This window comes from Hydrogenobacter hydrogenophilus, from assembly GCF_900215655.1.
Lineage (GTDB): Bacteria > Aquificota > Aquificia > Aquificales > Aquificaceae > Hydrogenobacter > Hydrogenobacter hydrogenophilus.
This window is the reverse complement of record NZ_OBEN01000010.1, coordinates 1-57273: the sequence shown is the minus strand read 5'-3', so window position 1 is coordinate 57273 and position 57273 is coordinate 1. Positions and strand designations below refer to the sequence as shown.

The window sequence follows — 57273 nt, the reverse complement described above, 5'->3', positions numbered from 1 at the left end:
ATAGTTTTGTGAGGGATCGAAAAGGTCCCTTGAAGGACTTGACAAAGCAAAAAATTGGGTATATAATTAAAATTCTGCAGTGATAATTGAGGGGTGTAAAAAGCCCCTTGTCATCTTGGCAACTGAATAAGGAGGAAGGACCCTTTTACTTGGGGTTTCCTTGAAGAGTTTGATCCTGGCTCAGCGCGAACGCTGGCGGCGTGCCTAACACATGCAAGTCGTGCGGGGTGGCTCTGCCACCCAGCGGCAAACGGGTGAGTAACACGTGAGTAACCTGCCCTCAGGAAGGGGATAACCCTCCGAAAGGGGGGCTAATACCCTATAATGTCCGGGACCACTAAGGTTTCCGGACCAAAGGTGGCCTCTGCTCTGCAAGCTACCGCCTGAGGAGGGGCTCGCGGCCCATCAGGTAGTTGGTGGGGTAATGGCCTACCAAGCCTATGACGGGTAGCCGGCTTGAGAGGGTGGCCGGCCACAGTGGGACTGAGACACGGCCCACACCCCTACGGGGGGCAGCAGTGGGGAATCGTGGGCAATGGGCGAAAGCCTGACCCCGCGACGCCGCGTGGAGGAAGAAGCCCTTCGGGGTGTAAACTCCTGTCAGGGGGGAAGATGCTCACAGGGGTGAATAATCTCTGTGGGTGACTGTACCCCCAGAGGAAGGGACGGCTAACTACGTGCCAGCAGCCGCGGTAATACGTAGGTCCCGAGCGTTGCGCGAATTCACTGGGCGTAAAGCGTCCGCAGCCGGATGGGTAAGCGGTTTGTCAAAGCCCACCGCTCAACGGTGGAAAGGCATACCGAACTGCCCATCTTGAGGCACGCTCAGGTAGGCGGAATTCCCGGTGTAGCGGTGAAATGCGTAGATATCGGGAGGAACACCGGTGGCGAAGGCGGCCTACTGGGGCTGTCCTGACGGTCAGGGACGAAAGCTGGGGGAGCAAACCGGATTAGATACCCGGGTAGTCCCAGCCGTAAACCATGGGCGCTAGGCGTTGTCCGCAAGGGCAGTGCCTCAGCTAACGCGGTAAGCGCCCCGCCTGGGGAGTACGGGCGCAAGCCTGAAACTCAAAGGAATTGGCGGGGGCCCGCACAACCGGTGGAGCGTCTGGTTCAATTCGATGCTAACCGAAAAACCTTACCCGGGCTTGACATGGTAGGAAACCCTTGCGAAAGCGAGGGGTGCCGTCCTCTGGACGGAATCCTACCACAGGTGGTGCATGGCCGTCGTCAGCTCGTGTCGTGAGATGTTGGGTTAAGTCCCGCAACGAGCGCAACCCCTGCCCTTAGTTGCCACTCTTCGGAGGGCACTCTAAGGGGACTGCCGGCGATAAGCCGGAGGAAGGTGGGGATGACGTCAGGTCAGTATGCCCTTTATGCCCGGGGCTACACAGGCGCTACAGTGGCCGGGACAATGGGAAGCGACCCAGCAATGGGGAGCAAATCCTCCAAACCCGGTCATGGTGCAGATTGAGGGCTGAAACTCGCCCTCATGAAGCCGGAATCGGTAGTAATGGCGGATCAGCTAAGCCGCCGTGAATACGTTCTCGGGCCTTGCACACACCGCCCGTCACGCCACGGAAGTCAGTCTTCCCGGAAGCCCTCGAGCTAACCCGCAAGGGAGGCAGAGGACGATGGGAAGGCTGGCAACTGGGGCGAAGTCGTAACAAGGTAGCCGTAGGGGAACCTGCGGCTGGATCACCTCCTTTATACGGAGTAAAAAGTTTTCAGGCTGTTTAGCCAATCAAACTCTTTAGGGTCCTTCCTCCTTATTGAGCTGCCTTTCCTTTGGGCCTCTAGCTCAGTTGGTCAGAGCGTGCCCCTGATAAGGGCAAGGTCGGTGGTTCAAGTCCACCGAGGCCCATTATCTGGGGCAGGTCCAAGGGGATGTAGCTCAGCGGGAGAGCGCCTGCTTTGCAAGCAGGAGGTCGTGGGTTCAAGTCCCACCATCTCCATGTAATCTTGGCAACTGAATAGGTTTTCCTTCCTTGTGGGTGTGCAAGTTAGTAAGGGTCCGGGGTGGATGCCTCGGCTGCCCGAGGGGACGAAGGGCGTGTTAAGCTGCGATAAGCCGGGTGGAGGCGCAAAAAGCCTGTGAGGCCCGGATGCCCGAATGGGGAAACCCGGCAGGGCGTTGAGCCCTGTCATCCGCGCAAGCGGAGCCAATACGGGACGAAGTAAAACCTTCTAGTAGTCCCAGGAAAGGAAATCAAACGAGACTCCCCGAGTAGCGGCGAGCGAAAGGGGATCAGCCCAAACCGTGCGGGTGCCATGGTGGCAGCCTTAGCTCGCACGGGGTAGCGGGACGCATCCGGAGAGGTCTGCCAGCCTCTCAGGGAGTTACAAAACTTCCACTTAGCCGAAGTGAGCTGGAACGCTCCGCCACAGAGGGTGAAAGCCCCGTAGGCTAAAAGTGAGAAGTCTCCTGGGGATGCGATCCCAAGTACCACGGCCCCCGTGGAAGGTCGTGGGAATCAGGGGGGACCTCCCTCCAAGGCTAAGTACTACGGGCAGACCGATAGCGCATAGTACCGTGAGGGAAAGGTGAAAAGAACCCCGGAAGGGGAGTGAAATAGAACCTGAAACCCCGGATCCACAAGCCAGTGGAAGGGTCCTTGTGGCCCGACTGCGTGCCTTTTGCAGAATGAGCCAGGGAGTTGTCCTCAGTGGCGAGGTTAAGCCGTAAGGCGAAGCCGTAGCGAAAGCGAGTCCGAATAGGGCGCTTTAGTCGCTGGGGGCAGACGCGAAGCGGAACGATCTACCCATGCCCAGGGTGAAGGACGGGTAATGCCGTCTGGAGGCCCGAACGGGTCGGTGCTGCAAAACCGTCCGATGAGGTGTGGGTAGCGGTGAAAAGCCAATCGCGTTCCGTGATAGCTCGTTCTCCCCGAAATAGGTCGACGCCTAGCGTCACCCGTTCCTTCTCGGAGGTAGAGCCACTGGTTGGGCTAGGGCCTCGAAAGGGGTACCGAACCCTGCCAAACTCCGAATGCCGAGATAGGTAGGGTGGCAGTCAGTCCCCGGGGGATAAGCTCCGGAGGACAAGAGGGAAACAGCCCAGACCGCCAGCTAAGGTCCCAAAATCCGGGCTAAGTGGGGAAGGATGTGCGGCTGCTAAGACAGCTGGGAGGTTGGCTTAGAGGCAGCCATCCTTTAAACAGTGCGTAACAGCTGACCGGCCGAGCGGCCGTGCGCCGAAAATTTAGCGGGGCTCAAGCCCGGTACCGAAGCTGCGGGCTCGCTTAAAGGCGAGCGGTAGGGGAGCGTTCCCTGTGGGTTGAAGTCTCACCGTGAGGTGGGATGGACTGCAGGGAAGTGAGAATCCTGGCATGAGTAGCAGCGAAGACAGGTGAGAAACCTGTCCGCCGGAAGCCCCAGGTTTTGGCGGCAATGTAAATCAGCCGCCAGTTAGCCGGGACCCTAAGGTGAGGCCGAAAGGCGTAGCCGATGGGAAGCGGGTCAACATTCCCGCGCCAGCGGTGTGGAGCCAGAGTCGTGACGCAGGAGGCTAGGGAGAGCCACCTATGGAATGGTGGTCTAAGGTAGTAGGAGGGGGTGGCAGGCAAATCCGTCACCCCATACTCCGAGAGCCGATGGGGTAACTCTCCTGACGCCACACTGCCAAGAAACAACGGCGCTGGCGTTGAAGCATCGCTGCCCGTACCGCAAACCGACACAGGTGGGCTGGGTTAGTAGCCTAAGGCGTCGGGGGAACTCTCCTCAAGGAACTCGGCAAATTGCCCCCGTACCTTCGGAAGAAGGGGGGCCCGTGGGAGTGAAACCTTTACGGTGTAAGCTCTTGCGGGTCGCAGAGACCGGGCGGTGCCGACTGTTTATCAAAAACACAGGACTACGCAAACCCGAAAGGGGATGTATGTGGTCTGAAGCCTGGCCAGTGCCCGTAGGTTAAGGGGAGGAGTGCAAGCTCCGAACCGAAGCCCGGGTAAACGCCGGCCGTAACTATGACGGTCCTAAGGTAGCGAAATTCCTTGTCGGGTAAGTACGGACTTGCCCGTGTCCGGCTCATATCGGGGGAGCCCTCCTACCCATAAAGGGTGTGGGGTAATCCCGAGGGAAGCCTGTTTCTCGTGAGGGAAACAGAGCCCCGTAACGACTGACCCGAAAGGGGAGGCAGGCTTTTTAGCCTGCAAGACGCCGGCCACCACCCGCTTCCGTAGGGAAGCGCAGAAAGGGCTATGGAGGTATAGCCATATGCTTGATCCTTGGTATGTTACGGGACTCGTTGAGGGTGAAGGGTGCTTTTCGGTAAGCTTCAGCCTAAGGGATAGGCTAAAAGTAGGTATAGAAACGAGACCTTCCTTTTCTGTGTCTTTAAATAGAAGGGACCTGGAGCTTATAAAGAAGCTTAGGGAATTCTTCCAGTGTGGAGGAATAAGATTTTCAAAAAGTGATAATACCTACAAGTTTGAAGTGAGGGATGTAAAGGACATAGTAAGGAAGGTAATACCTCACTTTGAAGCATATCCCTTACAAGGCTCAAAAAAAGAAGATTACGAAAAGTTTAAAAGGGTTTGTCAAATGGTAAGAGCAAACCTGCACCTTTCACCCAAATACCTGAGGGAAATAATAGAGATAGCGTACTCTATGAACCCTTCTGGTAAGCGTAAACATACCAAGGAGTACCTCCTACAGGTCCTTGGTGGTGAGAAGGTATAGTCTACCCCTTGCCGAAAGGCAAGAAAGGGTGAAGTTCCGACCTGCATGAATGGCCCAACGAGTGCCGCGCTGTCTCGAGGAGAGTCCCGGCGAAATTGTAATGCCGGTCAAGATGCCGGCTACCCGCGGCAGGACGGAAAGACCCCGTGAAGCTTCACTGTAGTCTGGTACTGAGTCTTAGCCTGTCCTGCGCAGGATAGGTGGGAGCCTGTGAAGTCCCTCCTCCGGGAGGGATGGAGGCGCCGGTGAGATACCACCCTGGACAGGCTGAGACCCTAACCCAGCGGAGTTAACCTCCGCGGGGACCGTGCCAGATGGGCAGTTTAGCTGGGGCGGCTGCCTCCTAAAAGGTAACGGAGGCGTCCAAAGGTACCCTCAGGCGGGTCGGAAATCCGCCGTAGAGTACAAGGGCAGAAGGGTGCCTGACTGTGAGGCCGACAGGCCGAGCAGAGGCGAAAGCCGGGCCTAGTGACCCACCGGTTCCTTGGGGAAGGGCCGGTGATCAGCGGATAAAAGCTACTCCGGGGATAACAGGCTAATCTCCCCCGAGAGCCCACATCGACGGGGAGGTTTGGTACCTCGATGTCGGCTCCCCCCATCCTGGGGCTGAAGCAGGTCCCAAGGGTTGGGCTGTTCGCCCATTAAAGGGGGACGCGAGCTGGGTTCAGAACGTCGCGAGACAGTTCGGTCCCTATCCGCCGCGGGCGCAGGAGTCTTGAGAGGGTCCGTCCTTAGTACGAGAGGACCGGGACGGGGCAGGCTCTGGTGTACCGGTTATCTCTCCAGAGGTAGCGCCGGGTAGCCATCCTGCTACGGGATAAGCGCTGAAAGCATCTAAGCGCGAAGCCCACCTCAAGATAAGGACTCCCTGAAGGGCCGTGGAAGACTACCACGTTGATAGGCAGCAGGTGGAAGCTCCGTAAGGGGTGAAGCCAAGCTGTACTAATAGCCCGTTCGGCTTGCACACCCACAGGAAGGAAAACCTATTGAGTTGTCAGAGTTTCCCTCGGGACCATAGCGGAGGGGAAACACCCGGTTTCCATTCCGAACCCGGCAGTTAAGCCCTCCAGCGCCGATGATACTGTGCCGGGCGAACGGCACGGGAAAGTAGGTCGTCCCGGGGGTTTTAATATTTATACTTAGCAAACTTCGTAATTTAGAATGATCCCTATGCTCATAGCTCAATGTGCGAGGAAAAAGTACAAAGGGAGAGAGGACAACGGAGCTGGAAAAACCACTCTTTAACTGTATTGTAGGATTCATATTAGTGGATGAATGAAGCATATCCCTTGATCTAAAAAATGCTTGCAAGAACAAAAGGCAGTTGTAAAATAAGGAGGAACTCAATAAGCTTAACGCAAACACAAAGTAAGAGATAATTTGATTAACAGCTAACCGCGTATGAGAAAATTATAATATGCCTAATTATGTGCTTTTGCTTTCTTATGTGGGTACTAACTTTCACGGATGGCAGATACAACCTAACCTAAGGACTGTTCAGGGCGTTCTCAAAGAAAACTTACAGAAGATGTTTAAGGAAGAGATAAAGCTCATAGGCTGTTGTAGGACGGATGCTGGCGTGCATGCCAAAGAGTTTGTAGCAAACTTTTCCGCACAAAAAGAGATAAAACCCGAGCAAGTCCTAAAAGCTCTGAATTCCATGCTTCCACAGGACATAGGGATAAAAAAAGTGTGGATACAAGAAGGATTTAACGCACGCTACTCGGTAAAGGGTAAGGTGTATCTCTATAGAATACTAAACTCCCACTCAAGGGACGCTTTCATAGAACCCTTTGTTTGGAGAATACCCACACCACTGGACTTTTCCCTTATGCAAAAAGCAAGCAGTCTATTTTTGGGAAGAAGGGATTTTTCAGCCTTTGCAAAGATAGATGATGAGGAAAAAAACACTCTAATAGAGCTTGAAGATGTTAAACTATCAAAGCTTGAAGAGCTTATTGAAATAAGAATAAGAGCAAAGAGCTTTCTTAGGTATATGGTGAGAAGGATAGTAGGAAGCCTCGTACAGCTCGGTCTTGGAAAAATAAAAGAGGAGGACATACAGTCCTACCTTCGCAACGAAAAACACTGTCCTTTTACAGCCAAAGCTAAGGGGCTTACTTTAGAAAGGGTAATTCTTTAAGGACATTTGCTTGCATCGTGCGGAGGATTGTCCACGATGTCTAAGAAAGCCTCAAAGGGTCCCATGTTTTTCATAGCTACAAACTTAGGACCTTCAAATTTGAGCCTTCCTAACATCATAGCCTTCATGGGTCCATACTCTTTTTTCCCCATCTCTAACCATCTTTTGGTTTCTGCATACATAAGAAAGTCATTAGGTCCGCGTTTGTCTTTGGCAGGACCACCATACACACACATGGCTTTACCTTGCTCGTTCTTTATGGTTAGTTGTATCTGCTTGGAATCTCCACAATCCTCTCTGTAGATAAATATTTTTCTCTCCGGAACAGCAACCCAGCTTTCACTTTTACCAAGATTGTCAACAAGCTGAGGAGTCTTGTTCCACTCATTACAAAGCGCCTTTGCGTACTCCCCATCCATAAACACAGGCACAGCAAAAGAACCTCCCACAATTCCTAAAAGAGCAAACAGAGTTTTCCTCATACTTTTACCTCCCACTTTTAATGATGGATTTAATTTATCCTCCCTTATTTTCCCTGCTATAAGATTTTCTTATTCTGGGATAACTGCTTCTTTCAAATTCTACACGATAGATAAGTCCCAATCCCACCCAGTGGGCTAAAAACCCGAGAATTGCTTAAGAAAATTAACATGGTGTTCCAGCTTTCAATTCCACACGGTACATTAGAAACTCCTATAGTGCTTACCCAGTAGGTTTGAGAGATGTCCTTTCAATTCCACACGGTACATTAGAAACTGAAAAGTTTGTTGAGAAAGGGTACCTTCTTGCAAAGGACTTTCAATTCCACACGGTACATTAGAAACGAACAAAAACAAAGAGAAAAAGAGCAAGCTTTAGAACTTTCAATTCCACACGGTACATTAGAAACCTACGAGTTCGTCCAAAGCCATGAAAAGATATTTCCTCTTTCAATTCCACACGGTACATTAGAAACATGATTATGGAACTGACTTCCTTAGCTTTGATCCCGCTTTCAATTCCACACGGTACATTAGAAACAGATTGCTTGAGGACTTGCAAGGGATTGCAGGTTCTGCTTTCAATTCCACACGGTACATTAGAAACAAAGACAACATTTATATCATAGAGATCAAAAGCATGACTTTCAATTCCACACGGTACATTAGAAACATACTTGTAAAGAATGAGGGCAACAACCCTCGCAAGACTTTCAATTCCACACGGTACATTAGAAACTCAGCCAGATACTCTTGGAATTTGCCCACACGACCTTCTTTCAATTCCACACGGTACATTAGAAACTATACATTCTCACAGTGTATAACAATGAGCTGGTGGGCTTTCAATTCCACACGGTACATTAGAAACCCCAAAAGGGATATTCAAGAAAAACATTGTACATCAACACTTTGCTAAAAGGGGTACCCTTTTCAAATGAAGTTAATTTTCGGAAATCTTCAGTTCCTAAAAATGGGCTGAAAAATTACCATTTCTAACTATTGAAACTCAACAGTTCCAAAAGTACCTCATCAAAACATCAAAATGCCAAAATGTTTTGATGAAGGTATTAAAGCTATATCACCCCCCTCTTATCTTACAAACACAAACCCTATTCAACTGCCAAGATAACAAGGGTCAGTTTTCTGACCCTCAGTTTCCCAAACGCTTATTATTATATCACACTTTCTCCTTCTGGCAAGAGTATAATTTTTATCTATGAAGAAAAGGAAGGAGAAGACTTCAAAAAAGTATGTAAGAACAACTGTATCCTTGCCTGAGGATGTATGGAGAGAGCTTAGGGTAGAAAGCATAGACAAAAAAATCACCATGGGAGACCTAATAGCTAAGAAGATAAGGGAACTTAAAGAACTTCGGAAGAGAGTAGGTTTTAGCTCTTTGTGAATTAGATGATATTATCCGTAGGGTCAGGTGTGTCTGTTAGGATCTGACGCTCATAAAAGGCTCCGTCTTCAAGGATATATATAATTACAGAATCCCTCCTTTTGTCAACAACCCTTAGCACCTCGTTTTTTAACCTTTCCAACTTTGAAGGGCTTAGTTCCCCCTCAAATACAGACTTCTGTACATGGTTTATGTACTTTCTAACCACCTGCCTAACCTTATTTAGTCTGTTCTGATCTCTGGGTTCCTCAATAGATATGTCATAAACCAAGATCACTTTCATAACAGGTTCCTGTAGATAAGAGGTGTGTACATCTCGTCTCCTACGAAGTGCTTTATGAGCTTATAAGCTTCTATCCTGATTAAGCTCCTAATGGATACATTACGCTTGAGCTTTTTATGCTTTAGTGTTTTTTCAATAAGTTTATTGAATTCTTCTAAGAATATTCTCTTTCCTTCTTCGTTTAGGTATACGAGTCCTGAGTTATTCACAAAGTGTTTTTCGGTTATGGTTTTACCTGCAAGCTCTATGATCAAGCTGTCAGAAAGTATAGGTTTAAAAACCTCCGAAAGGTCAAGGGAGAGGGAGAATCTTTTTGTTGAAGGCTCGTGCAGGTAGCTTATTGCAGGGTTCAGTTGGGTGTAGTATATTTCTCCCAACACTTTTGCATAAACGAGAGAATTCCCAAAAGATACGAGAGCGTTAAGATGGTTCTTTGGTGGTCTTTTTGTTCTTGTCCCAAACTCAAAGCCTGTTATTTCCTCAAGCTTCTCATAACACTTTTTTCTAAACTCTCCTTCAACGCTCATAACCTCCTCCACGCTCTTCTTTTCAGAAAGCCTCTTGAGATACTCATCACCGTCTAAGTTGTACACGAAAGACAGGTTCTCTATAGCTCCAGAAACAAAAGCCTTTGCTAAATATAGCCTTTTCTCTTGTTCCAAATAATGCTCCGCTTGTTTTATTAGCAGGTAGCCAGAAGGGTCAGTCTCTCTTGGATAGAAGCTACCCACATAGAAGCCAAACCTGTTAAAAAGATGCATAACCACTCCTTTTTCCGATAAGAGCTTTAGGAACTTAGATGTAAGTGAAACCTCCGACAGTACAAACAGCTCGTCTATGTCTTCTATTGGTATTGTCTTACTCAGACTTTCGCTCTCAAACAGTACGGTGTTTTCCTTTCTGGAAAGCCTACCGTCCCTTATTAAAAAGTAGGGCTTACCCATAGCAAAGATGGTAATAGGCACACTCTTTACAGTAAGGTTTTTCTATAACTGGTGGAGGCTTTGGGCTTTTGATTATTGAATCTATGTAGCAAAGGATTTGATCCATATTTTTCTCATCTTCACTGGTGAGCTGAACCTTTTTAATTTTTCTATGTCTTGGATAGTGTAGCAAGCCATAATTTGCGTTTGCACCGTGCGACCTAAGATAGTATATGTAATACTTTATCTGAAGTTCGTGAGCTTCTTCCAAAGAGTTAGACAGCTTCACCTCGTGTACAACAAGTCCATCTTCTACAGTAAGGAAGTCTATGCTTACCCTCTCATCGCTATAGCCTTTTGTACCCTTGAAAGATGTTTCGTCAAGGAACTTACCAAGGGCTACCCTGTCAGAGGTGCTCTCGAGAGAAATGCCCTTAGAGAACAGCCACAGCTTTCTTGGACATACTACTGCATAAGCTACCTGCGTACCTTTGAATTTCAGCTCCTTAATCTCCTCAAAGGATATTGGCATTACCATTCTCCTTAAATTCAAATCCCAACTCTGCGGAGTATTCGCCCTCTATCCAAAAAACATCTTTGAGCCCTTCTACCTTTTTGAGAGGTACCTTTACATAGGCGGGTACGCTAAACATGTACTCGGTTATGCTCGAAAAGATCTGTAGCCTTTTCAGATAATCCTTTTCTTGTTTGTACTCCTTTATCAACCTTTCTACTTGGTCCCTGAAGCGCTCAGGTATCACCGTGTAGGTAAGTATATCTCTGAACATGTGCTGTGCCTTTTCCTTGTTGAAGGTCTCTTTTACGGTCCAAAGGGAGTCTATGTATCTTTTGGCATCTTCGTAATTTTTCATGTATTCTTTATCCCTTTTGGCAACCTCTTCATAAACCTTTTTTATGAAAGTTTGTTTCTCTTCTTCGCTCAAAGGACCTTCTTTTAAAACTTCTTTGGTAAATTCGTGTATGCTTTTTCTATACACTCTGCTTATACCCGAACAATCTTCGGTAAATACAAAGACATTGGGCTGGCTTATCTCTTTTCTGCCAAGCCTGTTTACTCTACCCATCCTCTGGAAGAGAGAGTCAATGGTAGATAGCTCCGTTATAAGAAAGTCCGCATCAAGGTCTAAAGAGACCTCCGCTATCTGCGTAGTTATCCAAACTCCACAGTTGGAATCTCTGAAAAACTCCTCTACTTCTTTTTCCTTTTCCTTTCTGTCTTTGTAGATAAAGCGAGCGTGAAGAAGATGTCCCAAAGCAAGTGCCTTTTTAAGCTCAATGGCTCTACCTACTGTATTAACCACCACCAAAACTTTACCCCTTTGGGATAGCTTCCTTATTAGGTTAAAACCTTCTTGGCTCAGTATGGAGCTTTTAAGGACTTTTATGTTGTGCCTCTCTTGGGTGGTCAAAAAAGTTCCCATTTTAAAACCGAGCTTCTCAAGGTCTTTTTCCAAGTAAGAAGGTAGCGTAGCGGTCATTACCATAAGCCTTCCATCAAGCTCACTTAACTTTTCTATTGCTTTAACTATGAAGCCAAGCGTGTGGGGTTCAAACAGCTGAACTTCATCTAACGCTACTCGGGAGTAGGAAAACAGTGAGTAGTACTTTTCAAAGCCTTTAGGTCTGAGAATAAAGGGAAACAGTTGGTCAGGTGTTGAAACTATCAGGGGTTTTCCAAAGTTTTTTGTAAGGAACATGTCTTTTACTACAGCATCGTCTGAGAAGTTTCTGTCTTCCTCCGCATTTCCCAATAGGTAAAGATGAGCGGTAGAGTGCAAAAGTCCTACGCTTTCTTCGTCAAATACTTGCTTGGCTCTTTGGTATATTGCGTTGGCTGATGTTCTTATAGGTATAGTAAAAAACCCCTTGTGTTCTAAAAAGATAAAACCTGCCTCCGTTTTACCTGCACCTGTTGAAGCAACTATGAGTAAGTTATCCTTTCTATTTGAAAGTACAAAGTTTTGAAGTTCATTGAGGTTTGCGTTTTTGTTGTTTCTCAGATAGCTTTCAACTTTCTTCTCGTTTTCTTTGAGCCTGCCACTTTCTACATGCGGTGCAAACTTGGAGCTACTGGCATGGTCAATGCGCAAAAGAAAACCCTTTAGAAGCGTATAGAAGGTCTTTATATTTGTATACTCACCACTTTCAAGCTTTTCAATGATCTCTTCCTCTCTGTTCTTGAGAACCTTTCTGTGCATAAAAGACAGGCTTTTCTTAAACTCCTCTTTTAGAACTTTCTCAACCTTCTCAACATTTTCATCAGAAGGCTCATAATCGTGATGGTGCACTATAGCCAATGCTACTAAGGTTTTCCAAGGTTCGGAGAGTTCTTCTGGTAGAAAGGCAGGAGAAAGAAGATTGTGTCTTACCTCACCAAACCCTGCCCTGAAATTTTTAAAGTCTGGATTTCCCACTTTTTTCTGAAAGTAGCGGTGTATCTTCCCATAATCGTGATACTCACAGGCAAGCTCAAGGCATTTCCAAAAATGCCCTGCTTGTTCTTTTAATGTCCCTTCAATCAGGTCTCCAAAGGTCTCTTTGATCATTTTGAGGTTATCAATAAGCCTGTCCGTATGCTCCCTTATACTGGTTCCGTCCCCCTTTGCCCAAAGCTTACTTAAAAGCTCATCAAGGCTCATGTTTGTTCTTTAAATAGTTTCTTGTTCCTCCTGTTTTCCTTTACTGTTAAGGCCTATCAAGAAGGCGTAAGCTACTCTGTTAAAGCTCCTGTCCCTGAGAGCTTCTACAAATACATAGGGTATCTCCTTCTCCACCTCAAGGTAAGCTCTTATGATGTTCTGTTGAAAGGCATCTATGTCCTTTCTCCTGATGGCATCAAGTATCCTGTAAGAGAGAACTTCCACTTTCTTCTTGGCTCTTTCTTCTCCCATACCGAGTGTGTAAGCCTCCCAAAGGCTCTTACCTTCCGCATAAGCCCAGTTAACCTGTTTGTTTACCTTATCTTTGTCCTCCATGTTTAGCACCTCCTGAAATTTTACAAAGTAAAGAAGTCCGTAAGGAAGGTAGTCCTTAAAGCTCGTCCCTTTCTTTACCAAAAGACTTTTCCTTCCCTGCAGGTTTTTATAACGATTTTTAAAGAAAAATCCTGACATTACGCTCCACAGAAACTCGTAGAGACTCCTACCCGAATAGACATACTCTATAAACAGGTCAAAAAGACCTTCCATATACTTGGGATAATCTTTTATTAAATCCTTTAGAGCACTTGCAAGTCTGGGAGAAAGGCTAAGAGTGTGTATGTTAGCTTGCGCGTCTCCTACCTTTTCAATTTCCACTATGTATATGTTCCTAAGGACCCATTCGGACTTCCTCTGCTGGACTGTCTTTGCTACCTCCAAAATCGTTTTGCTTATTATGCCTACAGAGCCTTCCTTTGCTAAAATATCGTTTAAGGAAAAGGTCTCCCTAAGGTCTGGTGTGTAAACAAACATATAAGTTCCTCTGAGCGTTCTTTGAAAGGCAAAGGCGGAAAAGTACATGAATATCTCACACTCGGGACACATGTACATATTGCTTTTACCGTTCCAGAAGAAGTTTTCCACCGTGTTTGGACTTGCAGCAAGAGGGGTAAAGTTTGTTGCTTCAAAGACCTTTACCTTCTTGTCCTTTATATAAGCCTTTCTTTCTCTACAGAAGAAGCACACCTTTTGGCTCCTTTCATGTCCCAAAAGCTCGTCAAACTGTTCCTTAATAAAGTTTCTAACCACATCTACTGCCTTAGAGTATAAAAGCTCTATGTTCTTCTCCTTTTCGTAAAACTTTTTAAACTCTGCGTTGGCTCTTCCAGTCTTTGAGGGATTTACAATGGGGCTATTGGAATAAAAATCTCCTATTTTGGGATAAGCTATACTGTTGTAAAGATTGAACTCTTTCTTCCTTTCCTTTTCAAGAAGGTTCTTTAGTGTATCTTGGTTGAAATCAGACAAAAGGTAATCCGCATAGATTTTTCCTATCTCTTTAAACAGGTCTTCGGGTAGCTCTATAACATTTCCCTTCAAGAAGGGTTCCCACTCTATGCCTTTGTGTTCAAGAGCCTTTAAGAGCCCAACCCCAGCGGAAGCGGTGAGCCAGTTATCTGCGTAAAACCTCACAACCATAGTACATCCCCCTCTTCATCAACCCACAGTTTGCCCTCAAAGGTGGTTCCCTTTTGGAAGTAATAGACTTCCTCCCACTTCCACACTCTCTCACCGTCTATAACTTGGTAAAAGGAAGGTATGCGAAAGTATATTCCCTCACCGTATAGAGAGGATTTCCTGCTTTTGGGAACATAAGCATTATAGCGTAGCTCTCCTTCCCAATACTTTTCTTCTGCCCCAAGTAAGCGAGGGTTCTTTACCAACAGAGGATACTCACCCCCTCCAAAGGACAGGTAAAGGGAGGGACTTTCCAGTGCTTTTTTGAACTTCTCTAAGGACGATCCTACTGTGTGGATTACGCAGTACATTTTATAAAGCCTTGGCACTTCCAAAGGCAGAACTTCTAACTCTTCATCCTTCCTGTTGTACTTCCTCAGCCTTATGTAGTCTCTAAACACCGTTTCGTAAGTTCCCTGTACCGATATGAGAAATTCTTCTCCTTTCCACTTTTCGCCAAGAGCGGTATAAAGAAGACCTACGATAGTGGAGTAAGTAGGAAGAGGGTAGGTCTCTATACCTTTCAGAGAGAAGGGGGTCTTAAAGGTAGTGCAAGGTGAGAAAAGTTCAAACTTAAGACACTCCATAGTACTCTCTCACCTGTCTTTTTAGCTCATCAAAGGTTTCCCTCAGGGTTTTAACGGTGAATGCGCTTTTTAGCTCTTCCTCATTGAGGAAAGTTCCCGAAAGCACTCCTAACACAACCTTTTCTTGCTCAGGCACAAGCTCCACGCACTCCTTTAGTCTTTGAACATTTATCCATAGCCTGCCTTCTACCTCCTTAGCATCCACACAGTCCATAAAGAAGGGATGCTTGGCAGTAAACACTCCTCCCACCACAAAAACAGGCGAAAGATTTTCCCACCTGCCCCTTATCTGTCTGTCTAAGGTCATGATGATGTCTAAAAGGTCTTGGACTCTCTTTGCCTTCTCTTCCTTAGTAAGAACCTCTTCTTTTGAGCCGTCTTCCTTTTCCCATACACCTACTCTGTCTAAGTCAACGGTGAGAGTGTAAAGGTAGTGAGAAGTGTGTTCCTCGCTGTTAGCTATCGCTTGGTCCTGCTTGTCCTCTATGTGCTTGATGTACCTATTGTATGCATCTATGTTGTTTATGAAATTCATGTCTCCTGAAAACTTGGATATGGAAAAGGCGTAAGTGACCTTCGCAGGACATACTCTCTTTACGCTGTCTCCGTAGCTTAGTTTTACCTTCCTCTCTGTTTTTAAGTTTGTAAAGAGCCCTCCAAAAAGGTCAAACTCCTGGTAGTCTTTAATAAGTGCTTTCCCAAATTGGTCAACATCAAGTTTATCGTCCTTTATGTTTCCCTCTATGTACTCCTTTAGTTTTTCATCAAGCAACTTCCAACCTTTCTCATCCCTTCCTTTTCTTTTCATGTCGTACTTTAGAGCCTTGTCTGATACAAAGGTTATCTGAGAGCTGTCTCCAAGAGATAGCTTTTTGAGTATGGAAACATTCCCTACGGTCTCTCCGTAGTTAAGACTTGTTGCCTTTGAGGTTATAATGGTCAAAGTGAGCCCAGCCATCTTTTAACCCTCCTTCTGTTTATTAATAACGCTCAGAAACCTACCTTTCTGACACATTAAACCACCCATAACCTTTTCTTTTCTTTGCACCCATGCCATACATCTCAAGCCCTTTCCTTAGGTAAGATACAGCCTTTTCAATCAGCTTATCACCTTCCTCCTTTCCCAACCTAAGAGGGTCGTAGCCTATTGTGAACACAAATTCTATATCTTCAAGGGCAAGGAAGAATATGGGTGTAGGGTTGTACCAATCTGCGGGTGGTTCCTTCCCCTTTTCTGCGTAATATTTCACATAGTGAGGGTTCATAATGTCTATTACGAAGTTATCTTTTCTGATTTCTTGTGGGTACGCATCAAAGAAAACTATCGCTCCCTCCCTTTTTTTAGTTCCAAACAGAAGAGTGTATTCTTTGAGGACCTTCTCATCTTCGTATGTCTCCTCTTCAAGCTTTTGGATAAGGTTTTTTAGCGCCTTTAAAAACTCGTCATAGTTTTCTTCTTCCTTGTAGGCTATCTTCTCACAAAACACATGCCTCACAAGACCCTTTACAGATTCGCCGTGAATGTAAGGGATACCGTAAATGTGATGCAAAAGCATGCCGTTTTCCACAGGTGAGGGATAACCCATTCCCGTTATAAAGCGGTAGCCCGTTTTTGCTCTGAGCGTCTTTGTTTCAAAACCACTTTTCGCTTGCTCCATAGTGGTTTCAAACATGTTGCAGGCTTCTTTTACTGAATACCAGTCAACATTGTCCTTTAATGTTTCCAAAATAGACTTCTTCTTATCTAATTCATAAACCGCTATAAGCTTATAAAAACCCAAAGAAAAGTTAGACCACTTCTCTTTTTCCAGCAAGTTTTTAAACCTGTTCATCATCTTTGAGCTCCCCTTCTGCTATTCTTTTGAGCCATACCGCAAAATTGAGTACTTCTCTTGTGATGTGTAAGTACCTCTCTGTTGTGAAACTTTCGGTATTTACAAGCTGTATAAAGCTATCGTATTTACTATCTTTTAGGTGATTAGCCTTTTTTAAGTATTCAAGTATATGTTTAAGAAGGAGTGAGTGCTCGTTTTCTTTCCCGTTGTTTGACTTAGCCTTTAGGAAAGCGAGCGTAGCCAATAGCCCATTATGGACTATCATAGCAGGCAGTTTTTTCACGAGGCTTGCGTACTTTTCTTCTATTTCCTTGTTTTTAACGGATTCTACAAATTCGTAAGCTATGCTCACCCTTTCCTGCTCTTTACTTCTCATAGCTCCACCACCTCCACAATGCCTTTTCCTGATGTAGTGTTCCCACCTATCTGAAGTGTTTTTTCAGGAATGGTATAATCTCCGTCAATCATGAAGTAGAACACCGCCTCAGAAGGTACGTACTCTTCGGTCCAAAGAGCTCCCCTTTCAACGGTTCCTGTCTCTACGCTTACCTTTATGTGGGTCTGTATCTCCGTGTAAGTTTTCACCATGTGAGTAAAAAGCTCGTCGCTAACTAAAACAATCCTTCTTTTTCTTTCCTCATCCAACTTGGGAACTTCCAGACCAACTTCCCTTATGACCCTTAGAGTAAACTCTTCAAGCACTACGAGTTTTTCTTCCTTATCCTCCATCACAGCCCTTGAGTTTTTAACAACAGTGCATTCCTCCGCATTAGAGATCTCTAAGCTCCCTTGAAACAGCTCCTTCCCAGTATCTTCCTTAAACCTCTTTATCACATAAGGGCAGGTTATCAAGGCAAACACACCTTTAAGGGACTTAACTGGGAAGAAAAGAATCCTCGCATCTCTTATCACCAGTGAGCCTTCCCAATTTTGGTTTCCGAAAAGTTTTGCCAATCTAAGAACACTCTCATCTCGTTCCTTCTCCTCACAAGTCTCTACTCTTTTTTCTACATCTTTTGCAGGCAGTTTTAAATCCCTTGCGAGCTTTCTAATCTCATAGGTTCTGAGGACGCCTTTTATAGCAGAGGCAGGAATGCTCGGAAAGTCCGTGTGCGCTTCTCTGTAGATGGGTAGGTCCACATACCCTAAGCCTGTCCCTGTACCCACATGTAGCGGTGTAAGGGTTCTGATAAGGTAAGTCTTACTCATCTTCCATACCTGGTTAGCGAAAGTGTGTAAAACTCACACTTTCGGCTGGGCTACTTGTATCCCGCCTTTTCAATCTGCTCCCAAACCCAGCAGGCGGTATTGGAGCAGACATAGTCCCTACACCAAGCATAGGAACTAACCTTCAGTTCTTTCTTAAGCTCTTTTCTATCTTTTCCTTCCAATAGCCTCTTGTAAGCATACCTCATGCAAGAGGAGAATTTACGCATAAGAGATAAGAGCATTTCTTTATCTTGTTTAGAAAGCTCTAACTGGCATTGAAGGGTAATCATGTTGCCTGTTCTCATCAACTGTTTTTAACCTCCCTCAGTTAAAATTCCCGTATTCCAACCAGACTCGTTGAAGCGTTTTAAATTGTCAATGTTAAAAAGTTTTTCACTGACCAAAACTTGACACAGACTACTAAAATCACCTTCAGTAGTAGCTTTTAACACAAGCACACAACCGGGCTTTAACATCTCCAAGGCAGGTTTGTTATATCCAGATACGAACTCACTTCCTCTTGAAAAGATCCACGCAAGCTCAAATTTTAGCTCCATCTTGCCCTCTATACCTCTGAGCTTGATCTCTTTTCCTTCCTTTGCTTCTTCTATGTAAGTGTGTGTAAGTAAGTAGAGCTTGTAATACCTGCCTTTTTTGACTTGCACTCTTTGTGAAAATAGTTCTGGAAGGTCTTTTACCTCCTCAACTACCGCAGGGTTTCTCTCCCCTCCCAAGAAAGACCAGCTTCCCTTTCTGTTTGCCAAAAACACAAAGCTTATGCCATCTTTCAACCTTACCCTCTCTTGAAAGTACAGCAGGCTCTCCTGTGCAGTCTTTGTGTCCTTATCTATCTTAAGACCCACCTTCATTTCGGTTTTTACAAGGTCTTTGAGCTTTACAAGCTCAATGTCAGGAGAGGCTTCCATCCACGCTTCTAAACCTTTGGAAGTTATAGCGTATCCTTCCACTGTTTCAAAGGCAGTTAGGCTTCCCCTTATTAGGGGTAGTAATTTTTCCTCTTTGCAGGTGGGTAAGGTTAATCTTCTCAGAGTTAAAACCTTCCAATCCCCTCCCGTTTTTCTCTTTCCTACTATGTCCGCAGGGGCAGGAAATAGGAAAGTGTTTTTTCTCTCGTCGTATAGAAAGACACCGTAGCAGGCTCCTTTACGATCGGAATCTTTGACGAATTTGAAAAATCTCATAATGTTTGGGAAAACATCACTTTTCATATAGTGCTCCTCTTCCATGGTCATGTGCCTCAGACCACCAAACCATACAGGGTTATAAGCTTTTACCTTATACGCTTTCATCTCTATCCTCCAGCGTTCCCACAAACCTTGCCACATAAAAAAGATGGAGCAGGTTTCTTATTGCAAACTCCTTTGGCTTATCTTCCGTATAGGTCTTTGACCTTTCGTAGAAACACCTTATGAGCGAGTAAAGATTATCTCTGTATTCTTTCTCCACCTTTCTTTTGAGTACCCTTTTAATCAACGCAAAGAAAATATCCTCTCTGCTTTCTTCGCCAAACTTTTCTGCCAGAGGTCTCAGCTCGTAAACAATAGTGGAGCCTATCCTTTTGGACATAAAGGCTCTTAAGACCTCCTCGTAAAGTTCTAGGTCTTCCCACTTGGAAACAAAGGAAGTCAAACTACCTGACCTTGTTAGCACGCCAATGCAAACCGCACCTTTACCTTTTACGCCTTTAGCTTGCTTTTCCAAAGACCTTGCATCATCTAACGCTTTTTGTAAGTTCATTTTGGCATGGGTTATGAGAATACCTGCGCTGATGGATGGTTTTCTGCCTTCTTTTGCAAACCTACTTAGCTTATCTCTAAACTTTTCGTTGCATACCTTTGCATACTCCACCGCATCAAAGGGATGAAGAAAAGCTACCGTATCGTCCCCACCTGCGTATATGGTTAACTTTGGAGGGTTTTTTACTTGCGTTATTTCCTCTGCGTATTCGGAAAGGCTCTTTGAAAAGTCTCTGTGAAACTCCTCCCTTAGAGGTCCTCGCCTTATATCACTTTTTATTCCCAACCACTCACCTATGCCGTCTCCATCGGAGATCATAATGGCGTAATACGAGTTAGTGTGTTCCACACCTTTTCTTTCGAGTTTTTTCACCAATTCGTAAAGTAAGCCCTTTATTTCCTCCGCTTTTTGCTCGTCAAACATGTCTTTTAGACTTTTGAACAGTCCTTCCCAGCCATCTTTTCTAAAAAGCTCCGCATCAAGCTCTTCTAAGTCTTCAAAAGTTTTGATTGTTGGGTTCTTTATGATGTAAGGCGTTTCTTGAAGTTTTCCAACTAACTTTTTATAGTCTTCTTTTATTTCATCCCTAAACTTCCTTAACTTTTTCTTAAAGTTTATACCTGCCACTTCCTCGGTAGAAGGATAGTGCCACAGGTCTTTTCCAAAGTGATTTTTAAAGTAATACTTAACAGCAAACCTCTTTACCAAACACACACCACAGAGCTTTTCGCCCTCTCTTATGTGCCTTGCATCTTTTTCTTTAAAGAACTTCTTTTTATTATTCCTATCCCAATCAATGGCAAGATGCAAGCGCTCGCCACACATAGTGCAACCGTTTGGATATTTCCCTTCAAAATTGTGAGCATCAACAATTCCTCTATAAGGTCTCCAAGACTTTTTGGCTCCCAAAAGCCTTTCCAAAAGGTCATAGGTAAATGCGTAAGGCTCTCCTTCTAAATTTTCAGAAACTCCCAAAATGTCCTCCCAGCTATCTTTATCTAAAAACTCTAAGCAAGAGCATACAGGATTAAAGTAGTTATCCACATGCTTCCAAAACTGGTCTTCTGCGTGTTTTAGCTCCAGTCCCTTCCAAACTTCTTCACATATACCTTTCCAAATGTCACGGAATTTGCCTTCTACCTCATCGCACATGTTTTCTTCAACGACCGCTATGAACTTGTTGGGATAGTTAGCAAGGTGTGAACCTTCCTCTTTTATCACTGGATAAATCACCTTGTCTTTGAGACCCAAATCTTTTATTACTCTCTCGGTTAAGTAAGAGATGATGTAGCTTCCCGTAAAGAGGTCTCTAGGTCTTCTGGATGCAGATATGAATCCCTGAACGGGAGAGAAAGAAAAGATGAGAAGTTTTTTAGGCATCAAGGAACCTCCCTTTGCAATTTATGTGTGTTTACAAAGTCTTTAAATATCTTGCTTGATGGTTTAGCTATACTGATTTGTTTTCTATTTTGCTTATCCAAAATCTTAAAGTCTTCTGGCATTTCATCTTCTTTTGTTTCAAAATGGACCACTAAGCAAGTGAATTTACCATCGGGTAGTCTTACGACCCTAAACCTCACTGGGCTTGAGAGTCTATCAGCTTTGCAAATGAGCTGAGCCTCCTTTTGGTTTAAGCTTCTAAATTTGAAGCTCAAAGGAAGACCAAAGTATGCTCTTTCAACGGTATGACCTTTAAATGTTCCAGTTTGCAGAAAATCTTTCACATTTCTATAATCGGGCGATCTTCTGCTTCTAAATGTCCTATATTTCCTTCCAATTTCTTCTAAAGCTTCTAACGGATTTGCATAACTTTCATTAAGCTTATAGATTTCCATGTTTGGCGGAACACCACCTAAAATTTGTAAAACCCTCTTGAATTCTTCTTTATTCCAATTATTCCAATTTTTATACTCGCTCTCGTATAGAGGCTTAAGATAAAGACTGCCCCAACCCCTGCGATTTCTACTTCCTATACTCCCTATTTGGGAAAAGAGAAAAAGCAAGGCTTCCACTTTTTCTTTAAGGTGCTTTGGCACAAGGATTTGAAGGTTTGCATTTTGCTTTTTCTCAAGCCAAGCTCTGACTGTAAAATTTCCTCTTTTATTACCACATAACTTATAAAGCTGAGAATAGCTTTCGCGATTCTCTTCTCTCTCAAAATTGATGTACAAAATATTACCGTAGCCCAAGTAAACTTTTCCCCAGTCTGTGTCTCTTTCATTGTTAGCTCTCCAAGTTTGACAGTTTTTAAGCTCGCCCTTGACGTTCCCTTTTATCCTTATCCACACCCTTCCTGCCTTTTCTTGACTTCCGAAGAGTTCGCTTTCTTTTTCATATAGCTCTTTAAAACTTTTTACCTGGTGTCTTAGAATAGCTCTGTACCACCACCTTAATAATCCCACAAAGCTTGTGGGTCTTAGCTCTGCACTCTCACGAGGGTTCGCTCCCCCTATAAAGGCTGGCGTTATAAACTCAATCTGAAACTCTAACTTCTCCATTCTCCACCTCCAGATAGCCAAAACCTTGACCTGTTCTCACCCCAATACCATACTGATATATAAAACGGAGGATTTCATCAGAATCTGACACTAAACGAAACTTACCAAGAAAACCTCTAAGTAATCCTCCGTAGTGTCTTATAACCTCTTCCTTAACCTCTAAGGGTTCAAATCTAAAAGTGTTGATTTTTGGCTCCTTACCTATAATGGTCGTGTATCTTCTTATTAGGTTTTCAAGAAGAGATTCCTCAAAACCTTTTTCAGAAGGTAGTACGTATCTATCTTCAGGGTCTTTTGGATTTTTATAACCCATGCGTTCTACCACAACAGGTGAGAGCACTTTAAATACTTCACCTATAGGTCTTTCTTTTTCTTCTTTTATCCACTCTATAGAGAATTTACCACTTCCTATGCTGTGTTTGTAGTTTTTCTTTTTTAACTTGAGTATACCGTTGTAGAACTTCACCGCAGTTATGCTGTTTCCTGTGGAGAACCTGAAGTTTATAGTCTTTACACCTTCAAAGGCATCTCCTTCCAGTTTTACTTCTTTTCCCAGATAAACCGCAAAGGTGTACGGTCTTGGGTGATCTTTTGAAAATTCCTCAGTCCCAAACACTCTTTTGAGTAGGGATATAAACCTGCTTCTGTAGTCAAGGCTAATCTTTGCAGGTTCGTTATCTACTGTTTTGAGTTTAACAAGAAACCTCATATCCTCCCTCAGTTAAAAATAATTATAATATAATCAATAAAGCTCGGATAGAAGATCAGACACTTCTATTTTTTTATTTTCTTTGTCCACCTTTTTTACCATGGCTTGAGTAAAGGGTATGTATCCCCTGCCCTCATCAAGCTCAAGAAGGTTGTAAGGCTGTGTTTCCAAAATCCCCGTGATCTTACCTAAAAACTTTCCGCTCTGCGTGTAGACCTCCATACCCTCCAGCTCAAAGTAATAGTACTCTTCCTTTCCCGTCTTTGGAAGTTGATGGGTAGGTAGAAAGACCTTAGCGGATACATACCTGCGAGCAGATTCCACATCTTCACAGTTAGAGAACTTAACCAGTACATACCTTCCGTGCCTTTTAACATCTTCTAATGTAAAAGGTAAGTAATCACCGCCTTTCTTTTTGAGAAACACAACCTTTAATTTTTTCCAATGCTTTGGCTCAAGGTAAGGTTCCACCTTTATGTATCCCTTAAGTCCGTAAGTATCCACAATTTTACCTATCACAACAAACTGACTTTTCTCATCCATCTTTAGCGTCTTTTGGAGTATTTTATTCTAATAAACTTTAAGGAGGTTAAAAATGGCTATGCCTACAAGAGAGGAAGTAGAAGCGGTTCTTGATGAGATAAGACCTGCTCTTAGGTTTGACGGTGGAGATGTGGAGCTTGTAGATGTGTTGGAAGATGGCACTGTTTTAGTGCGTATGATGGGTGCGTGTTCTGGTTGTGGTATGTCCGTACTTACACTAAAGGCTGGTATAGAAAGAGCCTTAAAGAACAAGTTCCCAGAGATAAAGGAAGTCAAGGATGTGAATATGGACATACCCACCACCTTTGGCTTCTAAGATGCTACAGACTCAAGAAAGTGTTAAAGACCTTCTCAAGGAGAAGGCAGGTTATATACTGTCTTATCTTATGTCGGGTGGTGGACAGTACGGTGAGATCTTTTACGAGAGGTCTAGGATTTGCAGGATACACTTTGAGAACAACAAAGTAGAGAAGGTCCAGTGGGGCATTGACGAAGGAGTAGGCATAAGGCTTATAAAAGATGGTAAAACCTATTATGGTTATACTACTGACATAACCTTTGAAAACTTGGTACAGATAGCAAAGGCTTTGTCTATGGGTAATGCCTGTGGTCCAGTTGCGGTAGGCAAAAGGTACATAAGAGGAAAAACCCATGTGGAAATAGACATAGATGCTCAGGATATAGCCTACAGGACTGAGCTTCTCAAAAGAGCCAACGAAAGGGCAAGAAGTTACGGAGACAAAGTAAAGCAGGTGCTGGTGGTGCTTATGGACAAGACAAGGGAGGTTTTGATAATTAACAATCTGGGAGAGACCGCAGAGGACGAACAGAAAAGAGTGGTGTTCTTTACAGATGTGGTGGTAAGCGACGGACACACATTGCAGAGGGGTTATGAGTCATTAGGTGGTCTCAGAGGTTTTGAGATCTTTAAAGAAAAACCTCCAGAGTTGATAGCGGACATAGCAGTAAAAAGAGCTCTGCTTATGCTTTCTGCAAAGCCTGCACCAGCGGGAAGCTTTACTGTGGTGATGTCCTCTCAGGCTGGTGGCACTATGATACACGAGGCGGTGGGGCATGGGCTTGAGGCGGACCTGGTTCAGAAGGGTCTTTCTGTGTACAAAGGTAGGCTTGGTGAAAAAGTTGCCAGCGAGCTTGTAAGTGTAGTAGATGATGCAAGCCTTGAAGGATATAACGGTTCTTTTACTGTAGATGACGAGGGAGTACCTGCTCAAAGAACCCTTCTTATAGACAAGGGCTACCTTGTGGGTTATATGTATGACAGACTGAGTGCCATGAAAGACAAAGTTGGCTCCACAGGAAACGGTAGAAGGCAGAGCTATGCTTATGTACCTATGGTGAGAATGACAAACACCTTTATACTGCCGGGCAAGGATAATCCTGATGACATCCTAAAAGACACAAAGAGGGGTGTTTATGTTGTGAAGATGGGAGGAGGTGAGGTAAACACTCTCACAGGTGATTTTGTTTTTGAGATTATGGAAGGTTATCTCATAGAGAATGGCGAGATCACTTATCCCATAAGGTCTGCCATGCTTATGGGAAACGGACCAAGAGCTTTGCAAGATGTGGATGCGGTAGGAAACGACTTGGGATGGAGCATAGGCACTTGCGGTAAGGATGGTCAGGGAGTGCCCGTCACAGATGCACAACCTACTTTGCGCATAAGGTCCTTAGTGCTGGGCGGATATGATGTTGGTTAATCTACCTACTCCTGTAAAACCTTATAAGCTTTCCGTCTTTGGCATCTATCAGAGCGGTTCCTTCTGTGCCTCTAACTCTGTAGTAGCATTCTCCCGTTTTCTTGCTCTGTCCTTTGCTTGAATGGATCACCTCTCCCACATAAGGTTTTGCTATCCGTATAGCATCCTCTATGCTTATGCTTGCTGGACAAGAAAAGGAAAAACCTACCAAGAGAACTAAGTTTAACCAAAAGGATTTTTGAAACAGCATCTTTATTCCCTCCGGGCGTAAATTATAACACATGAAGGTGAGAAAAGCTATTTTGAAAGATGCTCCCAAACTTTACACACTTATAAATGAATACGCCAAGGAGGGCATTCTTTTACCCAGAAGCCTAAACTCCATCTACGAAGATATAAGGGACTTTTGGGTATGTGAAGATGAAGAGGAGGTGATAGGTTGCTCCGCTCTTCACATAGTGTGGGAAGACTTAGCAGAGATAAAGAGTCTTGCGGTAAGAAGAGATCACAGAAACAACGGTGTTGGCTCCCTTTTGGTAGAAAAGTGCCTTGAAGAGGCTAAACAGCTTGGCATAAAGAGAGTTTTTGTGCTCACTTACGCAACAGATTTTTTTAGCAGGTTTAACTTCCGTGAGGTGAAAAAGGAAACCCTTCCCCACAAAGTTTGGGGAGAATGTATAAATTGTGTTAAATTTCCACAGTGCGATGAGATAGCTATGATATTGGAGCTATGAAGTACAGTTATATAACATCAAGAGAGGGTTTGCGCCATTTGGAAAATAAGTTAAAGTCCGAAAGTTATGTTTTCCTTGACACAGAAACCACTGAAGAAAAGATAAGGTTAGTGCAGTTAGGAGATAAAGAAAGCATATATATTGTGGATCTTTTTGAAACAGGAGAATACGGAGTGGAGTTTTTAAAAAACCTGCTTGCGGACAAGGGTATAGTGGGGCACAATCTCAAATACGACCTTAAGTTCCTTTACAGATACGAGATAGAACCTTACGCAGTCTTTGATACCATGATAGCAAGTCAGCTTATTGGTGAGATAGAAAGACACTCTTTGCAAAAGGTTGCTATGCACTACTTGGGTAAGGTGATAGATAAAAGCCTACAGATGTCTAATTGGGCAAAGGCGGTTCTCTCAAAAGAGCAGTTAGAGTATGCAGCCCTTGATGTTAAGATGGTAAAAGACCTGTTTTTTATAATGCTTGAGAAACTTAACTCAGACAAACACCAAGAAGAGATACTTCTCAAAACAAGAACATCTAAGGTGTTTGGACTTAAAAATCCCATAGCCATAATAGAGATGGCTTTTGTGCAAGAGGTTGCCAAGTTAGAATTAAACGGCATTGGTGTAGATGAAAGCAAGGTGGATGAACTAATAAAAGAATACAAAAGGTCTCTACAAAAGAAAGTGATGGACTTTATGGTAGCATACAGAGTGGATCCCATGTCTCCCAAACAGCTGGGAGAGTTCCTAACTAAGAATTTGGGCCTTGACCTTCCCAAAACAGAAAAGGGCAATATATCCACTGACGATAAGGTGTTGTCCTCTTTTACATATCACCACGTTGTCCAAAAGCTTCTTGAGATAAGAAGCATTAAAAAGCTTCTTGACAAGCTTGAGGAGATAAAAAGCTACATAAAAAACGGAAGCGTTTATCCAGAATTTAAACAGATAGGTGCTATAACAGGAAGGATGTCAAGCCTAAATCCCAACGTTCAAAACATACCAAGGGAGCTAAGAAGCGTATTTAAGGCACGAGAAGGGAAAATTCTCGTTATCTCGGACTTTTCTCAAATTGAGCTGAGGATCGCAAGTGAGTATGTGGGAGATGAGAAGATGATAAGAGCCTTCAAAGAAGGAAGAGACCTTCACAGATACACAGCCAGCATCCTTTTAGGAAAGAGGGAGGAAGAGGTTAGTAAGGAAGAAAGACAGCTTGCCAAGGCGGTGAACTTTGGTCTCATATACGGTATATCTGCAAAAGGTCTTTCTGAGTATGCAAAAAGCTACGGTATAGACTTATCCGTTGATGAAGCCCAGAAGATAAGGGATAAGTTTTTTGAATACTTTGTGAGCTTTAAAAACTGGCACGAAAAGGTAAAGAGAGAGCTAAAAGAGTTTAAAGAATCAAGGGGTTATACTCTTTTGGGTAGGAAGTATGTGGCTCATACTTTTCCTGATGCGGTAAATTATCCAGTGCAGGGCTCAGGAGCAGACCTTCTCAAACTATCTGTACTCATGTTTGATGCGGAAATAAAGAAGGAAGGTTTAAAAGCTCAGGTGGTTAATCTTGTGCACGACGAGATAGTGGTTGAGTGCGAAGAAAAGGACGCAATCACAGTAAAGGAGCTTTTGGAGAAAGCTATGAAGCATGCAGGAAAGGTTATACTCAAACGAGTACCTGTGGAAGTTGAGAGTATAATAAAAGACAGGTGGGTAAAGGAATGATGCTAAGGTCATTAGTTTTATTAGTGATGCTTTTTGGGTTTTCTTGTGCTGAAAAAACAGTAGTTGTAAGGGAGGAGCCTGTCCATAGACCACCTGGGCTTGCTGTAGCTTCAGAAAAGGCATTAGAAAACGGTAAAAAACAGCTTGCCAAAGGACACTGCAAACAGGCGATTCATGAATTTAACAAGGCTCTTGAAAAAGATCCGAGGAACTTTTACGCTCTTTACTGGCTTGGTGTAGCGGAAGGTATGTGTGGATACTACCCGCAGGCATATGAGAGGCTAAACTTGGTAATAAGGTACGCACCAGACCCTGTGTGGACAGCGAGGGTTTATGCCACCTTAGGGCTTACTCTTTTATACATGGGAAGAGATGATGATGCGGTCCTTTACTTTGAAAGGGCAAAAAGTATAGACCCGAGAAACGAACTTGTAGCAGTTTATTACGAAGGTGAAGATAAAAAGCATAAGAAGGGCAAAGGAAAGTTAAAGAAAAAACCCAAAGATGAAGAGGGCTATAGAATAACTCTCAAATGGATGGATTAGAAAATTCTGGATTGAAAGCTTTTATTTTAAGGTAAAGCTCTCTCAGTTCCTTGTGTGGTTCTGAGTCCCAAACTATACCGCAACCTGCGTAATAGGAAACTTTATTTTCCTTTCCTATGGCAGTCCTTATGAGCACCGAAAGGGTAAAGTCATTACCTCTTACGAAGCCAGCGCATCCACAGTAAAATGCTCTGCTGTGAGGTTCAATTCTATCTATTATTTCAACAGCCTTTATTTTGGGTGCTCCTGTTATAGATGCAGGAGGAAAGGTCGCAAGAAGTATTTCTTTTAAAGACGCTGAAGTTTTACATTCAACAGTGGAATACATCTGATACAGTGTTTTGTATCTTTTTATTTTGAAAAGCTCTTTGACCTCAACATGGCTACCTATCCTACTAAGGTCGTTTCTCATCATGTCTGTTATCATAAGGTTCTCCGCTCTGTCCTTTTGGCTATTCCTTAGTGCTCTGTAAGAGGAGGATGTACCTTTTATGGGCTGGCTTTTTAGTGTGTTTCCCCTTTTTTCCAAAAACAGCTCCATAGAGCCAGAAAGCACATAAAATTCCTCACAATCCAGCAGAAAAGCATACTCTACTGGCTGTCTTTGGTAAAAGCCATAGAAAAGATCATCTGGAGTTCCTCTTAGCTCAAAATCAAACCTCCTGCTGATGTTTATCTGGTAGACAACCCCGTCCTTTATATATTCCTTTACGAGTTTTACAGCTTTTATGAAATCTTCATCTGACATACTGCTTCCTATGAATTTCAAATATGTATTGCCTTCTTTTAAATCTACTGGTTGAAAACCATCTATGTGTGCCACAACTATGGGAGGAAAGTCCGAAGTTTTTACACGGATGTTAGTGGTCTGCCTTGTCATTTCATAAGATACTACTAAAAAGTAAGGAAAGCCATCTGTAGGTAGTTTTTCAAGGTCGTCAAGAAACATCACTTTACGCACGCGAGCTTCGTATAAGCCTCTTCTATTTAGCCAAGAACCTGCCAATAAAAGCCTCATTCTGAGTTTTCTTCTTGAACTATAACTTGCAGGTATTTAGCCAGGTCTTGGTCTATTCTAAGGGTCTTGTCCTCCACTGTGATAACGGGCAGAACCCCTATAAGGCTATTGGTTAAAAAGATGTGATCCGCATCAAATAAGTCTTTTAAGGTTAGCTCTGCTTCTTCTACTTTTACCTTTTCCATAAGGCTCTGAAGAGTAGTACCAAAGAGAAGCCCAGAATTTCTATGCGGTGTGTATATGTTTCCCTTTTTAACTATCAGAAGGTTTGCAGAAGAACACTCGGTAATGTGTCCTCTTTCGTTTAGTATAAGACCATCAAAATAGCCCATCTGCATGGCGTGTCTTTTTACCGTTATGTTAAAAAGATAATTTAGGGTCTTGTGCCTTATGATGGGATCAGAGGAATGTCTAAGAAAATGAGAGATGCACACACTTGCAGGCTGAAGCTTTGGCTTATATCTATAGACAAAAACTTTAAGCTTGTATTCGTGAGGTATTTCATAGTATCTTGGCTTTCCATAAGATAAAAGGCAGACCTTTACGTAAAGATCCTTTCTGCCCTTTGTCTTTTCCTCTATCTTAATGCAAAAGGTCTCATAGTCTGGACAAGGTATGTGAAAGTATTTGGCGCTTTCTGACAGTCTTCTATAGTGGCGCAATAGTTTTGGTGTCCTTCCTCTGTAGAGTATGGTTTCAAAAAGTCCCTCACCGTAAAAAAGGCTTCTATTTACCATGTGAATAAGATTATACTCGGTTGTTTTTAAGTTAAAAATAAAATAAAATTATGTTATTGTTAACAGCACTTAAGGAGGTAGTAATATGAAGAGGTTTTTTATGATAACCGCACTGCTATCTGTAAGCTACGCTCAGGAGCTCTTACTAAAAGAGGTGGAAGTAAAAGCCAAGAAAGAAACTTTCAAGGATAGTTTGGAGGTGAGGGAGGTAAGAGAGAATTCTGCTAAAGATGTGGGCGAGGCTCTCACCAAGCTAGGAGGTATATGGAAGATAAGAAAAGGTGGTATAGCTAACGATGTGGTCCTGAGGGGTTTTTACAGGGATAACATTAATGTACTCATAGATGATCAGAGGGTGTACGGTGCGTGTCCCAACAGGATGGATCCACCTGCCTTCCATGTGGACTTTTCTGAAGTGGAAAAGATAGAGCTGATCAAAGGTCCCTTTGACATAAGACATCAGGGTTCTATGGCAGGGCTTGTCCATATAATTACCAAAAAACCAGAGAGAGGCTTTCACCTCAAGCTCAATGCGAATGCTGGGTCTTTTAGCTTTATAAACCTCTCACCTGTTGTTTCTTACGCAGATGACAAATTTTACGGACTAGCAGGACACTCCTACAAGTACTCTAAACCTTACAAAGACGGAGATGGAAATAGATTTACCCAATACGCCAACTATAAGCCCCAGTTCATAAACTCCAAAGCCTTTGAGATAAACACATACTGGACAAAGTTTGGTTTTATACCCTTTGAAAACCACGAGCTTGAGATTGCTTATACTAAACAGGATGCAAGGCATGTGCTTTACCCTTACCTTTTGATGGACGCCATCTACGATAAGACGGACAGGTTTAACTTAAGCTACCGTCTAAATAAAGCTCGCTTTGAGCTTTACTACACCAAAGTGGATCACTGGATGGACGACCGCTACAGGTTAAGTTCTCGTATGATGCCTTGGTCCATGGCAACGGATGCAAAAAGCAAAACCTACGGTGGAAGGATAGAGGGTGAGTTGGGAAGTTTCCTTGTAGGTTTTGAGGCTTACAAAAGAAACTGGGATGCAGTCAATTATATGATGGGTAATACTCAATACATCATACCCGATGTGGACACAGATAGTTTGGGGGTATACGGCGAATATAAGAAAAAACTGTCAGAAAAGCTCAGGCTTGTGGCAGGTATGAGGTTAGACAGTACAAAAACTCAGGCAGATAGTAGCAAAGCAAATACTGACCTTTACTACGCTTACAAAAACACAAGAAGCACCTCAAAGACAGATACTTATCCTTCCGGAAACATACAGATCTTTTATGAGCTTTCAAAGACTACAGAACTCTTTGCAGGACTTGGTCATTCAGTCAGAGTACCAGACCCACAGGAAAGATACTTTGCTCTCAAACGCATGACCTTTGATTGGGTAGGAAATCCCAACCTCAAGCCTTCCAGAAACACAGAGTTAGATCTTGGCATCAAATACTCTACGGGCAGGCTTTTCGTAAAGGCTACTGCTTTTTATAGCTATGTAAAGGACTACATCACAGTTCACAACCAACAAAAAATTAACAGTGTTATGAGTGTTATGAGCAACATGGCTCGCTCCTACGAAAATATAAATGCTCAGTTCTTTGGTGGTGAGCTGGACTCAAGACTTGCCATCACAGACAGCCTGTTCTTCTTTGGAGGTCTCTCTTATGTTCAGGCAAAAAAGGACACCAAGCCTGAGAAAAATATAACCAGCTCTAATGTTGCAGAGATACCACCTTTGAAAGCCAGGTTAGCTATAAGGTACGACAGGGGCAATTACTTTGGAGAAGTAGAAACAGTCCTTTCTGCAACCCAATACAGGGTGGACAAAGACCTTAATGAGCAAAAAACCTCTGGCTATGGCATCTTAAACTTCAAGGTGGGTGGAAACTACAAGGGTATAACCATCACAGCAGGTATTGATAACCTTTTGGATAAAAAGTACTACGACTACCTGTCTTACCAAAGGGATCCCTTCAGGAGCGGTGTTAAAGTGCCAGAACCCGGAAGGACCTTTTATGTGAATGCCTCTTATGTCTTTTAATCTTGGCTTAAGGAAGGGAAGGAGGAGGACCCCCAGAGGCTTCAGTCTTCTAGCGTGGATATGTCTCCTACGGGAAGCCCAAGTTCCTGAGCTTTTAGCACCCTTCTCATGATCTTTCCACTTCTTGTCTTGGGAAGCTTTTCCACAAACTCTATCTCATCAGGCACAGCTATAGGACCCAGCACCTGTCTTACATGGTGCTTTATTTCCTCAACGAGCTTTTCTGAAGGTTCGTAGCCTTTTTTGAGGATTACAAAGGCTTTTATGGATTCACCCTTAATTTCATGAGGCTTTCCGATAACTGCAGCCTCTGCCACTGCAGGATAATCTACCAAAGCGCTTTCCACTTCCATAGTTCCGATCCTGTGCCCTGCCACATTCAAAACATCGTCTGCCCTTCCCAAGATCATTATGTAACCTTCTTCGTCGTAAGATGCCAGATCGCCCGTTAGGTAATATCCGGGTATAGTGTTCCAATACTTTTCGTATCTTTCCGGTTCGCCCCAGCAAGTTCTTAGCATAGAAGGCCAAGGAGTTTTTATGACCAAATTGCCTATAGTGTTAGGAGGAAGCACATTTCCGTTTTTATCTACTACCAAGGCTTCTATGGTGAAGAAAGGTTTGCCAGACTTTCCCGGTTTTGTAGGGTATGAGGGAATGGTAGTTATCATGTGCATGCCTGTTTCCGTTTGCCACCAAGTGTCCACTATAACACACTTTTCTCTTCCTATATTTTTAAAATACCAGTGCCATGCCTCTGGGTTTATGGGTTCTCCTACAGAACCCAGTATTCTCAAGGAAGAAAGATCATATTTGGCAGGCCATTCCTCGCCATACTTCATAAACATTCTAATCGCTGTAGGTGCAGTGTAAAATATGTTCACTCTGTACTTTTCCACATAGCTCCACCACCTTCCGGGGTCTGGATAGTCTGGTGCGCCTTCTACTATAAGTGATGTTGTGCCTACAGCAAGAGGTCCGTATACTATGTAGCTGTGCCCTGTTACCCAACCTATGTCTGCAGTACACCAGTATATATCATCCTCTTTTATGTCAAAAACCACCTTGGTGGTGTAGTAAGTGCCCACCATATAGCCACCTGTGGTATGAAGCACACCTTTTGGTTTTCCTGTAGTTCCAGAAGTATAAAGGATGTAAAGAGGGTCTTCTGCATCCATAGCTTCAGGTTCACAATGAGGAGAGCTCTTTTTTATCAATTCATCAAGACTTACAAAAAGCTTGCTCTCACCGTTTAAGACATCCTTATCTCTGTCCCACACCACGACCTTTTCCACAAATTCAAGCCCATCTATAGCTCTCTGTACTGTAGCAAGAAGGTCTATCTTTTTGCCTCTTCTTTTGGTATAGCTCGCTGTTATGACTACCTTGGCTTTTGCATCGTCTATCCTGAGCCTTAAAGCACCTTCACTAAAGCCTGCAAAAACCACACTGTGAATAGCACCTATCCTTGCACAAGCAAGCATACAGGCAACCGCCTCTATGGTGTTGGGCATGTATATGGAAACTCTGTCTCCCTTTTTAACACCTAAGGATTTAAGTCCGTTGGCTATTCTATTGACAAGTTCTAAAAGCTCTCCGTATGTAATTTTCCTTTCGTTATTATCTTCATCAATGGATATGTAAGCTACTTTATTCCTCTTACCGTTCTTTACATGTCTATCTAAGCAGTTATAAGTGATGTTAGTTTTCGCACCTACGAACCACTTGGCGTATGGATAATTCCATTCAAGCACCTTTTCCCACTTTTTAAACCAGTGTAGCTCTTCCGCAACCTTAGCCCAGAAACCTTCCCTGTCTTTAATGGATTCCTTGTAGAGACTCTCGTAATCTTTAATCCAAGCGGATTCTACTATAGATTGGGGAGGAAAATACTTTTCCTCAACTTTTAAAAGAGTCTGAGACTTATCTTCCACCATTTTTTGACCTCCTCTAAGTGCTTTTTGAAAAATATAATTTAATTTGGTGATTTTTGCAACAAGTTTTCAAATCTTTATAACTTAAATCATCAAAATTTGCATATAAAAAACTTATAAACCCCATCTAACAAGGATAAAGTTTGAAGTTTAAATTTTTATATCATGTGCAAAACTTCTTCATCTTTGTGGAAAATATATGATTTTAATCATATTCATAAAAGGGAAGGGAAGGGAAAATATATTAAATGCATTTACTCATCATTGACAACTATGATTCTTTTACCTACAACTTGGTGCAGTATTTTCAAATGCTTGGATGCCAAGTAGCAGTTAGGAGGAATGACCAAATAACCCTTGAAGAGGTTCAAAGGTCTAAACCTGATGCTATTGTTATATCACCAGGACCGTGCACACCTAAAGAGGCAGGTATTTCTGTAGATGTAATAAAGCGTTTCTACAAAGAAATTCCCATACTCGGCGTGTGTTTAGGGCATCAGGCTATAGGCTACGCTTTTGGTGCAAACATAGTAAGAGCCAAAAAGCTCATGCACGGTAAAACTTCTTTGATATACCACACAGGTGAGGGTATATTCAAAGGTATAAAGAACCCCTTTACCGCAGTAAGATACCATTCTTTAGTTATTGAAAGGGAGAGTCTTCCTGAAGTGCTTAAGATAACTGCGGAGTCAGAAGATGGCGAAATAATGGGTATTCAACACATAGAGTATCCTGTCTTTGGAGTACAATTTCACCCAGAGTCTGTTCTCTCTGAAGCCGGCATGGACCTTCTTAGGAATTTCCTTGAGATATCTCAAGGGACTCGTCTATCCACCTGAGATAATCTTCGTTGCCAACCTCTATAGGGATCGCTATTATCTCAGGTACCGTGTAAGGATGTACAGATTTTACTTTATCTATAAGATCACGCACCTTATTACCAGAGGTCTTTACCACCAGAAGAGATTCCCTGTCTCTTTCTATGTTTCCCTTCCACCAGTATATGGAGCTCACCTCACCAACTATGTTCACACAAGCACCAAGTTTTTCTTTTATTATGTATTCTGCTATATCTTTTGCCTTCTGAATAGGCACAGTTATAAAGACAACGTAATACTTATGCATGATAAGGAATTATAATACACTTCCGTGAGCAAAAAGCTGGAAAAGTTTATATTCTTTGTATTTCTTATACTTGGAGACCTTTTAGCTTTCTATCTATCTCTCTTTATGGCTTACCTTACGCGCCTATTTATAAATCCGTTAGTTATAAATTACGCAGACTTTAAATTACCTCTTTCTCACTTTCTTAAAATGTGGTGGATACCCGTTATTTTCGTGTTCTTTTACTTTTATGAAGGACTTTATCACAAAAGGTATCCCTTTCCTGAGGAGCTAAGAAGGATCGTAAAAGCTGTATTTATAAGCACTGTAGCACTCTTTTTCTTAGTTGGACTCACCAAGTCTTCAGAAGATGTATCAAGACTTATGTTTCTCATTTTGGGTCTTTGCATACCTCTGCCAACGGCATTCTTTAGGTCTATGGTAAAAAACTCGCTTTTTAAAAGAGGTATAGGTTTAAAGAGATTTGCTGTTGTAGGAACTGATGGAATAGCTGTTAAGTCCGCCTCTTTTTTGAGTGCGGAAAAGCATTTGGGATATGTGGTTGTAGGATTCTTCGGTGATAAGGGAGTTTTTAAAAGTATAAGCTTAAATGGGAAAACTTTTAAGGTAAGAAAGCTTAAGTTTCTCAAAAAGCTAATTGACAGAGGTTTTGTAGACTGTATTGTAGTCTCCACTGGCTACTTTGAGGATGAGGAAGATATAGCACGCTTTGTATACAGCAATTACGGGAAGGTAAGGGAACTCATACTCGTACCGCCTTTAAAAGGAGTTAGCTTAGTAAACTCTGAGCCTATGCACATTTATATGCTTGATGTGTTTATGCTAAAGTTTAAAGATAATCTGAGTACCTTCCCCAACATTTACATAAAGAGGATTTTTGACCTAACTCTCTCCCTTTTAGCTCTTCCGTTGGTTCTTTTACTAACAGCTGTTATATCCGTACTCATAAAGTTAGAGACTAAGGGATCCGTCTTTTTTTCTCACACGCGCGTAGGCAAGGATGGAAAAACTATAAAGGTTTATAAATTTAGAACCATGTATATGAACGCTCAGGACATGTTAGAAAAACTCTTAATGGAGAGAGAGGATCTTAGGCACGAATGGAATATGTACGGGAAGTTAAAAGATGATCCCCGCATAACAAGGGTGGGCAGATTTCTCAGAAGGACATCTCTGGACGAACTTCCTCAGATATTCAATGTTATAAAAGGGGATATGAGTTTGGTAGGTCCGCGCCCAGTTACGCAGGAGGAACTCAACAAGTATTACGGCGAGTTTGCCCAAGTGTATAAGATGGTAAAACCCGGTATAACAGGCTACTGGCAGGTAAGTGGTAGGAATGATGTGGACTACTCAACGCGCGTTGCTATGGACACTTTTTATGTGATCAACTGGTCTCTTTGGTTGGATCTTTACATACTTGCAAAAACCTTCTGGGTGGTTCTCAAGAAACAGGGTGCTTATTGACACTTTAGGATTAAGTTTATAATTATTCCTTTTTGGAGGAGTGCATGCAGAGGTTTATGCTAAAGTCCAAAATACACAGAGCCAGGATAACGGGTAAGGAGCTTCATTACGAAGGAAGCCTGTCTTTAGATGCTTCCATTATGGCATCAGCTAATCTCCTGCCTTTTGAAAAGATAGAGGTCTATAATGTGAATAACGGTCAGAGGTTTTCCACTTATGTAATTCCAGCACCGGCGGGCTCAGGTGAAGTTCAACTCAACGGTGCTGCCTCAAGGCTCGGAGAGGTAGGTGACATCATTATTATAGCTTCTTATGCACTTTTTGACGAGAAAGAGCTTGTTAATTTTAAGCCTCTCCTCGTGTATGTAAATGAAGAAAACAGGATTTTGGAAGTCAAGAGAGGTATGGGATTAGAGGCTCTTTATGATAGGTAAGGTTTTTAAGCTCTTTAGGGAAAAGGGAGGACTGTTAAAAGCCCTTGATCTGTGGGATTGGTACGAAAGTTTAGATCCACAAAAACAAAAGATGGTCAAGTATTACTTTTCTCTTAAAACCATAAAGAACCTCCGTTTTCCTTACAAAGCCAAGCACTTTGATTCAGGAGACATAAAAGATACACCTTACACAAAGAGGACCTTTTTGGGAAGTATCGCCCAGATGGCACTGCTTGAAGGAGATACAAAGAATGCGGAATGGCTATACTTGGAAGCTCTCAAGATGGAAGGCACACCTATTGAAGCTCACATGATACTCAACGATTTGGTAATTCTGGCTCAGAAGGAGAAAAACTACGAAAAAATGGAAACTTATGCGAAAGCAGACATAGAGCTATTTGAAAAGTACAAAGAAAGTTTGAAAGAAAAAGAGGGGGGAAGCTTACCTCACCTGAACTCTTTTGACCTTATGCTTTACCTTTTGGAAAGAAAGGGAGAGTATGTCAAAGCTTTGAAGCTTTTGTCTTACATGGAAAGCCAGTCCATACCTGTTTATCCAGAGACAAAGGAAAGACTTAAGGCTAAATGCCAAAACTCATAGCAAGCGCACCTCTTGCCATGCAAAACTCTTCACAGCTTGACCAAAAAACGGAAAGACAGCTTGCAGGGAGCCTTTCCACAGAGGAGATTAAACTGTCCTCTAAGCCTTCTAAAAGTGTTCTCATACTATCCAGAAGTCCACCACCTAACACCAAAGTGTCCGGGTTGAGTATGTGTACAGCATTCATAAGCCCCGTAATTAGATAATTTTTGAACTCCTCTACAGCCATAAGAGCATTCCTGTCTCCTTCCTTTGCTTTTTGGACTATCTGATAGTCCCTTAACTCCTCTCCTGAGAGATTTTTGTAAATTCTTTCAAAGCCGTAAGAAGAGCAGTAAGCCTCCCAGCAACCCCTTCTTCCACAACTGCATAACTTACCATCTTTTTGAATTATGTGATGACCAAGTTCCAAAGCGCTTCCACAAGCGCCTAAGTAAGGCTCGCCCTTTATGACAAGCCCAGCTCCCAAACCTGTGCCGATAGCCACAAAAAGCAGACATTTACTATTTCTGTGCTCATAGTACCACTCGCCGTAAGCTCCAAAACTAACATCGTTTCCTACCACGCACTTTACACCTTCCGAAAGTAGAATTTCTCTAAGAGGCACACCATCCAAGGCAGGTATGTTGGGAGATTTGTAAATGACACCGTCAAGAGATGTAAAGCCCGCCACTGCAACACCTACTGCCTCAGGACTGCCTTCCTTTGAAATCTCTACTATGGTCCTTAGAAAGCTCTCTCTATTCCTTGATAAGTCTTTTACATACACCTTTTGCCTGCGACCATCTTCCCACAGCACCTTTATGAAAGTACCCCCTATGTCAATACCCTTTCTCATAACTTATCTCTAATATCTTTAAGCCTTCGTCCTTTTTTTGGTAGCTTATGTTCATACTGAGAAGTTTTTTTCCATCTTTTAGGAGTTCCACAACCATTAGACTGTCAGATAATTTCTCCTTTACAATCACACCTTTATACACCTTTTTATTGTAAAGACAAGTTTTTAAAAGTCCGTCTTCTCCACCAAGTTCTTCTTGTAGGTTTTCACTTAAAAGCCTAAGCACATGATAAGCCTTTCTTTTGCTACAGTTCTCAAAACCAAGTAGGAAAGTATAAAAGTTCCTGAGTTCCTGTAATGTTTGCTTTTTTTCTTCCATATCCTGTATAAATATGACTAATCCTATGATAAAAGGATAAGATAAGCCAAACAACACAAAAATGCCCAGTAGAAGGTCTTCTGTTTTAAGGTTTAACTTCATAGCCAGCCTTTTTTCCTAACCCAGTATATGAGCACCAAAGTTGTGGAAACCATCAAAAACAGAGAGTAAGGGTATCCATACTTCCAATGAAGTTCTGGCATATACTTAAAGTTCATACCAAATATGCTTGCAATAAGGGTAGCAGGTAGAAATATGGTAGCAAGTACCGTGAAGACCTTCACCGCTTCGTTCTGTCTTATGGATATGAGACCAAGCAAGGAACTCTGTATGCTGTCTATCCTATCCATGTAGAGGGTAGTGTAGTCCAAAAGGGTGTGAAGGTCATCAAGGGCTACTTTCATGTCTCTCTTTGTCTGAGCGTTTACCCGAGGACTCTTTATGAAGTGGCTAAGAATTCTGAGCTTTTCGTTTATGGACTCTCTTAGCGTTATGTTTAGTTCATCATAGTAAGATAGGTCTTTTATAATCTCCTCTGATTGTTCTGAAAAGACTTCTTTTCTCAGGTTTCTTATCCTCCTTCCAAGAATCTCAAGTCTGTCTCCTATGCGATCTATCTCTATCTTCACTATCTCTGCAAATATAGCTTCAGGAAATTGGAAGTGCATATTCTGAGCAATTGCTCTTTTTTGGAATATGAGCAAAGTGGGAATGTCTCTGTATCTTAAGCTGACAAGGTATCTTCCTTTTATGAAAAATACCACTGGTTCTACTAATATGTCCTCTTTTTGCTGTATAACAAAGGACAGGTTCATGTATATAAAGTCACCTTCCTCTTTGTATTTGCTGCTTATTTCTATATCTCCAAATACCTCCCTTGGGGGCATTTCAAAGCTTACTGCACTTTTTAGCCAGTTTATTTCTTCTTCGGAGGGTTTTTCCACATCTAACCATATGATGGTGTCTTTGGGTATCTCACCTATTTGATCAAGGGCAAATTGTTCAAGCCCTCTGTTTGTGCTAGCATGAATGAAAATCATATAACTATTTTACAGCTAAGGACAGCTCAAAAGCACATACCTACCATCAAACTCGGTACCTTTTAGGATTAACTTGCACGTAGGGAGTTCCTTTATGTGTTCGTATTTGGTGATCACAAGTCCTGAAAATGGCTTGTTGGGATCTTCCAGAGTGCTTATGCATCTTTGAGAGTAAAACACCAAAGAGGAGTCCTCGCTTTTGTAGAAGTAAACTGTGCCAGGGTATTCCTTAACGATGACATACGCCTTTGGAGTAAACCTGATGCTTTCATAGTAGTGCAAGACAAAAAACAGCGCAAAAAGGAGAAAAGCACTAAATACTAAAACCCTCTTTATATATTTTGTATCTGTTGTGTTTGCTATTAGTGCGGACAGAGGAGGGTAAGCAAAGAGTATGTAATGGTGGAGCTTGTTTTTGGCAAAGCTGAAAAAAAGAAGGACTGAGAGACACCAGAAAAGGTAAGGCATTAACTCCTTCCTGAAGCTTTTTACTATCTTTAAGTATACAGGTGCGTAGAAGATGGTTGTAGCAAGTACCACAATGAGGTAATAGTAAAAGGGTAAAGGGTGCGTAAGTCTCTGCCCCGTATAGCGCATGAGGTTTTCATATAAGAAAAACCTGAAAAAGTAATATTCTCCAAACTTGTAAAGCATGTAAAGATACCAGCTTCCTCCCAAAATTAGAAAAAGAGCTATCCCTTTCAAAGAGAACACCTTTAGATCCCTTTTCCAAAGGAGATAAACCAAAAGAGTTAGAACCACACCTACAGGACCTTTAGTAAGGAAGGCAAAGGCTAAAAAGAACCATCCCAAAAGGAACTTTTCCAAAAGGAAAAAGTAAAGGCTCACCATCATGAAGAAGGTGTTTAACATCTCTGGCACGAAGGCTCGGGACTCTATCCACATGTGAGGCAAAGTAAGGAGCACAAGAGCACTTTTGTATGCTGTTTGTTCATCTGAGTGTTTCTTGACAAGCAAGTAGGTAAAAACTGCAACGCCCATAGCGGAAAGCCCAGATACTAATCTTGCAGAAAACTCGCTTTTTCCCAAAAGCTCAAAAAAGGCAAGTGCTATCCAGTAAAGCATGGGTGGTTTTTCAAATCTCGGTTGGCAGTTATAGTAAGGTACAAGAAGGTCTTTACTTTTGATCATGTTTATGACTGCGCTTGCGTTTCTGCCTTCATCAAGAGAAGTAAAGCTAATTAATGAGTTTCCTAAGATGAAAAAGTAAAAGGATAGTAAAACTATAAGCCAGAGGCTTTTCATGACTCGCCTTTAAATTTTACACTACGGAAAACTACATATCCCATAGTGGGGAATACAAGCATGAAAAGCGCAGAAAGTCTATAATCATCTCCAGTTATGTATAGAAAGAGGGACCAGGTAAAAAGCCCCGTTGTGGATGCTATCCTTTCGGTAAGCGAAAGGAATGAGAGGCGCACGGATACCTGCGTTTGAGGGAATTTTTCCATTATAAAGAGCCTTGAGGTGGTCCAAAGATGCGCAAGGGAAAGTCCCGCAAGAAAGCCCACTGGCAATATAGCACCTTTTGGAGCAAAGTAAAGTATTATCAGGAAGAAAGACCACAAGAAAAATCCCATAGGAAAGAGCTTATGAGCTTGAATCTTGTCTGAGAGTTTCCCAAAAAGAACGCCTCCCATTACACCACCTAAAGCGGATAAGCCTATAACTTTATAGATGTTTTCGTCTTCAAGCCCGTAAACCTTCTTAAGGTATATACCCATCATAGCAATAAGGGTGTTTGCCACCTCAGTAAGTGAAAGTATGGATATTATGGCGAGCATAAACTTCTTGTCTTTAAAGACTTCTCTGAGGCTTACCTTTTCACGATAAGGTGGATTCTTCAGAAAAAATAATGCTGGCGTGCTCAAAAGGACAAAAAGCAAAGAAGCATAGAGAAACACTTTTGGTATGTGCATCTCCTTTGCTAAAAAGAGAAGAGTAAAAGCGGAGCTTATGTACCCTACGGAAACTCCTAAGCCGGAAGCTATACCTCTCTTTTCAAAAGACAAAAGCATGGAGTTGTAGAACACAAGAGCCTGTTGGTGGGATATTGCCATAAGAGAATAAACAAATAGTGCTATCCAAGGCATGTTTGTCAGAAGTGTCAAAAGAGCACAAAACAGAGCTGTGAGCAAGCTAAAAAGTGCAAAGAAGTGTTTTCTGATGCCTCTGCTGTCTGCTAACTTTCCCAAATGGAGCGCTACAATAAAAGACATAAGGAAGGCACTTCCGTAAAACACGGAATACATCTTGGTATCTATGTACTTGGTTATGAAAAGCGGAAAGAAGGTAGAATAGACAAGAGCGCTTAAGATGGTTTCTCCTGCATCGTACAGAGCAAAAGACAGAATGTCAAGCTTTCTTCTCAGGAGCTATTCCTACCTCGCACTCGTCCGTTTCTCCATACATATCCCTTTTACACTGTTCAAAGGGGATAACTTTGTAGAACTTCTCTGCATACTCCTCCCAGTTTTCAAGAATGTGTTTTGCCCATTGGCTACCTGTATATGTGTAGTGTTTGGTTATCAGCGCTTTTAGCTCTTGCATTTCCTTTTCGTTTTTGAGCCTCCTTACCATCACATAAGAGGTGTTTATCTTTTTCTCAAGTTGCTCATCAAGTACATAGGCGTGTCCTCCTGTCATACCTGCTCCAAAGTTAAAACCCACACTACCGAGGACTACAACAATTCCGCCAGTCATGTATTCACAGCAGTGAAGCCCTGCACCTTCAACTACCGCAATAGCACCACTGTTTCTAACCGCAAACCTCTCTCCTGCCCTTCCTGCTGCGTAGAGCTCACCACCAGTAGCACCATAAAGACATGTATTACCCATAATTACATGGTTCTGGCTATCTTCTATATCTTGGGGTTTTAAAACTATCCTTCCGCCGTACATACCCTTACCTACATAATCGTTGGCATCACCAATAAGTGTGAGGGATACACCTCTGTGATTGAAAGCTCCAAAGCTCTGACCTGCAGTGCCTACAAAGGTAAGATTTATGGTGTCTTCAGGGAGTCCTTCATCTCTGTACTTTGTGGCTATGTAGTAGTTTATCCTTACAGGCACGCTCCTGTCTGTATTCCTTATTGGGTATTCCTTGTGTACTTTCTGAGCTTTTTCTATGTAGGGAAGCAGTTCTTCTACGAGCCTTTCGTTAAAGGAAGGTCTTGGGTTGTCGTTTCTATCTACAAGACACCTAAGGGGTTTATCCTTAGGATAGTCCTCTTTGAGAAACTTCTCTAACTTTATTCTCTTGGAGCCGGGTATGTGATCAAAGCTCAGCACGTCAAGGAGGTCTCTTCTGCCTATTATCTCATCAAGACTTCTAAAGCCCATTTGAGCTAAGATTTCTCTTACTTCTTGCGCCACCGCTTTGAAGTAAGCCATCACATCCTCAACCTTACCTTTGAACTTTTCCCTATACTTGGGGTCTTGGGTGGCAACACCTGTGGGGCACTGGTTTGTGTGACACATCCTTGCCATCACGCAACCTTCCGCTATCATGGCGGCAGTTCCAAAACCAAACTCCTCTGCACCCAAAAGCGCTGCGATGATCACATCTTTGCCTGTTCTCATGCCTCCATCTACGCGTATACGCACCTTGTCTCTAAGGCTGTTTTCCATCAGAACCTTCTGGGTTTCCGCAATGCCTATCTCCCAGTAGTTTCCTGCGTTCTTTATGGAGGAGTAGGGGCTTGCACCTGTGCCTCCTTCCGCACCGCTTATTTGAATTACGTCCGCGTAAGCCTTTGCAACACCCGCCGCTATTGTGCCTACACCTGTTTCTGCAACGAGCTTTACGCAGACTTTAGCCTTTGGATTGGCTTCTTTCAGGTCATTTATGAGTTGTGCCAGGTCCTCTATGGAGTATATGTCGTGGTGAGGTGGAGGTGATATAAGGGTGATACCGGGCTGAGCGTGTCTTAACTTCGCTATGTACTCGCTTACCTTGTGTCCTGGAAGTTGCCCCCCCTCTCCGGGTTTTGCTCCTTGAGCTATCTTTATCTCAATGTCCTGAGCGGATGCCAAGTATGTGGGAGTGACGCCAAACCTACCACTTGCCACTTGCTTGATGGCAGAGTTTCTTATAGTCCAGTACCTCTGAGGGTCCTCTCCTCCTTCTCCAGAATTGCTCTTCATACCAAGTCTGTTGCAAGCTTCTGCTATGGTTTCGTGAGCTTCCGGTGATAGAGCACCAAGAGACATACCACCTGTGACGAACCTTTTTAGTATGCTCTCTACGGGTTCCACTTCTTCTAGGGGTATAGGTTTTTCTGCCTTTTTGTAGGTAAGAAGGTGTCTGATAAAGGTAGGGTGTTCCTCGTTGGCTATTTTGGAAAAAGACTTGTAATCTTCGTAGTCTTTTGTCTCTAAGAACTTGTGAAGAGCCCTGACCACAAAAGGAGACCAAGCGTGCCACTCTCCGCCCTTTCTGAACTTCATATAACCACCGTAATCAAGCTGTGGGGTTTCCACCTCATAAGCCATACTGTGTCTTTTGAGCAGACTCTCCTCTATCTCAAATATACCGTCGGATTCTACAGTGATGGGTGTGTTGGGGAAAAACTCTTCCACAAAGTCCTTATTGAGGCATACAGTATCAAAGATCTTGGCTCCCTGATAGGAGTTTAGTGTGGATATGCCCATCTTGGACATGATCTTTAAAAGTCCATCTTCCAAAGCTTTCTTGTAGTTGAGTACAGCCTGCTCATAGGGTATCTTTATATCACCCTTCTGACAAAGCTCGTATATGGTTTCGTAAGCCAAGTATGGGTAAACCGCAGATGCACCGTAGCCTATCAAACAAGCCATGTGGTGAGGGTCCCTTGCTTCTCCCGTTTCTACTATTATGGACGCTTTTGTGGAAAGTCCCCTATCCGAAAGCCACTTAAAGACGCTAGAAACTGCAAGTAAACTGGGGACTGCAAGTCTGTAGCGAGAAATGTTTCTGTCTGTGAGTATGATGATCTGCGCACCTTCTCTTACCGCCTCTTCTACCCTTCTGCACACTATCTCAACACCAAGTCTAAGATCGCATATTTGCACACCTTCGTACATGGCATCGTATATGATGTCTGTTATCCTACGCTCTCCCGCAAGATCCTGAAGTTCCACCACGCAGTAGCTTCTCTCTTTAGGATAAGTCATGGGCACTTTGGCAACTTTAAAGTAGGTTTGCTTCTCTATGGTTTCCATCTCCTTAGGAAGAAGTATGGGACTCTCTATCTGAAAGCGCTTGGCGTGTTCTTCCGTTTCTTTAAGGAAGTTTCTTTTGTGTCCTAAGTTCATCCTCAAGGACATAACAGCCTTTTCCCTTATGGGGTCTATGGGTGGATTAGTAACCTGTGCAAACCTCTGTTTGAAGTATCTAAAGAGAAGTACAGGCTTTTCTGAAAGGGGAGGTAAAGGAGTATCATCACCCATAGAGAAGGTAAGCTCCTTTCCTTCCTGAGCCATGTAGGATATGACATTTTTGATCTCTTCCTGCGTGTAGCCAAAGGCTACCTGTTTTCTTAATCTTTCTTTATCATGCTCAGGTTCAGGTATAGAGCGGTCTTTTAGAAGGTCTGTGAGCCTCACCAGATGTTTTCTGAGCCACTCGCTGTAAGGTTTTTGTTGAGATAGCTCTTTTAGTATTTGGCTAGTTTCCCTGACTTCACCCTTTTGGAGATCAACACACAGTGTGTCTCCCGGACCGAGTCTTCCCCTTTTCTTTATCTTTCTTCCGGATAGGTCTATCATACCCACCTCTGAACCCAAGACAAGTATGCCATCTTCGGTTAGCACATAACGAGCAGGCCTTAGTCCGTTTCTGTCAAGGTGAGCACCTATGACCCTGCCGTCCGTGAAAGCTATGCTTGCAGGACCATCCCAAGGCTTCATAAGTAAAGACTGATACTCAAAGAAGTCCCTGACTTCCTCTGACATATCTGGCACTTTTTCCCACGCGGGTGGTATGAGCATGTTTATGGCGTGTTCTGGAGAGTATCCCACAAGACATAAAAGTTCAAAAACCCTGTCTAAGGATGCAGAATCACTCTCATCGTAAGACACTAAAGGAGTTATGAGCTTTATTCTTTCTCCGAAAACTTCGTGCTCAAGTTCGCTCTGAAGAGCGAGCATCCAATTTCTGTTTCCTTGTATGGTGTTTATCTCGCCATTATGCGCCAAATACCTGAAAGGCTGTGCCAACTTCCAATTAGGAAATGTGTTTGTGGAATACCTCTGATGAAACAGACAGAAAGATGATTCAAGAGTGTTTTCTTTCAAATCTATGTAGAAGTTATCTAGCTGAAGGGCTACCATCATACCTTTGTAGACCATAGTGCGTGAGGACAAAGATGCCACATAAACTTTGTCCATAATCTTTTTATCTCTCTCTATAGTTCTTCTAAGAAGGTAAAGCTCCAGTTCCCTCCTATCCTCTGGGACACCCTCTGCATCAATAAGCAAGTGAAATATCTGGGGCATAACCTCAAGGGCTTTATCACCAAGAGCGGACTTATCAACAGGAACTTTACGCCAACCTACCAGCTTAAAAGGAGAATTCTTTATGTGATCTTCTATCCTTGTCCTTACATCATCATAAAGAAAGAGAACTCCAACGCAGAGGTTTTCTATGTGGGATATTTCAAGATTTTCTTTACTTATGTAATCTGAAAAAAAAGAGCGAGGGATCTCTATGAGTATGCCAGCACCGTCTCCCGTCTTTCCGTCTCCACCTATGGCTCCCCTGTGTGTTAGGTTTTTTACTGCCTCTATTCCCCACCTCACTATCTGTGGGCTCTTTTCACCCTTTATGTTGCATACAAACCCAACTCCACAAGAGTCGTATTCTCTCATCTCCATGCATACCACCTCTCAAAAAAGTAAAAAGGGACTATTATTTTAACTTAAACAATGACTATGAATATGTCAATTAAAACAGAGCAATTGGAACAAAAGTTGACTTGAACTTAGAAAGGGTTATATTTTTAAGCTTTAAAATACAGGAGGTACAAAATATGCTTACAAAAGAAGTACTTGAAAACCTAAGAACTAAGTTGCTTGAGGAGAAAGCCAAAATCTTAGAGAGATATCGCAAAAAGGAAGACACACAAGCAAGGATAGGAGAGGAGGTAAAAGAACCCGGAGACCTTGAGGACATTAGCCAGATGACTTACACTCAGGAACTTTTGGACAATCTATCTACTCGGGAAGTTTTCATGCTAAGAGAAATAGATTATGCACTGCAGAAGATGGATGCAGGATCGTACGGTATATGCGAATACTGTGGTGAAGAGATTCCTCTTGAGAGATTACAAGCTATACCTTGGACGCGCTACCACGCTCATTGTGCGGAAAAGGTTGAGGAAGAAGGGATAGTGCCTACATATCCAGCTATTACCTTTGAAGGAACCATACCGGAGGAGATGGAAATACAGAGAGAAGATATAACCGAAGCATGAACCCCTTTGATTTCTACCTTCCGGTAGAGATAATCTTCGGTACAGGCAGTGTTGAAAAAATAGGAAATATAGCTAAGCGTTTTGGTTTTAAAGCTATGATAATTACTGGGAAGAAAAGTGCAAAGGAGAGTGGAGCTCTCTATGCTGTTTTGGAATCTCTTGAAAAAGTGGGTATAAAAGACATTTTGGTTTTTGACCGCGTAGAGCCAAATCCTACAGATAAGCAGGTAAATGATGCAAGCCAGATAGCTGTGAAGGAAAAAGTGGACTTCATTATAGGTCTTGGTGGTGGAAGTTCCTTGGATGTTGCAAAGGCTGTGTCTATAGTCTCTTCCAACGAAGGATACGCATGGGATTACGTGAATTATCCAGAAGGACCAAGACTTATCCCTTTTTTGAACAGACCCGTTATATGCATACCAACAACCGCTGGCACGGGTAGTGAAGTAAACAGGTACTCTGTAATATCCAACCCTATAAGGAAAGAAAAGCTTGTTATTTCTCACTCACTTAACTATCCTAAGGTAGCCCTTATAGACCCAGCACTTACAAAAACCATGTCTCCTTACCTTACTGCCATCACAGGTATAGATGCTTTCATACACGCTCTTGAGTCCTTTACTAACAGAGCTTATAATCCTATGGCAGATGAGCTTGCTATAAGAGCTGTACGAATAATAAAAGAATGGCTACCCATAGCGGTGAAAGACCCTGAGAACATGAAAGCCAGAGAAAGGATGAGCTATGCAAGCATGCTTGCAGGTATTGCCATAGACAAAAAGAGAGTAGCTCTTATACATGCTATGGAACACCCTCTATCCGCTCACTATCCTAACATAGCTCACGGAGAAGGACTTGCCGCCTTGGCAGTTGCCATAACCGAGTTCAATTACAGAGGAAACCCAGAAAAGTACGAACTTTTTGCAGAAGCTATGGGCTACGAGAGGAAGGCATCAAAAGCGGTAAATGCAGTGTTAGACCTTCTGAAAAGTGTAGATCTAACTCCAAACTTAAGATCCCTTGGTGTTAAAAAAGAAAGCATAGAAAAACTAACCGAAGATGTTTGCATGCTTTCTTGGCACTCTTTTAAGATAAATCCTGTAGAGCCAACGCCAGAAGACATATACAGGCTCTACGAAACTGCCTATGGCTGATAATGTAATCTTAAACACTTATCAGGTGCTTTCTTTTTTGGGTAGCGGGACTTTCGGAGAAGTGTATAAAGTAAGGGTGCTCAAAGGCAGATACAGAGGGAAAATAATGGCTCTAAAGGTAGCAAAGAATCCAGAGGTACTTCCCTACCTGTGGAAAGAGGTTCAAACACTGCTCTTGCTTAACCATCCTCACATTGTATCTCTCCAAAGCTATCTCTACAAGAAGGACAGAGGAGAGCTTTATGTACTTTACGAACTTATGGATGTAGGTGACCTTAAGGAGTATGTGTTGAGTAAAGGAAGGCTTGAAGAAAGTGATGCTCTGAAAGTTTTAATACATGTAGCAAGGGGACTTGAGTTTTTACACGGTAGAGGCTACATACACGGGGATGTCAAGCCTGAAAATATCTTTGGGAAAAAGGTGCTCAGTGATGTGCTCTGGAAACTTGGCGACTTTGGGCTTGTTAGGATAAGGGGTAGTCAAAATGTTATAGAAGTAAAAGGCACTATAGGATACATAGCACCAGAAGTGTTCAGAGGTGAGGTACATAGAAGTAGCGATATATTTTCCTTGGGCTGCGTACTTCACTTCATGCTTACAGGCAGGGATCCTTTTGAATGCCAAGATAAAAAGGAAAAGCTAAGAAGGAATAAGGAAGGGCTTTACGTTATAGAAGAGAGCTTATCAGACCGCATAAAAAAACTCTTAAGTATTATGCTAAGCAACGACTACACTAAAAGGTTTATGACTGCTAAGGAGCTTATACAGTACATGGTAAAGGAAAGATTGGCATGAAGGTACTTACCTATCACAACATAGGAAAACCGCCATCATCTGCAAAGCTCAAAACACTCTACGTCAAACCTTGGAACCTCAAAAAACAGATAAAAGCACTTAAGCTATTAGGATATAAGTTTTTAAGAAGTCAGGACCTTCTAAAAAGTCCAAAGGATAGGGCAGTTCTTCTTACCTTTGACGACGCATACCTGGACTTTTGGGAAAATGCCTTTCCCTTTTTGATGGAAGAGGGAGTGCCCGCGCTGGTCTTTGTACCCGCAGGTCTTGTAGGAAAGTTCAACAAGTGGGACTACGAAAGGTTAAAGGTAAAAAAAACTATAATGGACTGGCAACATCTTAAAGAGCTCGTAAGTGCAGGTATAGAAATAGGGTCTCACAGCCTTACACATCCTTATCTTTCTAAGATACCCGAAGAGTCTGCAAAGAGAGAAATTGAAGACTCAAAAAAACTCCTTGAGGACAAGCTGGGTATAGAAATAAAAACCTTCTGCTATCCTTATGGAGACTACAACCAAAAGGTTAGGGATATGGTGGCAAAGGCAGGGTATCTTATGGCATTTACCACAAAACACGGTTCTTTTTCAAAGAGCCCTAATCTCTTTGAGATAAGAAGAATCACTGTGTTTGGAAATGACTTTCTCCTTAAGTTTATCTTTAAGGTTCTTGCGTAAACCATGAGCTATTACAAAATGCTCAGGGACACTATTCTTTCTCTCAAGGAAGTTTTTTATCTTTCCCCAAGAGAAATATGGTTCTTGTCTTTTTTAGAAGAGGCAGGATATCCTTTGGAGGTTGTCAAAGAAGGCATAAAGGAATTTTATCTAAGCTTGCCACCAGAAAAGAGACACAAAACACCCTTATTTTTTTCCTTTGGAAAGATAAATCAGCTTAATCATCAGCTTGCTCTTAGAAAAGGAAGAGAAGTAAAGATAGATTGGAAAAGGCGCTATATGGAAAATTTGGAAAAGATAAAACTTTACATAAAAAAAGAAGATATTCCCCAAGAGCCACAAAATGAAAGAGAAGCAGAGGAAAAACTTAAACATTTGGAAAACCTGTTGGTAAAAAGGCTCTGGGAGAACCTATCAGAGGAAGAAAAGACAAAGATTATTAGAAAATACTCCCCGTGGCGAAAGAACGAGGAGATATTCAAACTTATGATAAAACACGAGGTTCTTAAGCTTTATAACATAAAGCCTCTTTCTCTTTATGTTCTTTGAGTTTCTGCCATACTAACTGCTTTCATTAAAGCTTTAGCTTTGCTGACGATCTCCCACCATTCCTTTTCAGGGTCTGAATCTGCTACTATACCAGCTCCCGCCTGAAGGAATACCTCATCTCCTCTAATTACTGCAGTTCTTATTGCTATTGCCATATCAGTATTGCCTTGAAAAGAGATATAACCTACACACCCTGCGTATATACCTCTTCTTTCTGGTTCAAGCTCTTCTATGATCTGCATAGCTCTAACTTTGGGAGCGCCAGATACTGTCCCCGCAGGAAAAGTAGCCTTTATCACATCTACAGCAGACAAACCCTCTTGTATATCACCCACCACATGGCTTACTATGTGCATAACATGAGAGTATCTTTCTATGGTCATAAATTCTTTCACTCTAACACTACCCTGTTTTGATACTTTTCCTATGTCGTTTCTTGCAAGGTCTACAAGCATCAAGTGTTCTGCGCGCTCTTTTTCATCTCTTAAAAGCTCTTCTTCTAAAGCTTTGTCCTCCTCCTCTGTAAGCCCTCTTCTTCTTGTACCTGCTATGGGTCTTGTTTCTACCTTACCATCTTCTAATCTCACAAGGACCTCAGGTGAAGAACCTATAACCTTAACATGCCCCAGTTCCAGATAGTACATGTAAGGAGAAGGATTTAAAAATCTAAGTATCCTATAAAGATCCTCTGGCCTGCCTTTAAAGTTTTTACTGAACCTTAGGGAAGGTACCACCTGAATGATATCACCTCTGGCTATGTATTCTTTGGCTTTTATAACTAGACTTTCAAATTCCTCTTTTCTCATGTTGGCGTGCCACTCAGAAAGATGGGGCTCTTTTTCCTCGTAATTTACGGGAAATATACTTTTTGTAAATATGTCTTCTATAGCAGTTTCTATGCTAACTTTTGCTCTTTTGTAGCTTTCCTCAACATCCACATCCACAAAGATGGGAGACAGTATTTTTATCTTGCCTGTCAGGTTATCGTGTATGACCACTAAGTCTGTAAGAACCATGAATATGTCGTATGTTCCTATAGGGTCTGGTTTTTCATCTTTTACTGGCTCATAGCACTTTACCACATCATAACCTATGTATCCCACAAACCCACCCCAAAACCTTGGCAGTCTTTCATCTTTGTAAGGAACCAGATCTCTCATTAGGGACTTTAAGACTTCTAACGGATCTTTGCTCTCAAAACACCAAACCTTACCTCTTTTGAATACCTCCCCGTATCCCTTCTTGTACTTAAAAATGAATGAGGAAGACCTTATGACAAAAGAGTACCTTCCCCACTTGCTGCCACCTTCTGCGCTTTCTAAGAGTATGTTGTAATGACCTTCTTTCTTTAGTTTCAGAAACAAAGAAAGAGGTGTTTCTGTATCTGCAAGCACTTCTGCAAATAAGGGTATCACACTGTAGTTTTTGGAAAGCTCTTTCACTTGGTTCAGGTTAAGGCTCAGCATAAACTTTACGCTCCAAACTTAGAAAGTCTCAGAGAGTGTGCTAACATTAGGTTCATGAGTTTGAAAGCGGGGAATATACCCAGTTCCCCTTTTAGACATTCCCTTTCGGTAAACCGTTCAGAAGTTCTACCTAAAACATACGGTGAGTGTAGTAGCACAGGTACTGGATGCCAAGAGTGTCCTTTTAACACAGAAGGTGTGGAGTGGTCCCCTGTTATAACCAAAACTTGAGGTTTTAGGCTTAGAAACTCAGGTATAAGACCATCAAACTCTTCTATCACTTGGATTTTTCCTCTCCAGTTGCCATCCTCTCCGTAAGAATCTGTCTTTTTAATGTGGAAAAAGAAGTAATCGTAATTTTCCCACAGGTCTTTGAGGAGCTTAATTTGTTCTTGCAAGCTTTCCGCTTTAAAAACTTCCATACCTACTAAACTTGCCAGTCCTCGGTACATGGGATAAACAGCAATGGCACAGGCTCTCAAGCCAAACTTCTCCTCAAAACTTTCTATCTTAGGTTTTTGGGAGAATCCTCTAAGAAGTACATAGTTGGCTTTTGGTTCATCTTTTAGCACTTCCTGAGCCCTTTTTAAAAACTCCCTTACCACCATGGCTACTCCATCACCTTGGGGAATGATGGGTTCATAACCTTCTTTCTGTGGGTCTGTGTCTGGAAGTCTATCACTCCCTTCTGGCAGTGGTGTTGGAAATCTTAGGATCATGGCAAATCTGTGTTCCATACCGGGTGAAAGTATTACCTGCACATCTCCTATATTTTTTACTGCGCTTGCAAGCTTCTGGGTGATCCTTTTGTTCTCTTCTGAGGATATCCTTCCTGCTCTTCTGTCCTTTACTATGAGCTTTCCGTTGAACTCTTCAACAGTTGCGTAATTGCCTCTTACCGCTATATCTGTGTCTTTAAGCTCAAGTCCAAGACCCAAAGCTTCCAATATACCTCTACCTATCTGATACTCAACAGGATTGTATCCGAATATTCCCAAGTGCCCTGGTCCACTTCCAGGTGTTATACCGTAATCTACTGGTATGTGCATACCCAAGGCGGATTCTTTTGCAAGCCTGTCAAGGTTTGGCGTTTTGGCCATTTCAAGCTCCGTTTTTCCGTTTTCTACGGGAAGACCACCCAACCCATCAAGGACAATCAGGAGTAGCTTAGTGTTGTTTTTGATTATGTGTTTTTTCACAAGGTCCATATGGATAATTATAAATTAACTTAAAGCTATAATGTCTCTCATGAGAAGGTTTTTCCAAGAAGTACCCGAGGAGTTGTGGAGAGATTACAACTGGCAGGTAAAGAACCGTATCAAAACAAGGCAGACCATAGAAAGATACATAAAGCTACTTCCTGAGGAAATTCAAGGTATAGAAAGTACAAAGGGGATCTATCCCCTTGCTATAACACCCTACTACTTTTCTCTCATAGACCCGGATGACCCGCAGGATCCTATAAGATTGCAGTGCATACCTCGGGCTATAGAGATGGACCCAAAGATCCAAAGTATGGGTGAACCTGACCCTTTCAAAGAAGAGGGTTCTATTGTAGGACTCACTCACAGGTATCCCGATCGCGTCCTTATGAATGTCACTACTTTTTGTGCAGTTTATTGTAGGCATTGTATGAGAAAGCGAATATTCTCACAAGGTGAGCGATCTCGCACTATAGAAGAGCTTAAAAACATGATAGATTACATAAAAAAACACGAAGAGGTAAGAGATGTGCTCATCTCTGGAGGAGAACCTCTATCTTTGAGCTATAAAAAGCTTGACTACATACTCTCTGAGCTTAGGAAAATAAAACATGTTGAAATTGTACGCTTTGGGACAAGACTTCCAGTTTTAGCCCCCCAACGTTTTTTTGACGACAAGCTCCTTGATCTCTTGGAAAAATACTCACCTATATGGATAAACACACACTTCAATCATCCTAAGGAGATAACACCAGAGTCCCAAGAAGCTATAGAAAGGCTTTTGCGTAGAGGTATACCGGTGAATAATCAAACTGTTTTACTAAAAGGGGTAAATGATGACCCACAAACCATGTTAGAGCTTTTCAGAGGATTGCTGAGAATAAAGGTTAAACCTCAGTACCTATTTCACTGTGATCCTGTAAAAGGTGCCATCCATTTTAGGACAAGTATTGATAAGGGAATTGAGATCATGGAATATCTCAGGGGGAGGATTTCAGGTATGGGGATACCTACTTATGCAGTAGACCTTCCTGGTGGAAGAGGTAAAGTACCCATTACCCCTCAGTATGTGCTTGAAAGGGAGGGTGATAGGTTTGTCTTTAGAAGTCCTTTTGGGGGCACAGTTGAATATGAAGTCAAGGATATTTAAAAGTGCCAAGTATGTTTTTTACACCTTTTACACGTCTATTACAGAGGATTACGCTTATCACGCGTCTGCTCTTACTTATAGTTTTACCATGGTTTTAGGTTCCTTGCTCTTATTTTCCAGCTTCTTTGCCTCCTTTTTGCCCTTCTTTGACTTTAATAAGCTGATAAACTATGCAGTCTTGTTCTTTCCGGAGCAAACAGAGAAAGTAATTATTGAAATAATGAAGTTTTATCATCACAGAACATCTGGCTCTGTGTTCTCCCTTATCTTAGCTTATTTTTTTTCCGTAAGCTTTTCAAAGGACCTTTACAAAGCCTTTCTTTATACGCTATCAGAGGCACAGTCAGAAAAAGAATGGGCTTTTTGGATAAAAACACCTTTGATAGTAATTGCCTACACTTTAGTAATTTCCTTGTTTTTCCTTGTAAGCTCTTTACTTAAGGCTTACCTGGGAAACTATACAGTTTACCTTTTCTACCTAATAAACTTTTTTGCTATATTCAGCTTAACTGTAATAATATACGCTCTATTTCTACCTAAAAAGTACACTTTTAGGGGTGTGTATCCCGGTGCTTTTTTTACGTCTACTTGTCTTTTGATTCTTAATAAAATTTTCTCTACCTTTGTGGTAAAGTTTGTCAAGCTAAATCCTTTATACGGTTTTATGGGTTCTGTACTTCTGTTCTTCATATGGATAAATCTGTCTTTTACTCTGATCCTCGCAGGGGCAAAGTTTATAAAGTTAATGAAAGAGGGAAAATAGCACAAAGGCATTTATCATACCTGCTACCGCATCATCAGCCATCACGCCGTGTCCATTAGGTAAGTTTTCAAAAAGCTTTATAGGATATGGCTTTAGTATGTCAAGAAGGCGAAAAGTTAAAAAACCCACCAGCAAGGTTTTGAAAGTAGGTTCTACAAAGGTGTAAGACAAAAGGTATCCCAACACTTCATCTATAACTACATCCTCGGGGTCTTTTTCTTTTCGCATTTCTATAACATAGCCAGATGCCCACACACCAAGCAGGTAAAGTAGCAAAGCTACAAAAAGCACAAGCCACCATTTGACAGCAAACACATACACCAGAGGTACACCAAGGAGAGTCCCAAGACTTCCCGGAGCGTACCTAAACCTTCCTAAATAGAATCCTGTAGCTATTAACTCTTGCCACATGCCTGAAAAATTTTAGATACTTTTACAGTGTAGTGTCAAGCAAGAGCATCAAGAGAAAGCCTACTAAAAAGCCTAATGTGGATACAACGTGGGAACCTTGGGAATAAACTTCTGGAAAGACCTCTTTTACCGTTATGTATATCATAGCTCCACCACCTAGTCCCAAACCTACAGGAAGAAGCGCACTAAAAGACTCAAAAGTATAAAAACCAAGAAGGCAAAACAGGGATTCAGCAATTCCGCTTATTATCCCTGCTAACACAGGAACTACAATCCCTTTGTTGGCAACTATTAGAGCGAGACTAACTATTAGACCTTCTGGTACGTCCTGAATGGCTATAGCTATTGCGGTTGCGGTACCTTTCTCCAAAGAATAAGCGGAAGATACACCTACAGCAAAACCTTCTGGTATGTTGTGAATAATCACACCTGCAACTATGAGGAAGAGTTTTTTAAGTTTTTCGGTCTTTATAATGCCTTCCTCACCCTTTATCACATGTTCGTGAGGGAAGAGATACTCTATAAGTCCTATAAGGGCAAACCCCATGATTATACCTAAGGAAGTTTGTAAAAAACCTCCTCTTTGTAGAGCAGGTAGTATGAGGCTCGTAAAACTCGCCACCATCATTACTCCACCTGCAAAGGACAGATTCAGGTTTACGCTTACGGAGATTTTTTTAAAAAACACAGCTACCAAGCTTCCTACAGATGTGCCTACAAGTAGGAGTAGGGAGTTTAGCCAAATTTCGCTCATCTCATAATCTTAACATCTCTTGATTCCACACGGTACATTAGGAACTAAACCAACAGATGTGCACAAATTCTTAGCTAAGGTAAGGAAGTCGCAATCCCACACGGTGGGCTAAAAACCTAAAACTAATCCCCGCAGAAAAGCCTACATATTTTGTCTCAATCCCACACGGTGGGCTAAAAACCTAAAACTAATCCCCGCAGAAAAGCCTACATATTTTGTCTCAATCCCACACGGTGGGCTAAAAACCCCAAATCCTTACATGTTTGATCTTATTCTCTTTCAAGCCTTTTGTCAAAGGGATACCCTCTTCAAATGAAGTTAATTTTCGGAAATTTTCAGTTCCCAAAAATGGGCTAAAAAGTGCCATTTCCAACTATTGAAACTCAACTGTTCCAAAAGTGTTTCATCAAAACATCAAAATGCCAAAATGTTTTGATGAAGACATTAAAGCCATACCACCCTTATAATCTTACAAACACAAACCCTATTCAACTGCCAAGATAACAAGGGTCAGTTTTCTGACCCTCAGTTTAAACTTGTTAAATAACTTACCACACTTGACAGGAAAAAATCAAGCGTTAGGCTTTTTCTTATGCTCTAATTTCTACCTCGTCTGGTGCTGTAAAGAATGCTATTACAAGTATTATCCAACCTACAATCCATAAAATTATACCTATGCCAAACAGAATTACGGTAATCGCACCTATATACATGAGAAGGCCAGCTGTCCTAAAGAGGTTGTGGTTTATGGTTACTGCAAGAATTTTGTAGGCTTCTTTATAAAAATAGGCAGCTACTATAGAAATTATATAGTCTACCAACAGCGCAATAAATATACCTATACCTATACCTAAACCTACCTGTCCCTCATCTCTCGTAAATCCTGAGGAGGCAAAAAAGCTTACAAAACTCATTAAACCAAACATAAGCGCTATAATCCAACCCAACAACGCTAAAATGAAACCTATTATAGCTTTACTGAAAATTTCTGGTTTTTTGATTTTGCTACTAATTTGATACATACTAACAAGCCAAAAAACTATTCCCAATATGCCAAGAAGAATTCCTATTACTGGTATGAAGCTTAGCAACATAAGAAGAGATCCTATACCACCAAGCAGTTTTTGAGTGGATATATTTACTTTTTCTGTGGCTAAGCCGTTCTGCTGTGTCATAGCCAACCCCCCTTATGTTTATTTTAATTATTAAAATATAAAGCAAAGGCTAAGTAAAGTCAAGTTCTTTTGAGGCTGTTTGAAAAATCCCAGAGCATTGACAAAACTTGATTTCTAAAAACAGCCCTCAAAAGCTCAAAAAATAAGTAAATCCCCCAAAGCACCA

At 42.5% G+C, this 57273-nt stretch carries 51 protein-coding genes, 2 tRNA genes, 3 rRNA genes, 1 pseudogene and 1 CRISPR repeat array; of the genes and pseudogenes, 24 read left to right on the top strand and 33 right to left on the bottom strand.

Features of this window, described 5'->3' with window-relative positions; all coding sequences use genetic code 11:
- Positions 1 to 157: 157 nt before the first annotated feature.
- The 6 genes from CP948_RS07725 to truA all read left to right on the top strand — a co-directional run bounded on the left by CP948_RS07725 (position 158) and on the right by truA (position 6820).
- A 16S ribosomal RNA gene (locus tag CP948_RS07725) occupies positions 158 to 1709 on the top strand.
- Positions 1710 to 1790: 81 nt separating this feature from the next.
- Positions 1791 to 1864, top strand: a tRNA-Ile gene (locus CP948_RS07720).
- Between the two features lie 19 nt (positions 1865 to 1883).
- Positions 1884 to 1955, top strand: a tRNA-Ala gene (locus tag CP948_RS07715).
- 41 nt (positions 1956 to 1996) lie between these two features.
- Positions 1997 to 5644, top strand: a 23S ribosomal RNA gene (locus CP948_RS08925).
- A gap of 37 nt (positions 5645 to 5681) precedes the next feature.
- Positions 5682 to 5801: ribosomal RNA gene (gene rrf, locus CP948_RS07700) — 5S ribosomal RNA — on the top strand.
- The 16S, 23S and 5S rRNA genes sit together here with 2 tRNA genes alongside, the layout of an rRNA operon.
- Before the next feature lie 293 nt (positions 5802 to 6094).
- Positions 6095 to 6820: a tRNA pseudouridine(38-40) synthase TruA gene (gene truA, locus CP948_RS07695; RefSeq protein ID WP_096603050.1), complete on the top strand. Its 726-nt coding sequence runs from the start codon at positions 6095 to 6097 to the stop codon at positions 6818 to 6820.
- Here the strand turns inward: truA and CP948_RS07690 are convergent.
- Complete coding sequence (locus CP948_RS07690) at positions 6817 to 7302, bottom strand: SCP2 sterol-binding domain-containing protein (protein WP_096603048.1); 486 nt, start codon at positions 7300 to 7302, stop codon at positions 6817 to 6819. The two genes, truA and CP948_RS07690, sit on opposite strands and share 4 nt — an antisense overlap.
- Before the next feature lie 180 nt (positions 7303 to 7482).
- Positions 7483 to 8170: direct repeats of the CRISPR family, unit length 29 nt; unit sequence CTTTCAATTCCACACGGTACATTAGAAAC.
- A 348-nt stretch (positions 8171 to 8518) separates the two neighbouring features.
- On the opposite strand from CP948_RS07690, the gene CP948_RS07685 reads away from it, so the two are divergent.
- A complete protein-coding gene (locus CP948_RS07685) occupies positions 8519 to 8704 on the top strand; it encodes a chromosome segregation protein SMC (RefSeq protein WP_096603046.1) in 186 nt (61 codons plus the stop codon).
- A gap of 1 nt (position 8705) precedes the next feature.
- Here CP948_RS07685 and cas2 read toward each other — a convergent pair whose 3' ends face one another.
- The 16 genes and pseudogenes from cas2 to rimM all read right to left on the bottom strand — a co-directional run bounded on the left by cas2 (position 8706) and on the right by rimM (position 23227).
- Positions 8706 to 8987: a CRISPR-associated endonuclease Cas2 gene (gene cas2, locus CP948_RS07680; RefSeq protein ID WP_096603044.1), complete on the bottom strand. Its 282-nt coding sequence runs from the start codon at positions 8985 to 8987 to the stop codon at positions 8706 to 8708.
- Positions 8984 to 9952: a type I-B CRISPR-associated endonuclease Cas1b gene (gene cas1b / locus CP948_RS07675; protein ID WP_245810119.1), complete on the bottom strand. Its 969-nt coding sequence runs from the start codon at positions 9950 to 9952 to the stop codon at positions 8984 to 8986. The genes cas2 and cas1b overlap by 4 nt, the downstream gene beginning before the upstream one ends.
- Entirely contained in the window at positions 9924 to 10448 is a 525-nt protein-coding gene (gene cas4, locus CP948_RS07670; protein WP_096603040.1) for a CRISPR-associated protein Cas4, read from the bottom strand. The genes cas1b and cas4 overlap by 29 nt, the downstream gene beginning before the upstream one ends.
- A complete protein-coding gene (locus CP948_RS07665) occupies positions 10426 to 12570 on the bottom strand; it encodes a CRISPR-associated helicase/endonuclease Cas3 (RefSeq protein WP_096603037.1) in 2145 nt (714 codons plus the stop codon). Before CP948_RS07665 ends, cas4 begins: the two co-directional genes overlap by 23 nt.
- A 9-nt stretch (positions 12571 to 12579) precedes the next feature.
- The gene (gene cas8a1 / locus CP948_RS07660; protein ID WP_096603034.1) at positions 12580 to 14049 is read right to left on the bottom strand and encodes a type I-B CRISPR-associated protein Cas8b1/Cst1; all 1470 of its coding nucleotides are present in this window, start codon (positions 14047 to 14049) and stop codon (positions 12580 to 12582) included.
- Positions 14040 to 14675 carry a type I-B CRISPR-associated protein Cas5b gene (gene cas5b / locus CP948_RS07655; protein ID WP_096603031.1) on the bottom strand — a complete coding sequence of 212 codons (636 nt, stop codon included), beginning with the start codon at positions 14673 to 14675 and terminating at the stop codon, positions 14040 to 14042. The genes cas8a1 and cas5b overlap by 10 nt, the downstream gene beginning before the upstream one ends.
- On the bottom strand, positions 14662 to 15633 hold the full coding sequence (cas7i, locus tag CP948_RS07650; RefSeq protein ID WP_096603029.1) for a type I-B CRISPR-associated protein Cas7/Cst2/DevR: 972 nt from the start codon (positions 15631 to 15633) through the stop codon (positions 14662 to 14664). Before cas7i ends, cas5b begins: the two co-directional genes overlap by 14 nt.
- Positions 15634 to 15673: 40 nt before the next feature.
- Positions 15674 to 16510, bottom strand: coding sequence for a type III-B CRISPR module RAMP protein Cmr6 (cmr6, locus tag CP948_RS07645; RefSeq protein WP_096603027.1), 837 nt, complete (start codon positions 16508 to 16510; stop codon positions 15674 to 15676).
- Positions 16494 to 16886 carry a type III-B CRISPR module-associated protein Cmr5 gene (gene cmr5, locus CP948_RS07640; protein ID WP_096603025.1) on the bottom strand — a complete coding sequence of 131 codons (393 nt, stop codon included), beginning with the start codon at positions 16884 to 16886 and terminating at the stop codon, positions 16494 to 16496. Before cmr5 ends, cmr6 begins: the two co-directional genes overlap by 17 nt.
- Positions 16883 to 17719, bottom strand: a complete 837-nt coding sequence (cmr4, locus tag CP948_RS07635) for a type III-B CRISPR module RAMP protein Cmr4 (RefSeq protein WP_096603022.1) — start codon at positions 17717 to 17719, stop codon at positions 16883 to 16885. Before cmr4 ends, cmr5 begins: the two co-directional genes overlap by 4 nt.
- 143 nt (positions 17720 to 17862) lie before the next feature.
- Positions 17863 to 18009, bottom strand: a pseudogene (locus CP948_RS07630) (transposase); the annotation flags it as partial.
- Between the two features lie 24 nt (positions 18010 to 18033).
- Positions 18034 to 19029 carry a type III-B CRISPR module-associated Cmr3 family protein gene (locus CP948_RS07625; RefSeq protein ID WP_180764110.1) on the bottom strand — a complete coding sequence of 332 codons (996 nt, stop codon included), beginning with the start codon at positions 19027 to 19029 and terminating at the stop codon, positions 18034 to 18036.
- On the bottom strand, positions 19016 to 20857 hold the full coding sequence (gene cas10 / locus CP948_RS07620; protein WP_096603017.1) for a type III-B CRISPR-associated protein Cas10/Cmr2: 1842 nt from the start codon (positions 20855 to 20857) through the stop codon (positions 19016 to 19018). The genes CP948_RS07625 and cas10 overlap by 14 nt, the downstream gene beginning before the upstream one ends.
- Positions 20857 to 21975: a type III-B CRISPR module RAMP protein Cmr1 gene (gene cmr1, locus CP948_RS07615; protein WP_096603015.1), complete on the bottom strand. Its 1119-nt coding sequence runs from the start codon at positions 21973 to 21975 to the stop codon at positions 20857 to 20859. The genes cas10 and cmr1 overlap by 1 nt, the downstream gene beginning before the upstream one ends.
- Positions 21950 to 22684, bottom strand: a complete 735-nt coding sequence (gene cas6, locus CP948_RS07610) for a CRISPR-associated endoribonuclease Cas6 (RefSeq protein WP_096603013.1) — start codon at positions 22682 to 22684, stop codon at positions 21950 to 21952. The genes cmr1 and cas6 overlap by 26 nt, the downstream gene beginning before the upstream one ends.
- Positions 22685 to 22717: 33 nt before the next feature.
- Complete coding sequence (gene rimM, locus CP948_RS07605) at positions 22718 to 23227, bottom strand: ribosome maturation factor RimM (RefSeq protein ID WP_096603011.1); 510 nt, start codon at positions 23225 to 23227, stop codon at positions 22718 to 22720.
- A gap of 52 nt (positions 23228 to 23279) precedes the next feature.
- On the opposite strand from rimM, the gene CP948_RS07600 reads away from it, so the two are divergent.
- The gene (locus tag CP948_RS07600; RefSeq protein ID WP_180764109.1) at positions 23280 to 23543 is read left to right on the top strand and encodes a NifU family protein; all 264 of its coding nucleotides are present in this window, start codon (positions 23280 to 23282) and stop codon (positions 23541 to 23543) included.
- Position 23544: 1 nt separating this feature from the next.
- Positions 23545 to 24948 carry a TldD/PmbA family protein gene (locus CP948_RS07595; RefSeq protein WP_096603060.1) on the top strand — a complete coding sequence of 468 codons (1404 nt, stop codon included), beginning with the start codon at positions 23545 to 23547 and terminating at the stop codon, positions 24946 to 24948.
- Between the two features lies 1 nt (position 24949).
- Here the strand turns inward: CP948_RS07595 and CP948_RS07590 are convergent, their stop codons facing one another.
- Complete coding sequence (locus tag CP948_RS07590) at positions 24950 to 25198, bottom strand: PepSY domain-containing protein (protein ID WP_096603009.1); 249 nt, start codon at positions 25196 to 25198, stop codon at positions 24950 to 24952.
- 31 nt (positions 25199 to 25229) lie between these two features.
- Here CP948_RS07590 and CP948_RS07585 point away from each other — a divergent pair, with 31 nt between their 5' ends.
- The 3 genes from CP948_RS07585 to CP948_RS07575 are packed head-to-tail and all read left to right on the top strand — an operon-like array spanning position 25230 to position 27951.
- Positions 25230 to 25682: an N-acetyltransferase gene (locus CP948_RS07585; protein ID WP_096603007.1), complete on the top strand. Its 453-nt coding sequence runs from the start codon at positions 25230 to 25232 to the stop codon at positions 25680 to 25682.
- Positions 25679 to 27406, top strand: a complete 1728-nt coding sequence (locus tag CP948_RS07580) for a bifunctional 3'-5' exonuclease/DNA polymerase (protein WP_096603005.1) — start codon at positions 25679 to 25681, stop codon at positions 27404 to 27406. The genes CP948_RS07585 and CP948_RS07580 overlap by 4 nt, the downstream gene beginning before the upstream one ends.
- Positions 27403 to 27951 (top strand): tetratricopeptide repeat protein, encoded by a 549-nt coding sequence (locus tag CP948_RS07575; protein ID WP_096603003.1) that lies wholly within the window; start codon positions 27403 to 27405, stop codon positions 27949 to 27951. Before CP948_RS07580 ends, CP948_RS07575 begins: the two co-directional genes overlap by 4 nt.
- On the opposite strand, the gene CP948_RS07570 is transcribed toward CP948_RS07575, so the two are convergent.
- Together CP948_RS07570 and CP948_RS07565 are read right to left on the bottom strand one after the other, a co-directional pair.
- Positions 27935 to 28969: a chorismate-binding protein gene (locus CP948_RS07570; protein WP_096603001.1), complete on the bottom strand. Its 1035-nt coding sequence runs from the start codon at positions 28967 to 28969 to the stop codon at positions 27935 to 27937. The genes CP948_RS07575 and CP948_RS07570 overlap by 17 nt on opposite strands.
- The gene (locus tag CP948_RS07565) at positions 28966 to 29706 is read right to left on the bottom strand and encodes an aminotransferase class IV (protein WP_096602999.1); all 741 of its coding nucleotides are present in this window, start codon (positions 29704 to 29706) and stop codon (positions 28966 to 28968) included. The genes CP948_RS07570 and CP948_RS07565 overlap by 4 nt, the downstream gene beginning before the upstream one ends.
- Before the next feature lie 85 nt (positions 29707 to 29791).
- On the opposite strand from CP948_RS07565, the gene CP948_RS07560 reads away from it, so the two are divergent.
- Positions 29792 to 31777 (top strand): TonB-dependent receptor, encoded by a 1986-nt coding sequence (locus tag CP948_RS07560; protein ID WP_096602997.1) that lies wholly within the window; start codon positions 29792 to 29794, stop codon positions 31775 to 31777.
- A gap of 41 nt (positions 31778 to 31818) precedes the next feature.
- On the opposite strand, the gene acs is transcribed toward CP948_RS07560, so the two are convergent.
- Positions 31819 to 33714 (bottom strand): acetate--CoA ligase, encoded by a 1896-nt coding sequence (acs, locus tag CP948_RS07555; RefSeq protein ID WP_096602995.1) that lies wholly within the window; start codon positions 33712 to 33714, stop codon positions 31819 to 31821.
- Positions 33715 to 33959: 245 nt separating this feature from the next.
- Here acs and CP948_RS07550 point away from each other — a divergent pair, with 245 nt between their 5' ends.
- Complete coding sequence (locus tag CP948_RS07550) at positions 33960 to 34550, top strand: anthranilate synthase component II (RefSeq protein WP_096602993.1); 591 nt, start codon at positions 33960 to 33962, stop codon at positions 34548 to 34550.
- Here the strand turns inward: CP948_RS07550 and cutA are convergent.
- Positions 34504 to 34836: a divalent-cation tolerance protein CutA gene (cutA, locus tag CP948_RS07545; RefSeq protein WP_096602991.1), complete on the bottom strand. Its 333-nt coding sequence runs from the start codon at positions 34834 to 34836 to the stop codon at positions 34504 to 34506. The two genes, CP948_RS07550 and cutA, sit on opposite strands and share 47 nt — an antisense overlap.
- A gap of 24 nt (positions 34837 to 34860) precedes the next feature.
- Between cutA and wbaP the strand changes: the two genes are divergently transcribed.
- From wbaP to CP948_RS07530, 3 genes are read left to right on the top strand one after another with little or no spacing between them, the layout of a single operon-like run.
- Positions 34861 to 36303, top strand: a complete 1443-nt coding sequence (wbaP, locus tag CP948_RS07540) for an undecaprenyl-phosphate galactose phosphotransferase WbaP (protein WP_245810118.1) — start codon at positions 34861 to 34863, stop codon at positions 36301 to 36303.
- Positions 36304 to 36347: 44 nt separating this feature from the next.
- Positions 36348 to 36737 (top strand): aspartate 1-decarboxylase, encoded by a 390-nt coding sequence (panD, locus tag CP948_RS07535; protein WP_096602989.1) that lies wholly within the window; start codon positions 36348 to 36350, stop codon positions 36735 to 36737.
- A complete protein-coding gene (locus CP948_RS07530) occupies positions 36727 to 37338 on the top strand; it encodes a hypothetical protein (RefSeq protein ID WP_096602987.1) in 612 nt (203 codons plus the stop codon). The genes panD and CP948_RS07530 overlap by 11 nt, the downstream gene beginning before the upstream one ends.
- Here CP948_RS07530 and CP948_RS07525 read toward each other — a convergent pair.
- From CP948_RS07525 to gltB, 6 genes are read right to left on the bottom strand one after another with little or no spacing between them, the layout of a single operon-like run.
- A complete protein-coding gene (locus CP948_RS07525) occupies positions 37319 to 38176 on the bottom strand; it encodes an ROK family protein (protein ID WP_096602985.1) in 858 nt (285 codons plus the stop codon). The two genes, CP948_RS07530 and CP948_RS07525, sit on opposite strands and share 20 nt — an antisense overlap.
- Positions 38160 to 38597 (bottom strand): hypothetical protein, encoded by a 438-nt coding sequence (locus CP948_RS07520; protein ID WP_096602983.1) that lies wholly within the window; start codon positions 38595 to 38597, stop codon positions 38160 to 38162. The genes CP948_RS07525 and CP948_RS07520 overlap by 17 nt, the downstream gene beginning before the upstream one ends.
- On the bottom strand, positions 38594 to 39535 hold the full coding sequence (corA, locus tag CP948_RS07515; protein WP_096602981.1) for a magnesium/cobalt transporter CorA: 942 nt from the start codon (positions 39533 to 39535) through the stop codon (positions 38594 to 38596). The genes CP948_RS07520 and corA overlap by 4 nt, the downstream gene beginning before the upstream one ends.
- A gap of 15 nt (positions 39536 to 39550) precedes the next feature.
- Positions 39551 to 40801, bottom strand: a complete 1251-nt coding sequence (locus tag CP948_RS07510) for an ArnT family glycosyltransferase (protein WP_096602979.1) — start codon at positions 40799 to 40801, stop codon at positions 39551 to 39553.
- Positions 40798 to 41874, bottom strand: coding sequence for an MFS transporter (locus CP948_RS07505; RefSeq protein WP_245810120.1), 1077 nt, complete (start codon positions 41872 to 41874; stop codon positions 40798 to 40800). The genes CP948_RS07510 and CP948_RS07505 overlap by 4 nt, the downstream gene beginning before the upstream one ends.
- Positions 41875 to 41911: 37 nt before the next feature.
- Positions 41912 to 46414, bottom strand: coding sequence for a glutamate synthase large subunit (gltB, locus tag CP948_RS07500; RefSeq protein WP_096602975.1), 4503 nt, complete (start codon positions 46412 to 46414; stop codon positions 41912 to 41914).
- Positions 46415 to 46569: 155 nt separating this feature from the next.
- Here gltB and CP948_RS07495 point away from each other — a divergent pair, with 155 nt between their 5' ends.
- Genes CP948_RS07495 through CP948_RS07475 form a run of 5 tightly spaced genes read left to right on the top strand, consistent with a single transcriptional unit; the run spans position 46570 to position 50186 of the window.
- Positions 46570 to 47013 (top strand): TraR/DksA family transcriptional regulator, encoded by a 444-nt coding sequence (locus CP948_RS07495; protein ID WP_096602973.1) that lies wholly within the window; start codon positions 46570 to 46572, stop codon positions 47011 to 47013.
- Positions 47010 to 48167, top strand: coding sequence for an iron-containing alcohol dehydrogenase (locus CP948_RS07490; RefSeq protein ID WP_096602971.1), 1158 nt, complete (start codon positions 47010 to 47012; stop codon positions 48165 to 48167). Before CP948_RS07495 ends, CP948_RS07490 begins: the two co-directional genes overlap by 4 nt.
- The gene (locus CP948_RS07485; protein ID WP_096602969.1) at positions 48160 to 48963 is read left to right on the top strand and encodes a serine/threonine protein kinase; all 804 of its coding nucleotides are present in this window, start codon (positions 48160 to 48162) and stop codon (positions 48961 to 48963) included. The genes CP948_RS07490 and CP948_RS07485 overlap by 8 nt, the downstream gene beginning before the upstream one ends.
- Entirely contained in the window at positions 48960 to 49637 is a 678-nt protein-coding gene (locus CP948_RS07480; RefSeq protein ID WP_096602967.1) for a polysaccharide deacetylase family protein, read from the top strand. The genes CP948_RS07485 and CP948_RS07480 overlap by 4 nt, the downstream gene beginning before the upstream one ends.
- 3 nt (positions 49638 to 49640) lie before the next feature.
- Positions 49641 to 50186: a hypothetical protein gene (locus tag CP948_RS07475; RefSeq protein ID WP_096602965.1), complete on the top strand. Its 546-nt coding sequence runs from the start codon at positions 49641 to 49643 to the stop codon at positions 50184 to 50186.
- Here CP948_RS07475 and trpE read toward each other — a convergent pair.
- Both trpE and CP948_RS07465 read right to left on the bottom strand, forming a co-directional pair.
- Positions 50174 to 51652 carry an anthranilate synthase component I gene (trpE, locus tag CP948_RS07470; protein WP_096602962.1) on the bottom strand — a complete coding sequence of 493 codons (1479 nt, stop codon included), beginning with the start codon at positions 51650 to 51652 and terminating at the stop codon, positions 50174 to 50176. The genes CP948_RS07475 and trpE overlap by 13 nt on opposite strands.
- Positions 51653 to 51657: 5 nt before the next feature.
- Positions 51658 to 52860 carry a 2,3-bisphosphoglycerate-independent phosphoglycerate mutase gene (locus CP948_RS07465; RefSeq protein WP_096602960.1) on the bottom strand — a complete coding sequence of 401 codons (1203 nt, stop codon included), beginning with the start codon at positions 52858 to 52860 and terminating at the stop codon, positions 51658 to 51660.
- A gap of 40 nt (positions 52861 to 52900) precedes the next feature.
- Here CP948_RS07465 and CP948_RS07460 point away from each other — a divergent pair, with 40 nt between their 5' ends.
- A complete protein-coding gene (locus CP948_RS07460; RefSeq protein ID WP_096603054.1) occupies positions 52901 to 54004 on the top strand; it encodes a KamA family radical SAM protein in 1104 nt (367 codons plus the stop codon).
- A complete protein-coding gene (locus tag CP948_RS07455; RefSeq protein WP_245810117.1) occupies positions 53985 to 54767 on the top strand; it encodes a YihY/virulence factor BrkB family protein in 783 nt (260 codons plus the stop codon). The genes CP948_RS07460 and CP948_RS07455 overlap by 20 nt, the downstream gene beginning before the upstream one ends.
- Here CP948_RS07455 and CP948_RS07450 read toward each other — a convergent pair.
- The 3 genes from CP948_RS07450 to CP948_RS07440 form a co-directional block, all read right to left on the bottom strand.
- Complete coding sequence (locus tag CP948_RS07450; RefSeq protein ID WP_096602958.1) at positions 54747 to 55178, bottom strand: phosphatidylglycerophosphatase A family protein; 432 nt, start codon at positions 55176 to 55178, stop codon at positions 54747 to 54749. The two genes, CP948_RS07455 and CP948_RS07450, sit on opposite strands and share 21 nt — an antisense overlap.
- A 22-nt stretch (positions 55179 to 55200) precedes the next feature.
- The gene (locus tag CP948_RS07445; protein ID WP_096602956.1) at positions 55201 to 55932 is read right to left on the bottom strand and encodes a ZIP family metal transporter; all 732 of its coding nucleotides are present in this window, start codon (positions 55930 to 55932) and stop codon (positions 55201 to 55203) included.
- Between the two features lie 590 nt (positions 55933 to 56522).
- Positions 56523 to 57107 carry a DUF996 domain-containing protein gene (locus tag CP948_RS07440; RefSeq protein ID WP_096602954.1) on the bottom strand — a complete coding sequence of 195 codons (585 nt, stop codon included), beginning with the start codon at positions 57105 to 57107 and terminating at the stop codon, positions 56523 to 56525.
- Positions 57108 to 57273 lie beyond the last annotated feature (166 nt).

Bases quoted from the DNA above. Each gene is read 5' to 3' on its own strand.
- truA (WP_096603050.1), top strand. From the start codon at position 6,095: ATGCCTAATTATGTGCTTTTGCTTTCTTATGTGGGTACTAACTTTCAC.
- CP948_RS07690 (WP_096603048.1), bottom strand. From the start codon at position 7,302: ATGAGGAAAACTCTGTTTGCTCTTTTAGGAATTGTGGGAGGTTCTTTT.
- CP948_RS07685 (WP_096603046.1), top strand. From the start codon at position 8,519: ATGAAGAAAAGGAAGGAGAAGACTTCAAAAAAGTATGTAAGAACAACT.
- cas2 (WP_096603044.1), bottom strand. From the start codon at position 8,987: ATGAAAGTGATCTTGGTTTATGACATATCTATTGAGGAACCCAGAGAT.
- cas4 (WP_096603040.1), bottom strand. From the start codon at position 10,448: ATGGTAATGCCAATATCCTTTGAGGAGATTAAGGAGCTGAAATTCAAA.
- CP948_RS07665 (WP_096603037.1), bottom strand. From the start codon at position 12,570: ATGAGCCTTGATGAGCTTTTAAGTAAGCTTTGGGCAAAGGGGGACGGA.
- cas8a1 (WP_096603034.1), bottom strand. From the start codon at position 14,049: ATGGTTGTGAGGTTTTACGCAGATAACTGGCTCACCGCTTCCGCTGGG.
- cas5b (WP_096603031.1), bottom strand. From the start codon at position 14,675: ATGGAGTGTCTTAAGTTTGAACTTTTCTCACCTTGCACTACCTTTAAG.
- cas7i (WP_096603029.1), bottom strand. From the start codon at position 15,633: ATGGCTGGGCTCACTTTGACCATTATAACCTCAAAGGCAACAAGTCTT.
- cmr6 (WP_096603027.1), bottom strand. From the start codon at position 16,510: ATGATGAACAGGTTTAAAAACTTGCTGGAAAAAGAGAAGTGGTCTAAC.
- cmr5 (WP_096603025.1), bottom strand. From the start codon at position 16,886: ATGAGAAGTAAAGAGCAGGAAAGGGTGAGCATAGCTTACGAATTTGTA.
- cmr4 (WP_096603022.1), bottom strand. From the start codon at position 17,719: ATGAGTAAGACTTACCTTATCAGAACCCTTACACCGCTACATGTGGGT.
- CP948_RS07625 (WP_180764110.1), bottom strand. From the start codon at position 19,029: ATGAAAGCGTATAAGGTAAAAGCTTATAACCCTGTATGGTTTGGTGGT.
- cas10 (WP_096603017.1), bottom strand. From the start codon at position 20,857: ATGCCTAAAAAACTTCTCATCTTTTCTTTCTCTCCCGTTCAGGGATTC.
- cmr1 (WP_096603015.1), bottom strand. From the start codon at position 21,975: ATGGAGAAGTTAGAGTTTCAGATTGAGTTTATAACGCCAGCCTTTATA.
- cas6 (WP_096603013.1), bottom strand. From the start codon at position 22,684: ATGAGGTTTCTTGTTAAACTCAAAACAGTAGATAACGAACCTGCAAAG.
- rimM (WP_096603011.1), bottom strand. From the start codon at position 23,227: ATGGATGAGAAAAGTCAGTTTGTTGTGATAGGTAAAATTGTGGATACT.
- CP948_RS07600 (WP_180764109.1), top strand. From the start codon at position 23,280: ATGGCTATGCCTACAAGAGAGGAAGTAGAAGCGGTTCTTGATGAGATA.
- CP948_RS07595 (WP_096603060.1), top strand. From the start codon at position 23,545: ATGCTACAGACTCAAGAAAGTGTTAAAGACCTTCTCAAGGAGAAGGCA.
- CP948_RS07590 (WP_096603009.1), bottom strand. From the start codon at position 25,198: ATGCTGTTTCAAAAATCCTTTTGGTTAAACTTAGTTCTCTTGGTAGGT.
- CP948_RS07585 (WP_096603007.1), top strand. From the start codon at position 25,230: ATGAAGGTGAGAAAAGCTATTTTGAAAGATGCTCCCAAACTTTACACA.
- CP948_RS07580 (WP_096603005.1), top strand. From the start codon at position 25,679: ATGAAGTACAGTTATATAACATCAAGAGAGGGTTTGCGCCATTTGGAA.
- CP948_RS07575 (WP_096603003.1), top strand. From the start codon at position 27,403: ATGATGCTAAGGTCATTAGTTTTATTAGTGATGCTTTTTGGGTTTTCT.
- CP948_RS07570 (WP_096603001.1), bottom strand. From the start codon at position 28,969: ATGAGGCTTTTATTGGCAGGTTCTTGGCTAAATAGAAGAGGCTTATAC.
- CP948_RS07565 (WP_096602999.1), bottom strand. From the start codon at position 29,706: ATGGTAAATAGAAGCCTTTTTTACGGTGAGGGACTTTTTGAAACCATA.
- CP948_RS07560 (WP_096602997.1), top strand. From the start codon at position 29,792: ATGAAGAGGTTTTTTATGATAACCGCACTGCTATCTGTAAGCTACGCT.
- acs (WP_096602995.1), bottom strand. From the start codon at position 33,714: ATGGTGGAAGATAAGTCTCAGACTCTTTTAAAAGTTGAGGAAAAGTAT.
- CP948_RS07550 (WP_096602993.1), top strand. From the start codon at position 33,960: ATGCATTTACTCATCATTGACAACTATGATTCTTTTACCTACAACTTG.
- cutA (WP_096602991.1), bottom strand. From the start codon at position 34,836: ATGCATAAGTATTACGTTGTCTTTATAACTGTGCCTATTCAGAAGGCA.
- panD (WP_096602989.1), top strand. From the start codon at position 36,348: ATGCAGAGGTTTATGCTAAAGTCCAAAATACACAGAGCCAGGATAACG.
- CP948_RS07530 (WP_096602987.1), top strand. From the start codon at position 36,727: ATGATAGGTAAGGTTTTTAAGCTCTTTAGGGAAAAGGGAGGACTGTTA.
- CP948_RS07525 (WP_096602985.1), bottom strand. From the start codon at position 38,176: ATGAGAAAGGGTATTGACATAGGGGGTACTTTCATAAAGGTGCTGTGG.
- CP948_RS07520 (WP_096602983.1), bottom strand. From the start codon at position 38,597: ATGAAGTTAAACCTTAAAACAGAAGACCTTCTACTGGGCATTTTTGTG.
- corA (WP_096602981.1), bottom strand. From the start codon at position 39,535: ATGATTTTCATTCATGCTAGCACAAACAGAGGGCTTGAACAATTTGCC.
- CP948_RS07510 (WP_096602979.1), bottom strand. From the start codon at position 40,801: ATGAAAAGCCTCTGGCTTATAGTTTTACTATCCTTTTACTTTTTCATC.
- gltB (WP_096602975.1), bottom strand. From the start codon at position 46,414: ATGGAGATGAGAGAATACGACTCTTGTGGAGTTGGGTTTGTATGCAAC.
- CP948_RS07495 (WP_096602973.1), top strand. From the start codon at position 46,570: ATGCTTACAAAAGAAGTACTTGAAAACCTAAGAACTAAGTTGCTTGAG.
- CP948_RS07490 (WP_096602971.1), top strand. From the start codon at position 47,010: ATGAACCCCTTTGATTTCTACCTTCCGGTAGAGATAATCTTCGGTACA.
- CP948_RS07485 (WP_096602969.1), top strand. From the start codon at position 48,160: ATGGCTGATAATGTAATCTTAAACACTTATCAGGTGCTTTCTTTTTTG.
- CP948_RS07480 (WP_096602967.1), top strand. From the start codon at position 48,960: ATGAAGGTACTTACCTATCACAACATAGGAAAACCGCCATCATCTGCA.
- CP948_RS07475 (WP_096602965.1), top strand. From the start codon at position 49,641: ATGAGCTATTACAAAATGCTCAGGGACACTATTCTTTCTCTCAAGGAA.
- trpE (WP_096602962.1), bottom strand. From the start codon at position 51,652: ATGCTGAGCCTTAACCTGAACCAAGTGAAAGAGCTTTCCAAAAACTAC.
- CP948_RS07465 (WP_096602960.1), bottom strand. From the start codon at position 52,860: ATGGACCTTGTGAAAAAACACATAATCAAAAACAACACTAAGCTACTC.
- CP948_RS07460 (WP_096603054.1), top strand. From the start codon at position 52,901: ATGAGAAGGTTTTTCCAAGAAGTACCCGAGGAGTTGTGGAGAGATTAC.
- CP948_RS07455 (WP_245810117.1), top strand. From the start codon at position 53,985: ATGAAGTCAAGGATATTTAAAAGTGCCAAGTATGTTTTTTACACCTTT.
- CP948_RS07450 (WP_096602958.1), bottom strand. From the start codon at position 55,178: ATGTGGCAAGAGTTAATAGCTACAGGATTCTATTTAGGAAGGTTTAGG.
- CP948_RS07445 (WP_096602956.1), bottom strand. From the start codon at position 55,932: ATGAGCGAAATTTGGCTAAACTCCCTACTCCTACTTGTAGGCACATCT.
- CP948_RS07440 (WP_096602954.1), bottom strand. From the start codon at position 57,107: ATGACACAGCAGAACGGCTTAGCCACAGAAAAAGTAAATATATCCACT.